Source organism: Arthrobacter sp. P1_D12, assembly GCF_056406175.1.
Map to the genome: position 1 here is coordinate 55,688 of NZ_JBFUAR010000003.1, position 56,462 is coordinate 112,149.

Genomic DNA, 56,462 nt, shown 5'->3' on the forward strand with positions numbered 1-56,462 from the left:
CAGTTCTTTGGGCGTCTTGGCGACGGCATCGATCAGCACGTCCACGTGCTTCTCCTCCGCCAGCCGGCCGGCGAAGAGTACGGTCGGGCTGGCGTGGCGTTCCACCGTTTCGTCGGGACCGACCTCGTAGGCGGCGGCGTCGATGCCGTTGGACAGTGGCAGGACCTGGCGGAGGAAAGCGTGCTGGTGCATGGCTTTGGCGGCAAGCGGCGTGGGTGTGGTCACGACGTCGGCCTGGCCCATGACCTTGCCCATGTCCCGCCAGGAGATCCGTCCCACAATGTCTTTGAACCACTGCGGGAACGGCAGGAAGGGGTTCAGGTTTTCGGGCATGAAGTGGTTGGTCGCCACCACCCGGATGCCGCGTTTCACGGCCTCGTACAGGACGTGCTCGCCGATCATGTAGTGGCTCTGGATGTGCACCACGTCCGGCTGGATGCGGTCGAACAACAGCCCGATTTCCTTCTTGATCTCCCAGGGGAAGGTGACCCGGAAGTACTCGTGTGTGGGCACCGAGTGGGAGCGCAGGCGGTGGACGGTGGCCTCATCGCTGAACTCGCTGTAGCTCGGGCCCTTGCCCGGGCGGCACGCCAGGACGTGGACATCGTGACCCCGGGCTGTCATCCCCTTGGCCAGGCGGTAACCGAACTGGGCGGCGCCGTTGACGTGGGGCGGGTACGTGTCAGCGGCAATCAGGATGGTCAGCGGGGGCTGGTTGTCGGACGTGGTCACGTGAAGAGCTCCTGGTGGTCGCTGTGCGGACAGCTGGATCAATGGCGGCCGGCTGGCAGTCGGCACAGGCGCCGGGCCTGCAGCCGAAGTCTGGACTGACGCCCTAGGACCTGCCCGCTGCCTTCCGCGCGTCCTTCTTGCGCTTGGTGACTTCCGGGTGGTGCCTGGAGAGGGCTATGACTCCCACGATAGCAAGCAATGCGGCCGTCCCCATGGCAATAGCCGTCACGGCTTGGACATCCGGACGCAGTTCTCCCAGAATCACGATGCCAATCGCGATGCCCACAATGGGGTCGATCACCGTCAATCCGGCGATCACGAGGTCCGGCGGTCCGCTGGAGTAGGCGTTTTGGACAAACCACGATCCCAGAACGCCTGCAGCAATAATCGCAACCACGCTGTACCACGGCACATTCAGCAGGAACTGTCCATTTGGATCAAGCAAATGCCTGCCGATGATGCGGGTCAGCACAGCCACGAAGCCGAACAGGACCCCGGCGCCGAGGATGTAGACGAACGCGCTCATGCGGTGCCTGAACAGGACCGCGAGCGTGCCAAAGGCAGCGACCGCAATGGCCAGGAGTAGCACGATTGTCAGCTCGTCCTCGCTGCTGACGTTGTGATTCTCCTGCGTGGCGGTGACGGCCAGCAGCACGAACAGCGCTGAGCCGGTCACGCAGAGCGAGATGGCCACGACGGTTGCCCGGTTCATGCTCAGGCCTTGGTCCTTGGTGTTGACCACGGTGGTGATAACCAGGGCGATCGCGCCGATCGGCTGCACCACCGTCAAGGGCGCCATGACGAGGGCGATCGCGTTCATTCCCATCCCGGCGCATAGCAGAAGGAACCCGAATACCCAGCGCGGGTTACGCACGAGCCGCAGCAGGCCGTGGGTGCTCAGCGCCAGGCCGCCGGTATCGGCCTTGACCGCACTGCCCTGGCGCTGTGCCCCAAACGCAAGGCAGAAGGCGCCGAGGACCGCCAGTAAAACCGCAACCCAGACCATCAGCGGGAGCCGCCGTCGTGCGCCCGAAGCTGCCTGCCCTTGCCGATGATGGCCCAGACGTAGTTGTAGGCCGCGATCCAGTGCCCCACGAGCCCCAGTCCCAGGAAGATCCACGCGACCGTGGCATAGACGTCCGCGGCGGGCACCGGAAGCTTGGAGAGCACCAGCAGTGGCGTGCCCACCAGCAGCAGGCCCGTCCGGATCTTTCCGATGCGGCTCACCGGCAGATCCGGGTGGCCGTGGAAATAGAACACTGACAGAGCCAGCAGGACCGCGTCCGGGACCAGCAGCGCGGCGAGATACCACCACTCGACGACGCCTGCTATCACGAGGGTCACGGCGACGGCGATTAAGGAAAGCCTGTCCGCAATCGGGTCCATGACCCGTCCGAGGTTGGACATTTGATTGAAGCGGCGGGCGATGTAGCCGTCCACCCAGTCGGTACTGGCCATGACCGCGAGCACGAGGGCACCGTAGCCGTACTTGTGCTCCGAGAGGACCAGCCAGATGAATAACGGAACGCCAAGGAAGCGCACCACGGTCAGGACATTGGGAACCGTGAAGACCGCATCGCGGTGGACGAGGGGCTGCCCGGGGCGGGCGCCGGCGCCGATGAACTTCATCGATTCCCCCTTTCCGTGGACGGCAACGGTTTGGCGTTTAGGTTCAGGGATCTGTCTAGCCCTTCACCAGCCTGCGCACCAGGACCGCGAGGGCGGCTCCAGAGGCGGCGAGCACAGCCAGGGGCTTCCAGCGCCGCTTGATCGTGTCGGCCAGGCCCTGCCCGTCAGCGGATGTGGCCGACCCCGCCGAGGATCGGGCTGAGGCGCGGAAGCCTGCGATCTTGTCGCTGAGCTGCTCCTTGCCGTCCTGGAGCCGGACCTGCGCGGCCGCCAGCAGGATTTGGGTCTGGGTCTTGACATCGAGTTCACGGCCGAGGTCGTCGCGGACGCCGGTAAGGTGCGTGCGCCGCAGGTCCAGCCGGCGTCGGAGTTCAGCCTCTGTGGGCGGCGGCCCGAAGTCGGGCTTGGCGGCAGCCTTTGCTTCCTTTTCCGCCGTCGCTTTGGCTGCGGCGGCTTCCTTGGCGGCCTTCGCTGCTTTGTACTGCTCGGTGCTCGGATCCAGGATCCTGGCGTCGAAGGCGGAGCCTTCCTTGGCGATGCCGAGATCGTACTTGAGCCCCCGGATCGTATCCTCGGGGACGAGCGGCATGAGCTTCTTGAACTTGTTCTGCCCGATGAGCGCCCCGATCGCGGCGATAATGAGGCAGACGGCGGAGACCAACAGGGCTGCGAGCCAGGCGGGCATAATGGTGGCCAGTCCCATGATCGCTGCAATGAAGAGTCCGATCACCAGGAGTCCAACGAAGACCAGGGCGACGGCGAAGAAGGCGCCGGCGACGCCGAGCTGTGCCCCCTTGCGTTTGATTTCGGCCTTGGCCAGGGCAATCTCGTCGCTGAGTTGCCGGGGCGCCAGCTTGAAGATCATCTTCAGGGTTTGCGGCAGCGCGGAAATCCGCAACCCGCTGCCTGTGCCGCCGCTGTGACGTCCGCTCATCGGTCCCGCCTAACTGGTGCCATCCGTCGATCCGCTCGCGCGGGCTTGCCGGGTCTGGACAGCTTCGCACAGACCCCGGTGTCAAAACTATCATTTAGGCTCTTGGGAGGCCTTTTCGGGCAAGGTGTGGCGCGCCCGCCCAGCCACCGGCCGGCCACCCCGGCGGGCCCTAGGATGGACCTCTGTGAGCACACCCCACAATCCCGGTGATTCCCTGAGCCGCCGTCGTAAATTCCTCTACATCCTGACGCTTGGCGCTTTGACCGCCCTAGGGCCGTTCACGGTCGACCTCTACTTGCCCGCATTCCCGGCCCTGGAAGACAGCCTTGGCGTCTCCGCGGCCGCGGTGCAGCTGACGCTCACGGGGACGACCATCGGTTTCGCGCTGGGACAGCTGGTGGTGGGCCCGCTGAGCGACAAGTTCGGCCGGCGCCTGCCCCTGATCGTGGCGACGGCGGTCCACATCGCGGCGTCCCTGGGCGCCGCGCAGTCCACGGACATCGCCACGCTGGGTTTCTTCCGTGTCCTCATGGGTGTCGGGGCTGCCGGGGGCGGTGTGGTGGCCATGGCCATGGTCCGTGACCTGTTCAGCGGCTACGCGATGGTGCGGATGTTCGCAAGGATGGCCCTGGTCAACGGGCTGGCCCCGATCCTCGCCCCGGTCATCGGCTCCCAACTGCTGTTGCTGATGCCCTGGCCCGGCATCTTCTTGTTCCTGGCCGCCTACGGGACCTGCGTCATCATCGCGGCCCTCTTCGTGATCCGGGAGACCCTGCCGCCGGAACTGCGCGGCAAAACCGGGATGACCATGGGCCAGCGTTACAAGGTGCTGTTCTCCGACCGGATCTTCGTAGGCCTGCTGCTGGTGGGCGGGATGAACTTCGCGGGCCTCTTCACCTACCTCTCCGCCTCGCCGTTCCTGTTCCAGAATGTCTACGGGTTCACGCCCCAGCAGTACGGCCTGCTCTTTGGCGTCAACTCGCTAGGCATCGTCGCAGGCGTGCAGACCAGCGCGCGGCTCATCAAGCGCGTCCCGCCGCAGTGGATCCTGGCTTGTTCCACGGCCTGGATGTTCGTCATGGCCGTCCTGATTGTCGTCTTCGACCAGCTGGGGTTCGGGCTGTGGGGCGTCCTGGTGCCGCTGTGGTTCTACATCCTGGGCGCCGGTTTCACCTTCCCCACCGTGCAGGTCCTGGCCCTGGCCAAACACGGGGCGCAGGCCGGAACCGCGGCTTCACTTCTCGGCGCGGCGACCTTCTTGATGGCTGGCCTGGTCTCGCCGGTGGTCGGCTGGCTCGGCGTCAGCTCCGCAACCCCGATGGGCGCCGTCCAGGCCGTCTGCATCCTTCTGGCGGCCGCTGCACTGTGGCTGGTTGTTCGGCCCAGCACGGTGCCACCGATTCAGTAGCCGGGCCCTCCCCCGGGGGGACATGCCCATTCATCGCGGCCTCCCCCACGGGACATACCCATTCTTGGCGCCCGGGGCTGGACATATTGCCACTATGTCCAGCCGCCAGGACCACCACTGGACATGTCCCCAGGGGCATCCCGCCAGCACTGAGCATGTCCCCCGGGCAGCCCCAGTGCAGCGAACACCGTGGCCGCGGCCTCTGCCCTATGGCCCCGCCCAGCCGCCCACGCAGGCCTGTCCGTGGCCTGCAGCCCTGCGCCCCCGTTGCACCCTGTTCGACGTCCGCGGCGGGCGATAAAGTTATTTCATGCCCGACAGGCAGGATCACCAGCCCCTTCCGGCCACTTGGCAGCGGTCCGACGCCGGAATCCTGCCCCTGTGGTGGGATCGCTTGTGCGCTCAGACCAGTCCGCAGTCGGCAGCCCTGTTCGCCGCCGGCCTGTTCACCGAAGACCGGCGCCGCCCAATTGCCCAGTGGTACAACCCCGCATATGACTCCGCCCTCCTCGTGGCACCGGAATCGTCCCCGGAGTGGCCGGTGCAACGGTTCGGCATCTTCTATGCGCCCCCGGGCGGCGGCTTCACCCAGGTGCACTCGGCGCCGCATGAATGGCACCCGCGGGAACCTCGGAAGTCCCCCACGGAGCTGGAGGCCTTCCAGGCAGCGGTCGCCGAGGCCCAGCGCTTCCTCCAGGTGGAAATGTACTTCGTCTGAACCTCCACCTGAACTGCCCGCCACTGCGTTGCCCGGCGGAAACCCCTGCCCGTAGACGGAGCAACAAAAAACGCGGAATTAAATGAGGAAATAAAAAAGGTCCCGCGGCTGGTTTTCACCGGCCGCGGGACCTGTCCGCTCCTCCTGCTGGACTTGAACCAGCAACCCTTCGATTAACAGTCGAATGCTCTGCCAATTGAGCTAAGGAGGAATGAAGCAGGTACGACATTAGCAAAGGTTTTGCCGGTAGGGAAATCGGCCACGGGGCCAGCGCCTGCCAGTCGCTAAATACCCCCTCCGGGTATAAAAAAGTCCCCGTTCCGGAACCCGGAACGGGGACTGCGCGCTCCTCCTGCTGGACTTGAACCAGCAACCCTTCGATTAACAGTCGAATGCTCTGCCAATTGAGCTAAGGAGGAATGAAGCGGGTATAAGCCTAGCAAACACCAGCCCGGGAAACGAAATCGGCGGCTCAGGCGTCCGAGCGCAGGGACCGCCGCTGCATCTCAAGTTGCATGAGTTCGCGATTCAGCCGCTGGAAGTCTTCGGGGTCGGCCGAGGCGTCCAGACGCTGCAGCTGGCCCATCTTCTCGGCCTTGACCCGGGTGATTTGGAGCTCGAACAAGCGGGCGAGGATGTCCTTGCAGTAGCGCAGGACGCCTTCGGGGGTGTTGGCCGGCAGGGGCACCACGCAGAGCTCGGACACGAGCGGGCGCAGGGGCTCGGGGACCTCCTGCAGCAACTGCTCGACCCAGCGCACCGGATCCCCCGAAAACCCGAGTCCGGTGGCCCGGATGGCCTCGTGGATGGCGAGGTAGGCGGGTGTGGAGAACCGCGCCTCCGAGAAGCGCTGCCACGTTTCGCCCTCGAGCATGCCGGGTTCCTGCAGCGCGACCTCGAGCGCCTGGCGCTCCATCGCGGCCACGGGGTCCCGGGGATCAGGGCGGTTGAAGGACGGGAGTACGGCCGACGGCGGCAAGGGGGCAACGCCGGGCGCGGTCCCGGCAAAGCCGCGGCCGGACCCCGCATAGCCCTGCCCGCCGCCCTGCCCGTGGCTCTGGGCCTGGCCCCCGCCCGGCGGAGCCGATGCAGCCTGTGCGGCGCGCTTGGTCGCCGCGCCGACGGCCCTGCTGACCTCCTCGACCGGCATTCCCAGCCAGCCGGCGAGCTCCCGGGCATAGGCCGGCCGGATTCCGGCGTCGCGGATCTGCGCCACCACGGGCGCGGATTCACGCAGGGCCGCGATCCGGCCCTCGACCGTGTCCAGATTGTGCCGCTTCAGCGTGGCCCGGATGGCGAACTCAAACAGCGGGCGGCGGCTACCGATCAAATCCCGGACGGCGGAGTCGCCCTTGGACTGGCGCAGTTCGCAGGGGTCCGCGCCATTGGGTTCGACCGCCACGAAGGTTTGTGCGACAAACCGCTGGTCCTCTTCGAAGGCGCGCAGGGCCGCCTTCTGCCCGGCGGCGTCGCCGTCGAACGTAAAGATGACCTCTCCCCCGCTGCCGTCGTCGGAGAGCAGCCGGCGGGCGATCTTGATGTGCTCGGTGCCGAAAGCGGTCCCGCACGTGGCTACCGCCGTCGGAATGCCGGCCAGGTGGCAGGCCATGACGTCGGTGTAGCCCTCCACCACCACGAGCTGCCGGTCTTTGGCGATGTTGCGCTTGGCGAGGTCGATTCCGTAGAGGACCTGGGACTTCTTGTAGAGCGCGGTTTCGGGGGTGTTCAGGTACTTCGGTCCCTGATCGTCCTCGTAGAGCTTGCGGGCACCGAAGCCGATGGTGTCGCCGGCGATGTCCCGGATGGGCCAGATCAGCCGGCCGCGGAAACGGTCATAGATCCCCCGGCCGCCTTCAGAGAACATGCCCGTCAGCTTGAGTTCCGGGTCCGTGTAGCCGCGGCCGCGGAGGTGTTTGAGGAGCGAGTCCCAGCCCTGCGGCGCGTAGCCCACACCGAACTGTTCGGCCGCCGCGCGGTCGAAGCCGCGCCCGTAGAGGAAGTTGCGGCCCTCCGCGGCGCCGGGGGTGAGCAGCTGGGCACGGAAGAACTCGTCGGCCACCTTGTGAGCGTCCAGCAGCCGCTGGCGCCGGCCGATGTCCTCCCGGTTGGGCCCGGAGCCGCCGTCCTCGTAGTGGAGCTCGAAGCCGATCCGGTGGGCCAGCTTCTCCACGGCCTCGTGGAAGGAGATGTGGTCCAGCTTTTGGACGAAGGAGATGACGTCGCCGTCCTCGCCGCAGCCAAAGCAGTGGTACCGGCCAACCTGGGGCCGAACGGTGAAGGAGGGTGAACGCTCGTCGTGGAAGGGGCACAGACCCTTGTAGGACCCGAGCCCGGCGCCCTTGAGCGTCACGTAGCCATCGACGACTTCCTTGATGTCGGTGCGTTGGCGTACTTCATCGATGTCTTCGCGTTTGATCAGGCCGGCCACAGTGCCATCCTAGTCCCCGGGTATGACGCCGACGGGCCGGCCATGGTGGCCCTCACCACAGCGACGGCAGGCTGCCCACGAGACGCTCGTACATGGCCAGCGCCGAGCCGTCCGTCAGCGACGCGACCTGGTCGATGACGACACGCAGCCGCGCGGCGTCGTCGCCCGCGTCGAGCCAGTCGGCGGCGAACATCGGTTCCAGATGGCGGTCCCCCGTGGCGCTGAGCGCGGTGACGAGGGCGTGCAGGACCTCACGCTGGCGCTCGTAGATGGGCTGCCGGTGTTCGGTGGTCATCACGAAGGTGGTGGCCAGGCCCTTCATGACCGCGATTTCCATCACGGTCTCATCCGGGACGATCAGCTCAGCGTTGTAGCGGGTCAGGTTTTCCGGGCCGTAGACCGTGCGGGTGGCCTCCAGTGCGCTCTGGCAGAAGCGGCCGATGAGCTGGCTGGTCATGTCCTTGAGCGCCGCCATGGCCTTGCGGCTGCCGTCGGCCTCGCGCACCCAGACGTCCGTGGCCTCCAGCCGGGCCAGGGCGGCGTCGATCGCGGCGGGATCGTTGTGCGGCAGGTACCACTGCTTGGCGTAGCCGACGACGCGGGCGCGGTGGTCCGGGTTGTCCATCCAGCGCAGCTGGAAATGCCCCGCGACGATCGCGTCCTCGACGTCGTGCACCGAGTAGGAGATATCGTCCGCCAGGTCCATGACCTGCGCTTCGAGGCAGGACCGGCGTTCCGGGGCGCCGTCGCGGATCCAGTCGAAGATGGGGAGGTCGTCCTCGTAGGCACCGAACTTGCTGGTCCGCTCCCCGTGGATGACCGGGGCGTTTACAGCGGACCACGGGTATTTGGCGGCGGCATCGAGACTGGCCCGGGTCAGGTTCAGGCCGGCCGGGCGGCCGTCGGCGGCGAGGACCTTTGGCTCAAGCCGGCTCAGCAGCCGCAGCGTCTGGGCGTTGCCTTCGAAGCCGCCGATCCCGTGCGCCACCTCGTTGAGGGCCGCTTCGCCATTGTGGCCGAAAGGCGGGTGGCCGAGGTCGTGGCTGAGGCATGCGGTGTCCACGACGTCGGGGTCACAGCCCAGCGCACGGCCCAGTTCGCGGCCCACCTGGGCAACTTCGAGGCTGTGCGTAAGCCGGGTCCGGACGAAGTCGTCGGTATCCGGGGCCACCACCTGGGTCTTCGCGCCGAGCCGGCGCAGCGCCGAGGAGTGCAGGACCCTTGCACGGTCACGCTCGAAGTCCGAGCGGTAGGTGCTCTTGGGCGGCTCCTCGACCCAGCGGGCCCAGTCGCGGGAGGTATACCCGTCCAGGACGGGCGCGGTGGTCCGGGTCTCAGCCACCGGAGACATCCAGTTCGGCGAAGGAAATATCGCGGGTCTGGGCGTCATCCAGCGTCCGGTTCAGCAGCCAGTCCTTTGGCAGTGCCGGTTTTTTGGGCGAACCAGCGCGGCCGCGCGGACCCTCGGCGTCGCCTCCGGGATACGGCGAGTCGAGGTCCAGCTGGTCCAGGGTGCCGCGCAGCACCTCCAGGCTGGTGACGAGCGCCAGCTTGGTCCGCAGTTCGCTGCCGACCACGTAGCCCTTGAAGTACCAGGCAATGTGCTTGCGGATTTCGCGCAGGGCTTTGCCCTCGTCCCCGAACGTCTCGACCATGAGCTCAGCGTGCCGGTACACGCTCTCGGCAACCTGGCGCAGGTCCGGCCGGTGCCGCTGGTCGCTGCCTTCGAACGCGGCCATGAGGTCGCCGAACAACCAGGGCCTGCCCTGGCAGCCACGGCCGACGACGACGCCGTCCACACCCGTTTCGCGGACCATCCGAACCGCGTCCTCCGCGGACCAGATATCTCCGTTGCCGAGAACGGGAATGTCCGGCAGGGCCTCGCGCAGCCGGGCGATGGCGGACCAGTCGGCCTGGCCGGAATAGAACTGTGCGGCCGTGCGGCCATGAAGGGCGACGGCTGCGACGCCGGAATCGCGGGCAATCCGGCCGGCGTCCAGGTAGGTCAGGTGGTCCTCGTCGATGCCCTTGCGCATCTTGATGGTCAACGGGACATTGCCCTTGGAGGCTTCCTTCACCGCGGTCTGGACGATGGAGGTGAAGAGGTCGATCTTCCACGGCAAGGCCGATCCGCCGCCGCGCCGGGTGACCTTGGGCACGGGGCAGCCGAAGTTGAGGTCGATGTGGTCCGCCCGGTCCTCCTCCACCAGCATCCGGACGGCCTGGCCGACGGTGACGGGGTCCACGCCGTACAGCTGGACGGAACGGACTTTTTCGTCGTCGTCGTGCGAAATGATGCGCAGCGACTCCGGCGTGCGCTCGACGAGGGCGCGCGAGGTAACCATCTCCGCCACGTACAGGCCGCCGCCGTATTCACGGCACAGTCTGCGGAAGGCGGAGTTGGTGATGCCCGCCATGGGAGCCAGGATCACGGGGGTGTCCACCGTGATCGGGCCCAGCTTCAGGGGCGGGAGTTCCAGCTTGGGGGCGGGAGGGGTTGCTACAACAGTCACCCGACCATTGTCTCAAAGACGGGCAAATCGGCCCGGTCCCGCTCCGGCTATGTGGAAATCTTCCCGATCTGGCGGCGTTCGGGTGGCGGCAGATTCCTCGTCAGCCCCGTAGTGCGGCCCGCCGCCCGCGGCGCGTCGCAGCACCGGCGGCGTCGGACCCGCCCGGGTCGGACCCGGCCCAATCCGGGGCGGCCCCATCCGGCGCGATCCGGTCCGGACTGCCCCAATCCGGGGCGGGCCCTTCCGGCCGGCCCCGTTCGAATGCGGGCCGTTCCGGCCGGCCCCGTTCGAATGCGGTCCCTGCCACCGCACTGCCCCTGATGCCGGTGGCCTTGACCACCAGCACGGCGATGAGGGTGGTGACCGGCACGGCCAGGACGAGTCCCACGGAGCCGACGAGGGTGCGGATGACTTCCTCGGAAAGTTCGGCACTGGTCAGGGCGTCCCCGAGCGGCCGATCGTAGAGCATGACCAGGATCAGCACCGGCAGGGCCGCGCCGGCATAGGCAAACGCGATGGTGTAGACGGTGGAGGCGATATGGTCCCGGCCGATCCGCATGGCGGACGTGAAGAGCTGCCGGGCGCTGGTCTCGGGGGCCAGTTCCCACAGCTCCCAGACTGCCGAGGACTGTGTGATGGTGACGTCGTTGAGCACGCCCAGCCCGGAAATGATCAGTCCGCACAGGATGATGCCGGAGATTGAGATGTTGTCCGAGATGTTGGTCAGGGTGGCAGCGTCGTGGCTGCCCACACCGGCGAGGTTGGCGGCGTCGGTGGCCCAGGCCGCCAGCAGCGCCGTAATGGCGAGGCCGAACATCGTCCCGAGCAGCGCCGTCGACGTGCGGGCGGAGAAGCCGTGGGCGAAGTAGAGCACCCCGATCATGATCACCGTGGATCCCACGAGCCCCAGCAGCAGCGGCGGCTTGCCCTCGACCAGCCCGGGCAGCATGAACGAGACAAGCACCACGTACGCGCCGACAAGCCCGATCAGCGCCCGCAGTCCGCGCCAGCGCGCCACGGCGATCACCACGACGGCGTAGAGCACCGCCAGGAAGATGATGGGCAGGGTCCGGACAAAGTCGACGAAGACATAGGCCGGCGCGCCCTGGCCCGCGGCGCCCTGCACCTTGGAGAGGTTCAGGTAGCGGATCCCGTCTCCGGGCTTCACGCCGTGGGACTTCGCGACGTCAGGGTTGATGACCACTTTCACCGGGTTGCCGCCCTTGTCCGGCTCGGTGTAGGCGAACGTGCATTGAGAGCCCTCGTTCGGCGGCTGCGGCGCGGCGCCGGAGCCGGAGGTGCCCTGCTGGGCGGCGTCACCGCCGGCCTGGACATCCGAACAGCTGCCGACGACGACCCGCTGGATCTTGCCGGTGTCAAACGTTACCCCCGGGGCCGCCGCGTACGGGCTGGCCAGCGTGATGCCTTCCTTGCTTCCCGACGGCCACATGAAAGCCATGGCCGCCAGGGTCAGCAGGGTCAGCGGGATCAGGATGGCAGCCAGGATCCAGTTGGCCTTCTTCCGCGCAGCCAGCATTTGAGGCGTCGGCTCCGGATGTTCGTTGTGGGAGTGCGAGTGTCCGGCGCCCATCAGCAGTTCAACCTCATGCCGAAAACTTTACGGCGTGGGCGGTTCCGCTCCGGACCGATGACGCCGCGCTTACGCCGGCGCGATGTTCTGGTTGACGTGGAAGAGGTTCTGCGGATCGTATTTGGCCTTGACCTCCCTCAGCCGCTTGTAGTTCTCCCCGTAGTTCTCCGCAACCCTGGGCAGATCATCGCCGTCCATGAAGTTGATGTAGCCGCCGGGGGCCGAATAGGGCCGCAGGGCGGCCGCGTAGTCCCGCACCCACGCGATGTTTGCCTCGTTTTCCGCGGGGTCCATCCACTGCGCCGCGATCACGGGCGAAAACTTCACGTTCCGGTTGGCGAACGCCGTGTCCGTCACGCCCACCCGCTGGACCGCACCATCGATGGGGTAGAGGTGTACCGCGGTCTGCACGCTGGGGACCTTGCTGCCGTGTTCGATGTGCGCCGCGATGGCACCGTCGTTCAGTTCCGCCAGAAAATCCGCTTTCCAGTAGGCCTGCATGCCAGGGGGCTGCAGCGGGTCGAAAGCCGAGTTCAAGGCGGGGTACGGCATTGGTCCCACCATGGATCCCGCAGCCGGCGCGGCGTCCAGGAACGGCTGCCAGCGTGCCGGACCTTCCGCCGGATCACCGGTCCACATGCCGACGATGACGCACACCGGTTTGCCATGCCATTCCTCGGGCAGGAACGGAACAGGAGGACCCTGGTGGAAGCCCAGGAACGCGCCAAACTCTTCAGGGGCGGTGGCCATGTGGTCCCGGTAAAACCTCGCCACCGTCTCGGCATGCTCGATGGGATAAATGATGATGCCGGCGTGGACCATGTCCACGGGGTGCATCCGGTACTCGAACGACGTCACGACGCCGAAGTTCCCGCCGCCGCCGCGCAAGGCCCAGAACAGGTCCTCGTTCTCGCTTTCGCTGGCGGTAAGGAATTTTCCCTCGGCCGTGACGACGTCGGCAGAGAGCAGGTTGTCGCAGCTGAGTCCATACTTGCGGCTCAGGTATCCAATGCCGCCGCCGAGGGTCAGCCCGGCGATGCCGGTCGAGCCGACAATGCCGCCGGGAGTTGCCAGCCCGAAGGCATGGGTCGCGTGGTTGAAGTCGGCCCACGTCGCWCCCGGCTCCGCGCGCGCCGTCGCGGCTGCCGGATTAACCCGGACGCCGGTCATGTTGGAGAAATCGATGACCAGGGCGTCATCCCACGTGCCAAAGCCCGGGGCACTGTGTCCTCCACCGCGGACCGCCAGGTCCAGGGAATTGTCCCGGGCGAAGTTGACGCAGGAGATGACATCGGCCACCTGGGATACCTGGGCCACCGCTGCCGGCCTCTTATCGATCATGCCGTTGAAGACTGCCCGTGCCGCGTCGTAGCCGGCGTCGCCGGGCGTGATGATCTGCCCGCGGACTTGCCCGCGCAGGCTGTCGAACTGTGTTCCGTTCATTATGTATACCGTCGATTTCGTCGTGAGATTCGACCGGACGGTTCTCTGCGCTCCCAGCCGGCGTGGCGTCCGGAGGTTTACCTGCTCATGCCTACTCTTCCCGCATTTCCCCGTCAAGGGCGCCAGCAAATGCACGCGTGCCGGCCGCACCCATCACCGGGGGCGCCGGCTCCGAATCCACACTAGGGACCACCGGCCTTGACGGGAGGGGGCCGCAACCTATGGTTGGTAATTGACGGACGAAGGACCGGAAGGACACATACGTGGCAATGCGCAAACTCGACGACCGCGAGCCGGAGGCGGGCCGTTCCGGGCCCGTCGCCAAAGCCGTGCTGACCATCGCCGAAGCCGCCGGGGAGGCCCGCGGAGTCGTGCTGATCCTGCACGGCGGGCGGGCCGACAGTTTTGACGCAGTCCGCGGCCGGCACCTGAGTCCGGCCCGGATGGTGCCCTTCGCCCGGGCGCTGCACAGGCAGGGCGGCCCGCACGGGCTGGCAGTGTGGACCCTGCGCAACCGCTACCGCGGCTGGAACGGGGAGGACATGTCCCCCGTTCACGATGCCCGCTGGGCGCTCGCCCGGATCAGCCAGGAACATCCCGGCGTGCCGGTGTACCTGCTGGGCCACTCCATGGGCGGTCTCACGGCGCTGTGCGTGGCCGACGACGCGCAGGTCGAGGCCGTCGTCGCGCTCGCCCCGTGGCTGAACCACAAGACCTCGGTCCAGCCTGTCGCGGGCCGCCGCGTCCTGATCGTCCACGGGACCGACGACCGCTGGACCAGCCCGGCGAACTCACTGGACTATGCCCGGCGCGCCGAGGGCGTCGCCGCGTCCGTTGACTACGTCTCGCTCAAGGAGGCCGGCCATTTCATGATCCGCCGGCTGCCACTGTGGAACGTGCTGGCGAACGGCTTCGTCCTGGACGCCTTCAGCGAGGCAACGGGGGCCGATGTTTCCGGCGCCAGGGATGCATTGCGCAGCGCCCTCGGCGGCGCCCCGCCGGCGGCCGGAACGCGTATGCCGGTGGTGTTGTGATGCCGCCGTTCCCGCTCGATGCCTTCCTTGCCAGCCTGCCCTGGGTCATCGCGGGACTCGTGGTGCTGCTCGCAGTGACTTTCGCGGTTGCCGTGCGGCAGAACCGGCACTCCGTCATCGACACCGTCTGGGGTCTGGGCTTCGTGGTGGTGGCCGGCATCTCGTGGGTGCTTTCCGCCGGATACGGCGACGCCGGCAGGCGGCTGCTCCTGCTTGCCCTGGTCGCGGTGTGGGGCATCCGCCTCGCCGTCCACATCGGGGCACGCGCACGCGGCGGCCACGAGGACCCGCGCTACATGGACATGCTCGCCGGAGCGCCCGGATCACGCAATGTCTATGCCCTGCGGCGGGTCTACTTGCCCCAGGGGCTGGTGATGTTCTTCGTCTCGCTCACCATCCAGGTCGGCATGTTCGCCACGGGAAGCCTGGGCTGGCTGGCGTTCGCCGGCGTCCTGCTCTGGATCCTTGGCTTCGTGTTCGAGACGGTCGGCGACTGGCAGCTGACGCAGTTCAAGGCCGATCCCGCCAGGCGCGGCACCGTCCTCAACACCGGACTGTGGCGCTACACCCGCCACCCCAACTATTTCGGCGACGCCGCCGTCTGGGCAGGGCTGTTCCTGGTGGCGGCCGATTCCTGGCCGGGTGTCCTGACCGTCCTCTCCCCCGCCCTGATGATCTGGACGCTCGCCGGCAAGACCGGGAAGCCGCTGACGGAAAAGGCAATGTCCGCGCGTCCCGGGTACAAGGAATACATCGACTCCACCTCCGGCTTCCTGCCCTGGCCGCCCCGGCGGCGGGTGGGCGGACACTGACGTGCGCGGCCCGGCAGGTGCCCGGCACGGGCTGGGCTGGCGGCCCGTGAAGTGGCGGCCGGAGCCCAGCGACCGGTTCTACCGATTCATTGTCCGCACCGGGCTGGCGCTGCGCTGGCTCTTCCGCATCCGCGTCCTCGTCACGGGGCGGGAGCACCTGCCCCAGCCCGGGCCTCCCAATGCCTCAACCCGCGGCGCATCAACCCGCCTCCCATCCCGCCCGGTGGTGCCCGGCCAGGGCGCCGTGGTCGCGATCACGCACTTCGGCTACCTCGACTTTGCCTTTGCCGAGATGCTGCTGTGGTGGCACAACCGGGCCCAGCTGCGTTTCCTCATCACGCAGGGCGCCGCCGACCACTGGTTTGCCGGCCCCGCGGTCAGCGCCGCCGGGCATGTGGTGGTCGGGTACGGATCGGGAGCACACGCCTACGACGCCGCCGTCGCCCGCCTGAGGGAGGGCGAATACGTCGCCGTCCTGCCAGAGGCCGGCGTGAGCCGCAGCTTCACGGTGCGCGAATGCAAGACCGGTGCGGTGCGGATGGCCGCCGAGGCCGGCGTGCCGATCATCCCGGTCTCCATCTGGGGCGCCCACCGGCTGATGACCCGCCACCATGCCTTCTCGCCGCGGSGCGCCKGGCGCGCCCCGGTCCGCATCCACGTCGGCGAGCCGATCCTTCCGGGCTCGCTCCCGGACCCGGCCGACGACGCCCGGGCCGCGACGGCGCGCCTGGCCAAGACCCTGCAGGACGGGATCGACGCCGGAATTGCCGATTTCCCCCTGCGACCGGCCCCCGGGGCCTGGTGGATGCCGGCCGGTCTTGGCGGCGGCGCCCCGACCGAGGAGGAAAGACGCCGGCTCGACGAGGCCGACGGCCCCCGGCGCGCAGGTGCCAAGCGCCGATAAGCCCTACTTCCGCCATCGTCTTGACTAAACTCCATGGGGTACAAAAAGCACTCAATGGAGAGGGACACCTGTGGCAAGCACAGTCGTGACCAAGAGCGGAACCGAAGAACGCGGTCTCGCACGGATAGCCCAACGGATGGCGGCGTGGACGGAGCGGTGGTTCCCGGACGCCTACATCTTCGCCCTCGCCGGCGTCGTCATCATCGCGGTGGCCGCATTCGCCATCGGCGCCACGCCCCAGGCAATCGCCGACTCGTTCGGCAACGGCTTCTGGGACCTGACGGCCTTTACCCTGCAGATGGCCATGGTGGTCCTCACCGGCTACGTCGTGGCCACCTCCCCGCCCGTGGCGAGACTGATCAACAGGCTGGCGCTCGTGCCGTCAACGGCGCGGACCGCGGTGAGCTTCGTGGCCGTGCTCGCCATGTCCGTGTCCTTCCTCAACTGGGGGCTCAGCCTGATCTTCGGCGGGCTGCTGGCCCGCGCGATTGCCCGCCGGAAGGACCTGACGGTGGATTACCGTGCCCTGGGTGCGGCGGCGTTCATGGGCCTCGGCGCCGTCTGGGCTCTGGGGCTGTCCTCCTCTGCCGCGCAGGTGCAGGCCACGGCCGCGTCGCTGCCGCCGGCGCTGCTGAAGATCACGGGCATCCTGGACTTCGGCACCACGATCTTTACCTGGCAGTCACTGCTGACGCTGGCCATCCTGATGGCCCTGACCACCGTGATTGCGCACTTCTCCGCGCCCCAGGGCGGCTCGATCCGCACCGCAGAGGACCTGGGCGTGGACCTGGACGACGAGCCGGCCGAGTCCGCGCCGCGTTCCCGGCCGGGCGAATGGCTCGAATACAGCCGGGTCCTGCCGATCCTGGCGGGCGTCCTCACGCTCGGCTGGCTCGTCTCGCAGTTCCTCACCAAGCCGTTCCTCAGCGTGGTCAGCAGCCTCAACGGCTACCTGCTCGTGTTCCTCATCCTGGGCCTGGTCCTGCACGGGACGCCGCGGAACTTCCTGCAGGCCGTGACGAAGGCCGTCCCGGCCACCGCGGGCATCCTCGTGCAGTTCCCGCTGTACGCGGCGATGGCGGCCATCCTGACCAAGGCCACGGGAACCGGCGGCATGAGCCTCTCCACGCACCTCGCGGCGTTCTTCTCGGACATCGGCAGCGGCGGCGGCTTCGCCGTCGTCATTGCCCTATACACGGCTGTACTGGGCATCCTGGTCCCCTCCGGGGGCGGAAAATGGCTGGTAGAGGCGCCCTACGTGATGCAGTCGGCCACCGACGTGCAGATGAACCTCGGCTGGACCGTGCAGATCTACAACATCGCCGAGGCGCTGCCGAACCTGGTCAACCCGTTCTTCATGCTGCCGCTGCTCGCGGTGCTGAGGCTGCGCGCCCGGGACCTGGTGGGCTTCACCTTCCTGCAGTTCGTCTTCCACCTGCCGGTGGTCCTGCTGCTCGTCTGGCTGCTGGGCATGACCTTCGACTTCGTGCCGCCGGTGATGCCCAAATAACTGCGCCGCACAATAACTGTGTTTAACGCAGACTGACCCGCAGCCGGGGCCGTTATCAAGCTTCATACGGCTACAGCTGCGGGTCAGTCTGGTTAAGACCTAGGCCGGGTCGGAGACGACGAGCGTTTCCGAGCCCTGGACATGGGCCTTGCCGCTCTCGAGCAGCGGTTCGACGACGGTGCGCAGGGCGGTCATGGCGTCGTCCAGTTCGAGCATCACCGGGTGCTGGTAAGCGATCAGGGCCAAAAGGTCCCGAACGGCGGCCTTGGCCTCGTCCGCGCCAAGCTTGGGCTCGTGCCCGAGGAACACCTCAGTAGGCTCAGTGGTCGAGGCCGCACCGGCATCGGCGCCGCCGTCGGCCCCCGGAATTCCCTGGGCGTAGCTGATGGCGAACCCCTCCAGCCGGCCCTTGCGGCTGGCCGCGATGCCGTGCCCGAAGGCGCTGGCCTTGGGCGCCCGCAGCACGATCGCTCCGTGGGCGCCGCTGAGGTCATCGAGGAACAGGCGCTGCACCGCGGCGACGCTCAGCTCCCCCGGGCTGTCCCAGCCGTGCACGGCCGTGTAGTAGCGTCCCACGACGTCGCTGAGCTCCACCGAACCCGTGGCCAGGTCCTCGACCTGGTCGGTGGCCGCGGACTCCGAACCGTCGCCGAACACCGGCAGCTTGAGCGGAGCCGGGTCAACGACGACGAGGCGGGAACGCTGGATCGGGGCCAGGCCCGCGGCCTCGGCAAACGCCGCACCGGGGGTGCCCGGCTCCACTTTGCAGCGCAGTCTGGACACGCCCGACGGCGCCTGGGCGGCCTCGTGCCGCAGCATGGTCAGCAGCGTGGACCCCAGGCCGGCGCGGCGGTGGTCCCGGGCGACCTCGACATACGCCCAGAGCCGTTCGGGGTGCAGCGAGGCCTCGTGGACCACGGCGGCCGCCACCGGAATGGCGACACCGTCCACAACGTCCTCGGCCACGATGCAGCGGCGCCACGGGGAATTGCCCGAGGGCGACAGCGTCCCGCGGAACTGTCCGGCCTGGACGGTCTCAGGGCCGCCCCAGATTTCCAGCAGCGCGAGGTCGTCGCCTTCCCGCCATTCCCGGTATGCGATCGCCATGATCAGGCGCCGATCAGCCGTGCGGCCAGGTAACCCTCCACCTTGTCCAGGGAGACGCGTTCCTGGCTCATGGTGTCGCGTTCGCGGATGGTGACGGCCTGGTCCTCGAGCGTGTCGAAGTCCACGGTGATGCAGAACGGGGTGCCGATCTCGTCCTGGCGGCGGTAGCGGCGGCCGATGGCGCCGGCGTCGTCGAACTCGATGTTCCAGCTTTTGCGCAGCTGCGCTGCGAGGTCCTTGGCCTTCGGGGACAGGTCCTCGTTGCGGCTCAGCGGCAGCACGGCCGCCTTCACCGGCGCCAGGCGCGGATCGAGCTTGAGCACGGTGCGGATGTCCACCCCGCCCTTGGCGTTGGGGGCCTCGTCCTCGGTGTAGGCATCGATCATGAAGGCCATGAACGAACGGGTCAGGCCGGCCGCGGGCTCGATCACATACGGGGTGTAGCGTTCGTTGGTGGCCTGGTTGAAGTAGCTCAGGTCCGCGCCGGAGGCCTTGGCGTGGGTGGAAAGGTCAAAGTCGGTGCGGTTGGCGATGCCCTCGAGCTCGCCCCACTCCGAGCCCTGGAATCCGAAACGGTATTCGATGTCCGTGGTGCCCTTGGAGTAGTGGCTGAGCTTGTCCAGCGGGTGCTCGAAGAAGCGCAGGTTCTCTTCGCGGATGCCCAGGCCCGTGTACCAGGACATGCGTTCCTTCATCCAGTACTCGTGCCACTGCTCGTCGGTGCCGGGCTCGACGAAGAATTCCATCTCCATCTGCTCGAACTCGCGGGTGCGGAAGATGAAGTTGCCGGGCGTGATCTCGTTGCGGAAGGACTTGCCGATCTGGCCGATGCCGAAGGGCGGCTTCTTCCGCGAGGTGGTCAGGACGTTGGAAAAGTTCACGAAGATGCCCTGGGCCGTTTCGGGCCGCAGGTAGTGCAGGCCTTCTTCGCTGGCGACGGGGCCAAGGTAGGTCTTGAGCAGCCCGGAGAATTCATGGGGTTCGGTCCACTGGCCGCGGGTGCCGCAGTTGGCGCAGGCGATGTCCTTGAGGCCGTTCTCGGCGGGACGGCCCTTCTTCTCCTCGTACTCTTCCTCGAGGTGGTCCGCGCGGTAGCGCTTGTGGCAGGACAGGCACTCCACCAGCGGGTCGGAGAACACATCGACGTGGCCGGAGGCCTCCCACACCTGACGGGGCAGGATAACGGAGGAATCCAGGCCTACGACGTCGTCGCGGCCGCGGACCACGGACTGCCACCACTGGCGCTTGATGTTTTCCTTGAGCTCGGCGCCGAGCGGGCCGTAGTCCCAGGCAGAACGGGAGCCACCATAGATTTCACCGGCCTGGAAAACGAATCCCCGGCGCTTGGCGAGGGAAATGATCTGGTCGAGGACGGATTTTGCTGCCATGGGAACTCCAATTTTCTACAGGGCCGCTGGGTGCGGTCCGTGGTGTTGGCCCCGGGACGCCGGCTGGTTGCCGGCCGGGACGATACGAACAAAGCGATACGAACAATGCAATAGGAACAATGCAATACGAACAGTGCGATGCAAACTCCAAGCCTACCGGCCCGCTACCGCTTCAGCGCGCCCTTGGGCCAGGGCAGGGTGGCCAGGACGATGGCGCCGAGCGTCAGGATGGTGCCGAGGACCGTGGGGAGGGCGATCACCGTTCCGGGCACCGGCAATATGAGGTCCAGTCCGAGGGACCCCAGCAGCTGGCCGGCGATCATCCCGAGGCCGGTGACCAGCACGCCCAGGCTGCGGACCAGGAGGGCGCCGATGCCGATGAAGATGCAGCCGAGCGGGCCGCCAAGGTAGTACCACCACTGCGCCGGGAGGGGGTTGCCGGCCCCGGCCACGGCGAGTTTAATCAGCCACGCCACCCACAGCAGGACCGCTCCGGCGATGAAGTTCACGAGTGTCGCGGCGATGGGGGTGCCGTAGTGCACGGTGGCTGTGCCGTTCATGGCCTGCTGGAAACTCATCAGGAACCCGGCCAGGAGCGGAAGCATCACGGGAACCAGCAACTGCAGCCCGGATTCCCCGGCGCTGAATCTGGGCGACACCGCCCAGGCGACGGCGGCGACGGTGAGCACACTGCCGAGCACCCGGATGCCGGTAATGGGCCTCTTCCCCGCCGGTCCGATCCCCATCCGGTCCACCAGCAGGCCGCTGAGGGTCTGTCCCGTCACGGCGGCCACCGTGAAGAGGGCGACGCCGAGCAGTCCCACGGTGAAGGACTGGGCGAAGACGAAGAGGGCGCCGATGCAGCCGGCCAGGACGTAGTACGGCGGAAACTGCCGTTCGCGCACGGCGGGCAGGATCCGCGCCAGCCCTGCCCGGCCCCGGGGCAAGGCCAGGGAAATGACCGTCATGACCAGCAGTCCGGTGCTGAAGCTGACGACGGCGGCACCGATTCCGTCCTCCAGCGCCACCCCGAGGGCGCCGTTGATCCGGCCCTGGATCGGGATGAACAGTCCCGTCGCGACGGCCATGGGCAGGCCGACGATCAGCGGAAGACGGCGGTGATGGGTCATAGGTGCCACCTTAGGTCAGGCATTATTGCTTGTATGAGCAATCCGGAATTCGAAGACATCACTATCCGCGACAGCATGATCCGGCTGGGCCAGCTGCTGAAGCTTGCGAATCTGGTCGAGGACGGCGTGGAGGCCGCGGAACTGATCAAGAACGGGCTGGTGAAGGTCAACGGCGAAATCGACGAGCGCCGCGGCCGCCAGCTGCACGACGGCGACACCGTCACCGTGAACGGCCGGACCGTGCGGATCAGCGCGCCCCCGGCCGCCTAGCCGCCCGCCCGGCGCCGCTTCCCGGCGCACACTTCCCCGGCGCGCCTACTTCTTGGCGTTGAGCACCACGTGCGTGAGGAACTCCGAGACGTGGCCGATCTCCTGCTGGTTGATGCCGTGCCACATGCCCGTGTAGAGGACCTTGGTGAGCTTCACGTGCTTGCGCACCCAGCCGACGGTGTAGTCGATCTTGTCCTCGGTGATCACGGGGTCCTGCTGGTCCCGCCCCCAGAACAGCGGCACAGTGCCGTCCAGTTCGCCGTCGCGGAAGCTGGGGTCATCGCCGGCGTCGACGACAAAACCTGACAGCCCGACGACGGCGGCAAAGTCCGCCGGCCGCTGCCGCAGCAACGTGGTGGCCATCGCCATGCCCATCGAGAACCCCAACAGCGTCACCGACGGGTGGTTGGCTTTGACGCCGTCGAGCCAGTCCTGAACGTAGCCTGCGGCGACCTTGACGGCGTCGAGCGAGTAGTCAATGGACCCTGTCAGCGGGAACCAGGTGAAGCCCGGCCCCATGGCGATCGGGGCGCGCAACGAGGCCACCGCAAATTCCTGCGGCAGCATCCCGGCGAGGCTGAGCAGATCCTGTTCGTTGGCGCCGTAGCCGTGCAACAGGACAAGAAGCGGCTTGCCGGCCCGTTCCTGCTCCGGCTGGGACCATTGGACGACAGGGGCGGGGAAGGCGTCAGCGTGAGTCATGGAACTATTCTTACAGTTACCCGGCGGTAACAAATTACGGGGGCGCAGCTAATACGGTGGCGCAGCTAAACGGGAACAGTGCAGGATAAGGGGGTGAGCAATACCTATCCCATGGAAAATTCACCGGACACCCCAGCCGAGACCACCGTTGACACCGTCACCCACCCGTGGACCCGCTATGTGGCGATGGGCGACTCATTCACGGAGGGCATCGGCGATCCGGAACCGGCCAGTCCGGGCGGCCATCGGGGCTGGGCGGACCGCGTGGCCGAGGAACTCAGCCGTGGGCACAACGACTTCGCCTACGCGAACCTGGCCGTCCGCGGCCGGCTCCTGCAGCAGATCGTGGACCAGCAAATGGCTCACTGCCTGTCCCTCAAACCGGACCTCATCACGCTCTCCGCGGGCGGAAATGACCTCATCCGCCCGGGCGGCGATCCGGACGTGCTGGCCGAAAAGCTGGATTCCGTGGTGCAGATCCTGAGCCTGGGCGGCGCCACCGTTGTCCTGTTCAACGGCCCGGATACCGGCTCCACGGTGCTGGGCCGGATCCGCAGCAAGGTGGCCATTTACAACGAGAACCTGCGCACGATCGCCGCGCGCCACGACGCCGTGATCGCGGACATGTGGTCGCTGCGCCAGCTCAATGACCCGCAGATGTGGAATGTCGACCGGCTGCATTTCTCACCGCTGGGCCACCACACCATCGCGGCCATGGTGCTGGACTCGCTGAACGTCGAGCACACGCTCCAGCCCCTCTCCCCCAAACCGCTGCCACAGCGCAGTTGGCGCGAGGCGCGCAGCGGGGACCTGGTGTGGGCCAGGGAGTACTTCGTCCCCTGGGTGGTCCGCCGGCTGCGGCACCGCTCCTCCGGCGACGGCATGACGGCCAAGCGGCCGCTGGCCGGACCGGTGTTCGGTCCCGGCGTTCCGCTTGGTTCCGGCGAAGGCCCGCCCGGCGCCGAGGACGCGGTGCGGTCCTGAGGCTTCGGGCCTGAGCCTGCGGGGCATAAGCTGGAGGAACACTTCTCCGGCCCTACAGATGAGCCCGCAGATGAGAAGGCCCAGCAGCTGAAAGGCCCAGTACCGTGAGCAGTATGTTCTTCTGGATCATCGTGTTGTCCTTCCTGGTTCCCGTGGCGATGCGCCTCTACCGCAGGTCTGCCCGCGGCCGGAACCAGGGCACGCCGGGACAGTTCGGCCGGTTCCCGGGCAGCCAGAACAACCCCGGCCAGGGCAACCACCCGCGTGATGGCTACACCCAGCAGGACTACTTCGGCGGCTTTGGCCAGCTGGGCGCCCCGAAGCAGTCGGGTCCGGCCAACGAGCCGTATCCCAACCCGCAATACCCCAGCGCGGAGTACCCGAACGCGCAGAACCCCCGTCCCCGGTTTCCGGACCAGCCGTTCCCGAACCAGCCGTACCCCGGCCAGCAGTACCCGAACCCGGTCGGCTACCAGTCCCCCGTCCCGTACGAGGACAGCCCCGAGTACCTGAACAACCCGCCGCAACCGCAGCGGCCGCAGGCATCGCAAACTCCCCCGGCGCCGGGCGCGGGACAGGCGCAGGCGCCGCAGTCTCCGCCGCCGCCGTCGGCCGGGCAGGGCTACCGGGCCCGCAAGCTGGCCGAGCTCGACCAGCAGTACACCGACGGCAAGCTGTCCATGGAGGACTACATGGCCCAGCGCGCGGAAATCATGAAGGGCTAGGACCCTGCCGGGCCGGCGAACACGACGTCGGCCGCGTTGACCGTTCCCGCCGTCCGCCCCGGCGCCTTGTGGTACTGCCAGTACAGATTGGTGTGCGCGACCACCAGAGCCGGCGGCGGGGCGCCGTACTCGGTCAGGTCCTCGGTGGTGTGGGCGTCGGCGACCAGCGTGACGTCGTAGCCGCGGGTGATCGCGCCGTGCAGGGTCGAGCGGATGCACTCGTCGGTCTGCGCACCGGCCAGGAAGAAGCGCCCGATGCCGCGCCCGGCCAGCACGGATTCCAGGTCGGTGGCCTCGAAGGCGTCGCTGTACTCCTTGGCCACGAGCGGCTCCGAACTGCGGCGCGCGAGCTCCGGCACGTACTGCCAGCCGTCGCTGCCGCGCGGGAGTTCCTCACCGCTGTGCTGCACCCAGACGACGTCCACCCCGGCGTCGCGGGCCTTGTCCACGAGCGCGGCGATTGTCGCGACGACGTCGTCGCGGCGGTAGGCCTCCGCGACCACACCGACCTGCATATCGACGACGAGCAATGCCGTGTTGGGACGGTTGACGAGCGTGGTCATGGTGCCTCCCGGATCCTGGCTGTCCCTGCGTGCTTACTCTAATCCCGGACCCCGAAAGCAACGAGGGGTCACTTGCGGCCCATAATCCAGTGCCGGATAGGTGACCCCGCGTCGCTTTTACGGGCAGAAGCGTCAGTCGACCTGGGGGAAGCCGAGGTCGATCACCGAGGTGGCCGGGTCCGGCCAGCGGGTGGTGACCACCTTGCCGCGGGTGTAGAAGCGGATGCTTTCCGGGCCGTACATGTGGGTGTCGCCGAACAGCGAATTCTTCCAGCCGCCGAAGGAGAAGGTGCCCACCGGCACCGGGATGGGCACGTTGACGCCCACCATGCCGGCCTCGACGTCGAACTCGAACTGGCGGGCGGCGCCGCCGTCGCGGGTGAAGATGGCCACGCCGTTGCCGAACTCGTTGTCGTTGACCAGCTTCACGGCGTCGGCGTAGGTCTCGACGCGGACCACGGAGAGGACGGGCCCGAAGATCTCGTCGTCGTAGACCTTCATTCCGGGCTTGACGTGGTCGATCAGGCTGACGCCGATGAAGAAGCCGTTGGAGTCGAATTCGTGTTCGCGGCCGTCCACCACCACGGTGGCGCCCTCGTTGGCCGCTCCGGCAACGTAGGAGGCCACTTTGTCGCGGTGCTCGGCCGTGATGAGCGGACCCATCTGGGAGGCCGGGTCCGTGCCCGGCCCGATCGTGAGGGCTGCCATGCGGGTGGTGATCGCCTCCACGAGGTCGTCGGCGATGCTGCCGACCGCGACGAGGACGCTGACTGCCATGCAGCGCTCCCCGGCGGAGCCGTAGGCGGCCGAGACGGCGGCGTCCGCGGCCATGTTGAGGTCCGCGTCCGGCAGGACCACCATGTGGTTCTTCGCGCCGCCCAGGGCCTGGACGCGCTTGCCGTGATCAGCGGCGCGCTTGTAGATGGACTGCGCGATCGGCGTCGAGCCGACAAAGCTGATGGCCTTGACCGTCGGGTGTTCCAGCAGGACATCCACGGCTTCCTTGTCCCCGTGGACCACGTTGAGCACCCCTGCCGGCAGCCCGGCCTCAGCGAAGACCTGGGCGATGAAGATGGCGGAGGACGGGTCCTTCTCGCTCGGCTTGAGCAGCACGGTGTTTCCGCAGGCCAGGGCGCTGCCGATCATCCACAGCGGCACCATGGCGGGGAAGTTGAATGGCGTGATGCAGGCGACGACGCCGACCGGCTGGCGGACCGAGTGGACATCGACGCCGCCGGAGACCTGCTCCGAGCGTTCGCCTTTGAGCATGTGGGAGAGCCCGGTGGCGAATTCGATGTTCTCCAGGCCGCGGGTGATTTCACCTTCCGCGTCCGAGAGGACCTTGCCGTGCTCGCTGGTGAGCAGGGCCGCGAGTTCGGGCCGGCGCTGCATGAGCAGTTCACGGACCTTGAAAAAGATGGCTGTGCGCCTGGCCAGGCTCGTGGCGCGCCAGCCGGGCAGGGCGGCGCGGGCGGCCTCGATGGCCTCCTCGACGCGGGCGGCGGAGGCCAGGGCGACCTCTTTCTCCTGCTCGCCGGTGGCCGGGTTGAACACGGGGCCGAAGCGCTCGGCGTCGGCAATCAGGGCGCCGTTGATGAAGTGCGGGATGCGTTCCATGGGTGGGTCTCTTTCGTGAAGGGCAGGGCCGTGAGGGGCAGGGCCGTTAAGGGCTAGTTGGCGGACTCGAGGGTGCCGTCGACGAGCTTGACGATCATCGAGCAGTCCTGGCCGGACTGGCCGGAGTCGATGAGCCGCTGGAAGAGCTGCTGGACGTGCTCGCCGAGTTCCAGCGGGGTGCCGGTGTCCCGCGCGGCGCTGATGGCCAGGCCGATGTCCTTGTTGGCCAGTTCGGTGGTGAATGTCGGAGCGAAGTCGTTGTTGGACGCGGCGGTCGGCACGACGCCGGCCACGGGGTACCACGTGCGCAGCGCCCAGCTGTCGCCGGAGGAGACCGACGCGATGTCCCAGAAAACCTGCTTGTCCAGGCCGAGCCGATCGGCCAGGACCGCGCCCTCGGCGGTGGAGGCGAGGTTGATGAAGAGCATGAGGTTGTTGCAGATCTTCGCGGCCTGGCCGGTAGTGGCGCCGCCGGTGGGGATGATGTTCGCGGCCATGGGGCGGATGTATTCGGTGGCGTCGGCGACGGCGCCGGCCTCGCCGCCGATCATGAACGTCAGCGTGGCGGCCTTCGCGCCGCTCATGCCGCCGGAGACGGGTGCGTCAACGAAGCGGAAGCCGGCGGCAGCGGCGGCGTCGTGCAGGGCCTGCGCGGAGGCGATGTCAATGGTGGAGGAATCCACCAGGAGGGTCCGGGTGTCCGCGTGGGCAAGGACGCCGTCCTGGCCGAGGTACACGGCGCGGGCGTGCTCACCTTTGGGGAGCATGGTGAAGACGACGTCGGCGCCGGCGACGGCCTCGGCGATGCTGCCGGCGGCCTTGACTCCCCCGGCCTCGGCGACGGCAACGGCTGCGCTGTTGAGGTCGAAGCCACGGACTTCGTGTCCGGCGTTCGAGAGGTTGACGGACATGGATCCGCCCATGTTTCCAAGTCCGATCCAGGCGATGACTGCCATGGCTTAAGCTCCTTTGCTTGATGTGCTGCCGGGCGCATCGACGCGCTCCGGCGTGAAAGCCGAAACTCCGGCGCCCCGGTGTCCACCATCACACCCTGTTAGAGTGCAATCAAGGTAAAAAATCACAGATGCCATGTGCACAGATGCACAGATACACAATGATGGCCCTGACTCCGCCACACTCGCTGCAAAGGGGACAAGAGTGGACTTGCGCCGGCTTCCGAGCCCCGACGACCTGCTGATCCTGCTGACCGTGGCACGCCTGGGCCGGTTCAACGCCGTGGCCGAGACGCTCGGCACGACCCACACCACCATTTCCCGCCGCGTCCTGGCTCTCGACAAACAGCTCGGCGGCCGGACGCTCGAACGCAGCCCGCACGGCTGGGAGCTGACCGAACTCGGCAGCCAGGCGGTCGCGGCGGCGGAAGCCATCGAGGGCACTCTCGGTGCCCTCTCCAGCAGCATTGCCCGCTCCGGCGACGTGGTCTCCGGCCTGGTCCGGATCAGCACCCCGGACGGCTTCGGCGCCGAATTCCTGGCCCCGGCCCTCGTCCGGCTGCAGCGGGCGAATCCGCTGCTCAACGTCGAACTGCTCAGCGCCACCCGCAAGGTGAGCCAAAACCGCTCCGGCGTGGACCTGGAAGTGGTGGTGGGCAACATGGACACCACCACCGCCCGCGCGATCTTCCTGAGCAACTATTTCCTCAGGCTGTACGCCAGTCCCGGCTATGCGCAGGAGCACGGGCTTCCGGCAACGCTCGACGACGTCCGGCAGCACGGCTTTGTCTCCTACGTGGAATCGGCGCTCCAGGTCGCGGAGCTGGGCCACCGTTCAACGCAACTGCCGGTGCCGCGGTCCAGCTTCCAGGCCACAAGCGTCTTCGCCCAGCTGGAGGCCGTCCGGCGGGGCGCCGGGATAGGCCTGCTCCCCAATTTCCTCGTGGCGGGCCGGCCGGAATTCCTGCCAGTGCTGCCGGACGACTTCCAGCGCCAGCTGCCCATCTGGGCTGTGGCCCGGCCCGAGGCGCTGCGTTCGGCCCCGGTCCGTGCCGTGCTGGAGGCGATCCGGACCGAGATTGCCGACCGCCAGGCGGTCCTGGCAGGCTGAGCGGTCCTGGCGGGCCGAGCCAGCCTGCGGGGCCGATCCTGCTTCCAACCGGCAACAGCCCGGGCCCCGCAGTGCGGGACCCGGGCTGTTGCCGTGCTAATTCGTTGTTACTTCTTGCTGGCGGCGAGGAGGTCAGCGGTGCCCTGGGCGTCGGCGGCGTCGACGTCGCGGAGCGAGATGCCGCGGGTTTCCTTCAGGAAGAACACCGCAACCAAGGTGACCACACAGGCGCCGAGGAGGTAGATGGCGACCGGGACCGAGGACTTGTACTGGCCCAGGAGCGCGACGGCGATGATCGGAGCCAGCGAACCGGCCACAATCGAGGTGACCTGGTAGCCCAGCGAGACGCCGGAGTAGCGCATCCGGGTCGGGAACATTTCGGCCATGAGCGCCGGCTGGCCGGCGTACATCAGGGAGTGGAACAGCAGGCCGATGGTGATCGCAGCGAGGATGACGAGGTCGTTCTTGGTGTCCATCATCGGGAACGCGAAGAATCCCCACGTTCCGCCAAGAATGGCGCCGGCCATGTAGACCGGCTTGCGGCCGACGTTGTCCGAGAGCCTGCCGACCATCGGGATCACGGCGAAGTGGACGATGTGCGCCACAAGCAGCAGCAGCAGGATCCGCGAGGTGTCCGTCTGGACGATGACCTTCAGGTAAGTGATCGAGAAGGTGACCACAAGGTAGTAGAGGATGTTCTCGGCGAATCGCAGACCCATGGCGGTGAAGACGCCTCGCGGGTAGCGGCGGAAGACCTCGGCCACGCCGTAGCCCTTGTGGCCGGCCTCGACCTCCTTGCGGGCCTCCAGGAAGATGGGGGCGTCCTGGACTTTGGTGCGGATGTAGTAGCCGACCAGCACGATCACGGCGGAGAGCCAGAAGGCTACGCGCCAGCCCCAGCTGAGGAAGTCGGCGGAGGACAACGTGGCGGAGAGGGTGAACAGGACAGCTGTGGCCAGGAGGTTGCCCATCGGAACCGCCGACTGCGGCCAGCTTGCCCAGAAACCGCGGGACTTGCTCGGGCTGTGTTCGGCGACGAGAAGGACTGCGCCGCCCCATTCACCGCCAACGGCGAAGCCCTGGGCGAAGCGCAGGAAGACCAGCAGGGCCGGGGCCCAGTAGCCGATCTGCGCGAAGGTGGGCAGGCAGCCCATGGCGAAGGTGGCAACGCCGACAAGGATGATGCTCAGCTGGAGCAACTGCTTGCGGCCGAACTTGTCGCCGAAGTGGCCGAAGACGATGCCGCCGATCGGGCGGGCAATGAAGCCGACCGCGTAGGTGAGGAAAGCGGCGAGGATGCCGTCCAGTTCCGAACCGGTGTTCGGGAAAAACAGCTTGCCGAATACAAGGGTGGCGGCGGAGGCGTAGAGGAAAAACTCGTACCACTCAACCACGGTGCCGGCCATGGAGGCCGCCACCACCTTCTTCAGGCCGGACGTTTTGACGTCGGTTTCTTCAGCGCGCCTTGCGGCGTTTTCCGTACTCATCGTGACTCCTTCGGCGTCTCCATCGACACCCTGTGGACCATTGGACTGAGGACGCTTGTGATCTAGGGCACAGGGCGTCATTCCCCATGAGTATGGACGCTCCGGCCCTGAGCCTCAACGGCCATTAGTGCAGAGCGCATCTGCAAAAATGCACAAGCGGGCCGGCCTAGTGGCTGAAGAAGGTCTCCCGGAGCTGCCCGCTGAGCTGGCCGATTTCGGTCAGGAAGCCGTCGTGGCCGATCGGCGCTTGAATGATGTGCAGTTCCGGGCCGCCCGGCAGGGCCTCTGCCAGTTGACGGGACTGGGCCGGGAAATACAGGCGGTCCGAGTCCACGGCCGCCACCAGGAACTCCGCGGTGGCCGGGGCCAGTGCCTCCCCGAGACCTCCGCGCCCCCGGCACACATCGTGGCTCATGAGGGCTTCGGTGATCGCGATGTAGCTGTTCGCGTCGAAACGCCGGGCCAGTTTGCTGCCCTGGTGGTCCAGGTAGCTTTCCACCTGATAGCGCCCGCGTCCGGCCAGCGATCCGGCCTCCAGGGGCGTCTCGGACTCCTGGGCGTTGCGGCCAAACCGGCCGTCCAGTTCGGCCGCTGAGCGGTAGGTAATGTGCGCGATGCGGCGGGCGAGGGCGAGCCCCGCCTCGGGTTCCGGGCCGCCGTAGTAGTCCCCGCCCCTGAAGTGGGGGTCCTGGCGGATGGCCAGCGTCTGTGCCTGCGCGAAGGCAATCTGTTCGGCGGTGCTGCTGGCGCCGACGGAAATCACGGCGCAGCGCCGGACCCGGCCGGGAAACGTGACGGCCCATTCAAGGGCCCGCGCGCCGCCGAGCGAGCCGCCCAGCACCGCGTACCAGCTGCCGATGCCCAGGGCATCGGCCAGCCGCGCCTCGGCAGCGGCGGTGTCCCGCAGGGTGACCAGCGGGAACCGCGATCCCCAGGGGCGCCCGTCCGGGGCCGGGGTGGAAGGCCCGGTGGATCCGTAGCAGCCGCCCAGGATGTTGATCGAAACGACGAAATACTTGTCCGTGTCCACGGGAGCCCCGGGTCCGGCGAGCTGTTCCCACCAGCCGGGCTCCCCGCTCTCGCCGCGGGTCACGTGCGTGTCGCCGGTCAGGGCGTGTTCAATGAGCACGGCGTTGGAGGCATCCGCGTTCAGGGTCCCCCACGTCTCGTAGGCGAGCACCACATCCGGCAACGGAGTCCCGGATTCGAGCTGCAGATCACCGATCCTGACGAACTGGACAGTCCCGTCAGGGGTCCGGGATGGTTTGGTTTCGGGAACACCCGTGCGGGTGACGGCAATCGTCATGTGAGGACCTATCTTCGCGCTTGCCCGCCGTCAGCTGACCGGCAGGCCAGGTCTTCACCCGGGGCACCCCGCCGCAAAAGGAGGGTTGCCGGCCAGCAAGCCGGGGCTGTCGCTGGCACTCATGACCTGGTACGAGTCTACGAAACAGGGTGCGGAAATCACGAAGATTATGACTTCCATGTGACAGCCGGGCCCGTCAGCACCGCAGTTTCCCCACCTTTGACAGCCGTGACCGGCGGGTCGCGCCGAAGTGCCGGCGATTCCCGGCGTCATGCCCGCAAAGGTGGGGAAATTCCGCGTGGGCTTCGGCCTAGGCGGACTTGGCCGCGCGGAATCCGGCGTCGAGGTCCGCCAAGATGTCGTCAATGTGCTCCAGTCCCACCGAAAGCCGCACCAGCCCGGGATTCACCCCGGCGATCACCTGCTGTTCAGGCGAGAGCTGGCTGTGGGTGGTCGACGCCGGATGGATCACCAGCGACCGGACATCGCCGATGTTCGCGACGTGGGAGTGCAGTTCGAGGGCATCGACGAACCGCTTGCCGGCCTCCGCTCCCCCGGCGATGTTGAACGCCACGACGGCGCCGGTCCCCTTGGGCCCGTACTTGCGGCCGCGCTCGTACCAGGGGCTGGACGGCAGCCCGGCGTAGGCGACCGATTCGACGTCGTCCCGCCCCTCCAGCCATTGCGCCACCTTCGTGGCGTTGGCCACGTGGCGCTCGACGCGCAGGCTCAGCGTTTCGATGCCCTGGGCGATGAGGAAGGCGTTGAACGGGGACACCGCGGAGCCGAGGTCGCGCAGGAGCTGGACCCGGGCCTTGAGGATGTAGGAGAGGTTCGCGCCCAGCGCGCCGTCGGCTCCGAGGTCGCGGGCGTAGACCAGGCCGTTGTAGGTGGGGTCCGGGGTGTTGAAGCCGGGGAACCGCTCCGGGTCCTTCCCGAAGTCGAAGTTGCCGGAGTCCACGATCACGCCGGCGATTGCGGCGCCGTGCCCGCCGAGGTACTTGGTGGCGGAATGGACCACGATGTCCGCGCCCCACTCGATCGGCCGGATCAGGTAGGGGGTGGAGAGCGTGTTGTCGACCACCAGCGGGACGCCGGCCTCGTGCGCCACGCGGGAGACGCCCTCGATGTCCAGGACGTCCTGGCGGGGGTTGGAGACCACTTCGCCGAAGAACAGCTTGGTGTTGGGCTGGACGGCGTCCCGCCACTGGTCCAGGTTATCCGGGTCCGCCACGAAGGTCACGGAGATGCCGAACTTCTTCAGCGTGTGCGCGAGCAGGTTGTAGGTTCCGCCATAGAGGCTGGGGCTGGCCACCACATGGTCCCCGGCCTCGGCGATATTGAGGATGGCGAACGTCTCGGCGGCCTGGCCGGAGCTGAGCAGCAGCGCCGCGAGGCCGCCTTCCAGGCTGGCGACGCGCTGTTCGACGGCGTCCTGGGTTGGGTTGCCGATCCGGGTGTAGATGGGCGCGAGCTCGGCGAGCGCGAAGCGGTTCGCGGCGCTTTCGGCGCTGGGGAACACGAACGACGTCGTCTGGTAGATGGGCAGGGAACGCGCGCCGGTGGCGCTGTCCGGCTCCTGGCCGGCGTGGATCTGGCGGGTTTCAAAGGACCAGGCGTTGGACATTGGTGCTCCTCGAGTCACTGGGCACAGCACCGGCCGGGGCTTTCGGCCCGAACCGGAACAGGCGCCGCGCTTGCCCTCCGGCGGGCGCCGGACGGCCAGGTCTTCACCCGGGGCACCCCACCGCGATACGAGGGTTGCCGGCCAGCAAGCCGGGGCTGTGCGCTGGCACTCATGACCTGGCTTCAGTGTAGGAATGGCGGCGGAGCCATGGATAGCTTTGTGACGAAGATGAAGACGGCCGCCGTGACGGAGCATCGGGGGCGCCGCGTTCCGCGCCCCAGGACGTCCCATGACGGTTAGGGGAGCCTAAGCTGAGAGGTCCATCACAAAGTGCCAAGATGATGGCATGCGCATGGATCACGTCTCTTACGCCTGTGAACACGATGGCTTGGCAGCCACCACTGAACGTATTGCGTCTGCCCTCGGCGTTGAAGCCGTGAAGGGTGGAGTGCACCCCCGTTTCGGGACACGCAACATGATTATCCCGCTCGCGGGACACAAGTACCTGGAAGTCGTGGAGGTCCTGAACCACCCGGCCTCCGACAAGGCCCCGTTCGGCCAGGCCGTCCGGGCACGCTCCGAGGCCGGCGGCGGCTGGATGGGCTGGTGCGTCGAGGTTGACGACCTGGCCCCGTTCGAGGAGCGGCTCGGCCGCGCCGCCGTCAACGGCAACCGGAAGTTTCCCGACGGCCGCGAACTGGTCTGGAAGCAGATCGGCATCCTGGGGCTCATTGCCGACCCCCAGGTGCCGTACATGCTCAAGTGGGAGGGCGACCCGGAGTTGCACCCGTCGAACGCCTACGCGAGCGATGTCAAGATGTCCGCACTGACCATTGCCGGTTCGGCCGCACGTGTCACGGAGTGGCTGGGCGAACCGGTTGAAAAGCCGCTGGAAGACGTCGCCGTGAACTGGATCGCGCCGCACGGGACTCCCGGCATCCTCTCTGTCACCTTCGAGACCGCCTCCGGAGCGGTCACGATCTAACGCTCCACCTGCCCCACGCTTCGGCCGCCATCTCTTAGGTGCCAACGATGTCACCTAGGAGACGGCGGCCGAGATCATTTAAGGGCTGCTCGTAAAAGCAACTCAGCCCAGGCCCACGGCCTTGCCGAACAGGCTGAACCCCACGAACGCCACAGTGTCCAGGATGGCGTGGGCGATCACCAGCGGCATCACCCGTTTGGTCCGCGTGTAGACCAGCGCGAAGACGACGCCCATCACCGCGTTGCCGATGAACGGCCCGAACCCCTGGTACAGGTGATAGCTGCCGCGGAGCAGGGCGCTGGCGGCGATGGCCGCTGGCACGCTCCAGCCCAGTTTCCCGAGCCGGTCCAGCAGGTACGCCACCACAATCACTTCCTCGACCACCGCGTGCCGGATCGCGGACAGGACCAGCACTGGCACGGTCCACCAGTACGCGTCCAGGGCACTGGGGATGATCGCCGTCGTGATCCCCAGGGCCCGGCCGGCGGCGTAGAGACCCAGGGACGGAATGCCGATGAGCGCGGCGAGTCCGAGACCCTGCAGGAGGTCCTTGCCGGGCCGGGCGAAGTCGAAGCCGATCCTTCGGAACGCCGAGGTTCCGCGCTCACCGGCCGGCCAGTGCTCGGTGAGGAAATAAATCACGAGGGCCACCGGGACCAGGGCGAAGATGATGTCCAGCAACTGGTAGGTGAGGTCGAAGTATTCGCGTGCGCTCTGTGAGCGGTTCAGTGTGGATGTCCCCTGGGCCAGCGGCGCCGTGGTCATCTTGTCCAGCAACTGCACCAGGGAGTAGATCGCGGACTGCCCCAGAGACAACCCCAGGACAATCAACACTTCGAACCGCAGCCGACGGCGGGAGGGAACCAACATGGTTCTATCTTGCCTGCACTTGCCGATAGTTTGCTGGTGCCCGCGTGGTGCCGGCCGAACGGGGTTTTGCCTGCGGCACCTGCTTTTAGGAGCCCTATGCTTGGGGATTATGAGTGCGCCCCGGAAAATCATCATGATCCGGCACGGCCAGTCTGCCGCCAATGCCGACACCTCGATCTACAACCGTGTTCCGGACTACCGGATCCCGTTGACCGCGCTGGGTCTGGAGCAGGCCACCGCGGCCGGGGAGGAGGTCCGGCGCCAGCTGGACGGCCGCCCGGTGTGCGTCTACGTCTCCCCGTACCTGCGCGCCTACCAGACCCTCGAGGCGCTGAATCTCGGCCCGCTCGTGGAGCGGGTGATCGAGGAACCGCGCCTGCGCGAACAGGACTGGGCCAACTTTCAGATCGCCGGCGACATCGAGGACCAGAAGGAGCTCCGCAACGCCTACGGGCACTTCTTCTACCGCTTCCGCGAGGGCGAGTCCGGTTCCGATGTGTATGACAGGATCTCTTCGTTCATGGAAACCCTGCACCGGCACTGGTCCCGGCCCGGCTATGCCCCGAACGCGCTGTTCGTGACGCACGGATTGACGATGCGGCTGTTCTGCATGCGCTGGTTCCACTGGTCGGTGGAATACTTCGAGTCCCTGAACAACCCCGAGAACGCCGAGGTCCGCACCCTGCTGCGCACCTCGCACGGCAAGTACGAGCTCGACAAGCCCTTCACGCAGTGGGAGAAGAGGCGCGTGGACGAGACCGTCCTCGACGCACCGCCCATGATGTTCTAGGGCGGCGCGCTAACGGACCGGCTGCGCTACACCGGCGCGCCACACCGCGTGCGTCAGGGGGATGCCAGGCCGGTAAGCCAGGTGCGTGGCGGAAGGGGCGTTGAGCAGGTGCAGGTCCGCGCGGTGTCCGACGGCGATCGAGCCCACCGCGCGTTCGCCGTCGACGTCGTTCCCGGCCTCCCGTCCCAGGGCCAGGGCGCCGCCGTAAGTCGCGGCGCGCACCGCCTCATGGACACTGAGCCGCATCTGCAGCACTGCGGTGGTGACGCAGAACGCCATGGAGCTGGTGTAGGACGTGCCGGGGTTGCAGTTGGAGGCCAGCGCCAGCTGCACACCGGCGTCGAGCAGTTCACGGCCTGGGGCCAGCGGCTGCCGGGTGGAAAGATCACAGGCCGGCAGGCACGTGGCAACCGTGCCGCGCTGCCCGGATCCAGGCGTGCCGCTGCCGCCGGCGGCGTCCCAGCCGGACCAGCTGCCGGCAAGGGCGTCGATGTCCGCGGCCGACAGGTAGTTCACGTGGTCCACGCTCGCGGCGCCGACTTCCACGGCCAGCCTGACGCCGGGGCCCTCGCCGAGCTGGTTGCCGTGGACGCGCAGCCCCAGCCCGGCGGCCTTGCAGGCCAGCAGCACCCGGCGGGACTGGTCCTCGTTGAACGCGCCCTGCTCGCAAAAGACGTCGGCCCAGCGGACGTAGGGCCGGACTGCGGTGAGCATCGGTCCGCAGACCAGCTCCGTGTATTCCTCCGCGTCCATCCCGGCGGGCACAAGGTGCGCCCCCAGGTAGGTCACCTCGTCCGCCACCGTGGAGGCGATGCGGGCGCTGCGGGCCTCGTTCTCGAGGTCCAGGCCGTAGCCGGTTTTGGTCTCCAGGTAGGTGGTGCCCTGCGACACGGCCTCCGCGACGCGGCCCATCGCCAGCCGGGTCAGGTCGAAGTCGCTCGTGCTCCGGGTGGCGCCGGTGGTGACGGCGATCCCGCCGGCGCTGTAGCTTTCCCCCGCCATCCGGGCCTCGAACTCGGCAGTGCGGTCCCCCGCGAAGATCAGGTGCGTGTGGGAGTCGACCCAGCCCGGGAGGAGCGCCCGGCCACCGGCATCCACCCGTTCGTCCGCGGCCGGGGCGCCGGCCGCGGGCCCGAGCCAGGAAATCCGCTCCCCCTCGATGACCACCGCCGCGTCGCGGAGGACGCGGTGTTCCGCGTCCTGGGTCATCAGTTCGGCGATATTGGTGATGAGGGTACTCATGGGTCCATTCTTCAGCGCCGGATGGACCAGCGGGTCGCGGCCAGCGCCTCCGCTGTCCGGGATGCCGGACTGGCGTCCCGCGCCGGGGGCAGGGCCGGGGTCAGGGCCGGGGCGGAGCCCTGGCCGGCGAGGATCAGCCCGGCGGCCAGTTCCGCGACGCCGGATGAGGTCTGGAAGCCGTACCCCCCTTGGCCGGCGAGCCAGAAGAATCCGGTGGCCTCGGCGTCGAACCCCACCACCGGGACGCCGTCGGCCGCCTCCGTCCGCAGCCCCGTCCAGGCCGTGCGAACGCTCCGGATCCCGAGCGTCGTGATCTCGTTGAGCCGGGCGATGACCCGTTCGACGTCGCCGGGATAGGGCCGGGCGTCCTCAGGTCCGCTCGGCACGTGTTCGGCGGGCGAGATCAGGACCTGGCCGTTGTCCGGCCGGAAGTAGAAGCTGTCATCGGCCGCCGCCACCATCGGGCAGGCTTCCGGGAGGGGATTCTCGACGTCGACGATCGCCGCGGTGCGCCGGTACGGCTGCAGGCCGAGCTTCTCGACGCCACTGAGGACGGCTAGCTCGTCGGCCCAGGCACCGGCGGCGTTGACCACGACGGCGGACTGGAAGCCTTCCTGCCCGGCGCCCAGTTCCCAGCCGGTGCCCAGGCGTTGGGCGGAATGGACCCTGGCGCCGGTAATGATGTCCACGCCGCCGGCCACGGCGAGCCGCCGGTGGTCCTCGAGCAGCACGGGGGCGTTGCAGGCGAAGGATCCGGTGTCCAGCCCGGCGACGCTGAACGAATCCGGGACCAGGGCCGGGCACAGGTCCAGTGCCTCGGCGTGGGTGATCCGCTGCATGTGTCCGCTTGCCTCCGCCCGGACGGTGGCGTCGTCCCCGATCAGCATGAAGCTGCGCGGGGTGAGCACCGGTTCCGGACGTTCGGCGTCCTGGGCCGCGATGAGGTCGAGCGTCCGGACGGTGAGCTCCTGAACCACAGGCGGGCCGTAGCTGGGAATCAGTTGCCGGGCCGAGCGGGCCGAGGTGTGGTACGCCAGGGTCTGCTCGGCTTCGATCAGGGCCACGCTGCAGCGCCCGGCCAAGGCTGAGGCAAGGGACAGGCCGGCGATCCCGCCGCCGACAATTACGACATCGTAATGAGCTGACATGATCCCATCCTTGCAGATTGTCGGGTCAGGCCGCGCCGGTATCCGGCGTTTGCCGCAAGCTGCGCCCCGGGCGAGTGGCGTCAATCGGGTCCCACAGTCATCACCAGCGCCGTTGTTGGATCCCCGGGCGTTGAAATGTCCAGTGACTCACGGCGTTCTCGGCACATGCCGTCTCCACGATTCCGAGTTTGGCGGCAACTTTCTTGGAATCCTGGTTGCTTGGATAAATTGTGCACGCCGCCCCCGGGACATGCCCTTCCTTGGTCCGCACGGCTGGACATGTCCCTCGTTGCGGCGGGCAGGCCCGGGACATGCCCTTCGTTGGTCGTGGCCGTTGGACATAGTGGCATTATGTCCAGTCCTCGCTGCCGGAGCTGGGCATGTCCCCCGTTGCGGCGGGCCGGCCCGGGACATGCTCTTCCGTGGTCCGCACGGCTGGGCATGTCCCGCGTTGCGGCGGGCAGACCCGGGACATGCTCTTCCGTGGTCCGTACGGCTGGACATGTCCCTCGCTGCGGCGGGCAGGACCGGGGCATGCCCTTCGTTGGTCGTGGCCGTTGGACATAGTGGCATTATGTCCAGTCCTCGCTGCCGGAGCTGGACATGTCCCGCGGACCAGCAAGAGGAGCAAGCCGGGATGAACGGGCAGGGCCGGACCCCTGGGGTGGGGCCGGACCCGTGCTGAAAGCGGGGGCCCGGCCCGGCGATCAGGCGCTCTAGGCTGCTGCCACCGCTGCGCGGCTGCGCACGAACGCCTGGACGCAGGCTTCGACGTCGTCGGCGCTGTGCGCGGCGGAGAGCTGGACGCGGATCCGGGCGGCGCCCTTGGGCACCACCGGGTAGCTGAACGCCGTGACGAAGACGCCGTTGTGGAGCATGGCATCGGCCACCTTGGCGGCCATGACGGCGTCGCCGAACATTACCGGGACAATGGCGTGCTCGCCGGGGAGCAGGTCGAAGCCTTCCTCGCTCATGCGGTTCCGGAAGAGCTCCGCGTTGGCGAAGAGCTTGCCGCGCAGTTCGCCGGAGTTTTCCACGAGGTCCAGGGCCGTGAGCGTGGCCGCGACGATCGCCGGGGCCAGCGAGTTGGAGAACAGGTAGGGGCGGGCCTTCTGGCGGAGCATCGCCACGACCTCGCCGCGGCCCGAGACGTAGCCGCCGGACGCGCCGCCGAGGGCCTTGCCGAAGGTGCCGGTGTAGATGTCCACGCGGTCCGAGACGCCGGCATGTTCCGGCGTGCCGGCACCGGTGGCGCCCATGAAGCCCACCGCGTGGGAATCGTCCACCATGACCAGGGCGTCGTACTTGTCGGCGAGGTCGCAGATCGCTTCGAGCGGGGCCAGGAAGCCGTCCATCGAGAAGACGCCGTCCGTGACGATGATCTTGCGGCGGGCCGGGTTCTCCTGGGTCGTGGCCTCGATCAGCTTCGATTCGAGGTCCGCCATGTCCTGGTTGGCGTAGCGGAAGCGCTGGGCCTTGCAGAGCCGGATGCCGTCAATGATGGACGCGTGGTTCAGGGCGTCCGAGATGACGGCGTCCTCCGGGCCGAATAGGGACTCGAATACGCCGCCGTTGGCGTCGAAGCAGCTGGAGAACAGGATGGTGTCCTCGGTGCCGAGGAACGCCGAGACACGCTTTTCCAGTGCCAGGTGCAGGTCCTGGGTGCCGCAGATGAAGCGGACGCTGGCCATGCCGAAGCCGCGCTCGTCCATGGCGGTCTTCGCCGCGGCGATGATGTCCGGGTGATCGGCGAGGCCCAGGTAGTTGTTGGCGCAGAAGTTCAGCACGTCGGCGCCGGACTCGCCGATCTGCCCGGCCTTGATGCGGTTGGCCTGCGGCGAGTCGATGTGCCGCTCGGTCTTGAACAGACCGGCGCTGCGGATCTCATCGAGTTCGTGCTGCAGCTGGTCCTTGATGGCTGAATACATGGGTTGGCTCCTCGGCTGGTTGGATGCGGGGGCGGAATGCTGTGCGTGGAAGGCGGTGTCTGGCAGGGGGCCGGAAGCGCGCAGTCAGGAAAGGGCCTAGAAAACGGTCCAGTCGAGAACCACCTTGCCGCCGACGCCGGCGCGGGCCACCTCGAAACCCTTTTCCCAGTCGGTGGCCGGCAGCGTGTCCGTGACCACGGCCGAGATGTTCGCGTGCAGGGCCGGGTTGGAGGAGAGCATGGCGCTCATCGCGTACCAGGTCTCGAACATTTCGCGACCGTAGATGCCCTTCATGGTCAGCATGTGCGTGACCACCTTGCCCCAGTTGATGTCGATGGACTGGCTGGGCAGTCCCAGCATCGCGATCCGGCCGCCGTGGTTCATGTTGTCGATCATCTCAGGCAGCGCGGTGGGATGTCCCGACATTTCCATGCCGATGTCGAAGCCTTCGCGCATGCCGAGTTCGCGCTGGGCGTCCTTGACCCGCATCTTCGAGACATCGATCGCGAGGTCGACGCCGAGCCTGCGGGCCAGTTCCAGCCGGGGCGCGGAGACGTCGGTGATCGCGATCTTGCGGGCGCCCGCGTGCCGGGCCACGGCGATCGCCATCAGGCCGATGGGTCCGGCGCCGGTGATCAGCACGTCCTCGCCGACCAGCGGGAAGCTCAGGGCGGTGTGGACGGCGTTGCCGAAGGGGTCGAAGATGGCGCCGAGTTCCGGGGTGACGGAGGGGTCCTGGTGGACCCAGACGTTGGTCTCGGGGATCACCACGTACTCGGCGAAGGCGCCGTCGCGCTGGACGCCGACGCTGACGGTGTTGATGCACATCTGGCGGCGGCCGGCGCGGCAGTTGCGGCAGATTCCGCAGACGATGTGGCCTTCGCCGGAGACCCTGTCCCCCACCTTGACGTCCAGGACGTCCTCGCCGGTCTCCACGACCTCGCCGTAGAACTCGTGGCCGGCGATCAGCGGGGCGTTGATGATGCCCTGCGCCCAGGCGTCCCAGGCCTGGATATGCAGGTCCGTACCGCAGATGCCGGTGGTCATGACGCGGATCTTGACGTCCCCGGGGCCGGTCTTCGGCTCGGGACGGTCGACGAGCTCGAATCCTGCGCGGGCGCCGGCTTTGTAGAGAGCCTTCATGGGCCTTCCTAACTGTGCTCTTGGGGTCCTGCTCCGCGCGTTCTGTTCCGCGTGTTCTGTTCCGCATGCGGGGCGGGCGTGTGGGTCAACTCACCCCATTAGACCCACCAGAAAGCATTAGCACAACCGAATTTTTCTCAATCGACGAATTAGCAATCGCTGTTGCATAGAATGGCTGGCATGGAAATCCACCAGCTGGAGATGTTGCGCGAACTCGGAGCTCTGGGCAGCGTCAAGGCCGTCGCCGAAACCCTTCTGGTGACGCCGTCGGCGGTGTCCCAGCAACTGGCCGCGCTGCAGAAGACTGTGGAGGTGCCGCTGACCCGCAAGGAGGGCCGGAACCTGGTGCTCACGGAGGCCGGGCAGGTGCTGGCGGACGCCGGGGCCGCGGTGGTCAGCGCGATGGCGGATGCGAAGATGGCGATCGGCGCCTACCACGGCTCACCGGTGGCGCCGGTGACGCTCAGCGGTTTCCACAGCGCCGGGCAGGCATTGTTCGCGCCGCTGGCCCGGCTGCTGGACGGCCCGGGCCAGCCGCGGATCCTGCTCTCCGACGAGGACGTCGCCCAGCAGGATTTTCCCGCCCTGACGGCGCGCTATGACCTCGTCCTGGCGCACCGGATGGATCACAGCCCGCGTTGGCCCGGGGAACGCGTCGCGGTGATCCCGCTCGCGCATGAGCCGCTGGACGTGGCACTGCCGGCCGGGCACCGGCTGGCCGGCCAGCGCGCGGTGACGGCGGACGACGTCGTGGGCGAACCGTGGGTGACGAGCCGCGCCGGCTACTCCCCCGCCGACGTGCTCTCCGCCGTCGCGGCGGTCTCCAGCCGTGAGCTGAACATCGTGCACCGCATCAACGACTACTCAACTGTGGCGGCGCTCGTGGCGGCCGGCGGCGTGATCGGCCTGCTGCCGCGGCACACCGCGCGGCCTGTGCTGAACCCGGACATTGTGCTGCGGCCGCTGGAGGGCATCAGCACCCGGCGTCGGATCGACGTCCTGGCCCGGCCGGAGAACCTTAAACGCACATCGGTCATGATGGTCTGCGAAGCGCTGCAGACCATCATGACCGATTTAGTGGGCGGCTAGGGGCTAGCCCTCGACGCCGAGGCGCTGGAGGATCAGCTCGCGCACGCGGCCGGCGTCGGCCTGCCCGCGGGTGGCCTTCATCACGCCCCCGACGATCGCGCCGATCGCCTGGATCTTGCCGCCGCGGATCTTGTCCGCGACGCCGGACTGAGCGGCGAGGGCCGCGTCGATGGCTTCGAGCAGCGGGCCGTCGTCGGAGACCACGGCGAGGCCGCGCTTCTCGACGATTTCCGCCGGGGTGCCTTCGCCGGCGAGCACGCCGTCCAGGACCTCGGAGGCCATCTTGTTGTTGATCTTGCCGTCCTCGACCATCTTGTTCAGTTCCACGATGGTGGCCGGGTTGACGCCGAGCTGGCCGGGATCGACGTCGGCGTTCTTGGCGCGGCCGACGATCTCGCCCATCCACCATTTGCGGGCCACGGTGGCGGTGGCGCCGGCGGTGATGGTGTCCTCGATCTCGTCCATGACGCCGGCGTTGACGACGTCGCGGAACTCCAGGTCCGAGTAGCCCCAGTCGGCCTGCAGCCGCTTGCGGCGCGCGGCCGGCGGCTCGGGCAGGGTGGCCCGGAGCTCCTCGACCCATTCGCGGGACGCGGTGATCGGGACCAGGTCAGGTTCCGGGAAGTAGCGGTAGTCGTCGGCGTCGGACTTGGCCCGGCCCGATGTCGTGGTCCGGGTGTCCTCGTGCCAGTGCCGGGTTTCCTGGGTGACCGGCTCGCCGGAGTCCAGCACGGCGGCGTGCCGCTGGATCTCGTAGCGGACCGCGTGTTCGACGGCGCGCAGCGAGTTGACGTTCTTGGTTTCCGAACGGATGCCGAAACGTTCGCGGCCGTGCGGGCGCAGCGAGACGTTGGCGTCGCAGCGGACGTTGCCGCGCTCCATCTTCGCGTCCGAGACCCCGAGGTTCTTGACGATCTCGCGGACGGCGGCCACGTAGGCCTTGGCGAGTTCGGGAGCGCGGCTGCCGGCGCCCTCGATCGGCTTGGTGACGATCTCGACCAGCGGCACGCCGGAACGGTTGTAGTCCACCAGGGAGTAGTCCGCTCCCTGGATGCGGCCGGTGGCGCCGCCCATGTGGGTCAGCTTGCCGGCGTCCTCCTCCATGTGCGCGCGTTCAATTTCGACGCGGAACACGGTGCCGTCGGCGAGCTCGACGTCCAGGTAGCCGTCGTACGCGATGGGCTCGTCGTACTGGGAGGTCTGGAAGTTCTTCGGGGTGTCCGGGTAGAAGTAGTTCTTCCGGGCGAAGCGGCACTTCTCGGCGATCTTGCAGTTCAGCGCCAGGCCGATCTTGATCGAGGACTCGATCGCGGTCTTGTTCACCACCGGCAGCACGCCGGGCATGCCGAGGTCCACCTCGTTGACGTTGGTGTTCGGCTCGTCGCCGAAGACGTTCGGCGCGGAGGAGAACATCTTGGTCTTGGTGTTGAGCTCCACGTGGACCTCGAACCCCAGGACGGGATCGTACTTGTCCATCGCCTCTTCAAAGCTGAGGGTTGCGTCAGTCATTAGTGTGAACCTCCGTGGCTTGAAACGGCAGAATCAGTGAGCGAGGGGGCCTTGTCCAGCAGCGGGCCGCCCCACTGCGCCTCGAGCAGGGATTCCAGGACCGCGCCGACGCGGTACAGGCGGGCGTCCTGGCGGGCCGGGGCCAGGAGCTGGATGCCCACGGGCAGCCCGTCCTCGTCGGCCAGGCCGCCGGGCAGCGACAGGCCGGGGACGCCGGCCATGTTCGCCGGGATGGTGGCGACATCGTTGAGGTACATCGCCAGCGGGTCGTTGAGCTTCTCGCCGAGCTTGAACGCCGTGGTCGGCGCCGTCGGGGAAATCAGCACGTCGGCCTTTTCGAAGGCGGCGTCGAAGTCGCGCTGGATCAGGGTGCGCACCTTCTGGGCCGAGCCGTAGTACGCGTCGTAGTAGCCGGCACTCAGGGCGTAGGTGCCCAGGATGATGCGGCGCTTGACCTCGTCGCCGAAGCCGGCGGCGCGGGTGGCCCCCATGACCCGCTCGATGGTCAGCGGTCCCTGTTCGGGCAGGACCCGCAGGCCGTAGCGGACGCCGTCGAACTTGGCCAGGTTGGAGGACGCCTCCGACGGCATGATCAGGTAGTAGGCGCCCAGGGCGTACTTGAAGTTGGGGCAGGAGACCTCGACGATCTCGGCGCCCGCGCCCTTGAGCAGCTCGAGGGATTCGTTGAAGCGGTTCTCGACGCCGGCCTGGTAGCCCTCGCCGTGGAGCTCCTTGATGATGCCGATCTTCATGCCCTCGACGTTGCCGGTCCGGGCAGCGGCCACGAGGTCCTCGAGCGGGTCCGGCAGCGAGGTGGAGTCGCGCGGATCGTGCCCGCCAATCACCTGGTGCAGCAGGGCCGAGTCGAGAACGGTGCGCGAGACCGGGCCGATCTGGTCCAGCGAGGAGGCCATGGCGATGGCGCCGTAGCGGGAAACGCCGCCGTAGGTGGGCTTGACGCCGACCGTGCCGGTGACGGCGCCGGGCTGGCGGATGGATCCGCCGGTGTCCGTGCCGAGGGCCAGCGGGGCTTCGAAGGCCGCGACGGCGGCAGCGGAGCCGCCGCCGGAACCGCCCGGGATGCGGTCGAGGTCCCACGGGTTGTGCGTGGGCCCGTAGGCGGAGTGCTCGGTGGACGAGCCCATCGCGAATTCGTCGAGGTTCGTCTTGCCCAGGATCGGCATCTTGGCGGCGCGCAGGCGCTCGACGACGGTGGCGTCGTAGGGGCTGTGCCAGCCTTCGAGGATCTTCGAGCCGGCCGTGGTGGGCTGGCCGATCGTGACGATGAGGTCCTTGACGGCGATCGGGACGCCCGCGAGGACGTGGAGCTCTTCGGCGGCGGCACCGCCGGCGGCGCGGATCGCATCCACTTCGGCGGCGACGGCGAGCGCCTCGTCGGCGTTGACGTGGAGGAAGGCGTGGACCTTGCCGTCGACGGCGGCGATGCGGTCCAGGTAGGCCTGGGTGACCTCGACGGCGGTGATCTCGCGGGCGGCCAGCTTCTCGGCGAGCGCGGCGGCGGAGAGGCGGATCAGTTCGTTGTTCTCAGTCATGGTCTTAGTCCTCATCCAGGATTGCCGGGACCTTGAAACGGCCTTCGTACGCGTCTGGGGCACCGGAGAGGGATTGCTCGGCCGTAAACGTGTGGCCCACGACGTCCTCGCGGAACACATTGGTCAGCGGAATCGGGTGGGACGTGGCCGGGACGTCATCACCGGCGGCTTCACTGACGGACTTCACTGAATCCACGATGACGGCGAGTTCGCCGGCCATCCTGTCCAGCTCTTCAGCACTCATCTCGATGTGCGCGAGTTGCGCGAGATGCGCGACGTCATCGCGGTTGATCGCAGCCATGGATCTCCCCTGCAAGGTATGGATAATTTTCCGTCCCAGTCTACGTGTCTGAACGCCCTGCCGCCGTCCGGCGCCAGGCCGGACGAGCCTCCCTCACCAAACGCGACTGTCGGGTCCGGAAAATCTCCGAACCCGACAGTCTCGTTATGAATATTTGTGGTGCTCCTTGGCTTGTCAGCCGATGCCGATGGCTCCGGTGAGGACTCCTACGCCGAGCATGACCAGGGAGATCACGGCCGTGCGCCACAGGACCTTCTTGTGGTGGTCGCCCAGGTCCACCTTGGCGAGGGAGACCAGGAGCAGGATGGCGGGGACCAGGGGGCTCTGCAGGTGGAAGGGCTGGCCGGTGATGGAAGCGCGGGCCATGTCGGCGGCGCTGACGCCGTAGTGGGCCGCCGTTTCGCTCAGGACCGGCAGGACGCCGAAGTAGAAGGCGTCGTTGCTCATGAAGAACGTCATTGGGATGCTCAGGACACCGGTGATCACGGCCATCAGCGGACCCATGTCCGACGGGATGATCTGGACCAGCCATTCCGACATGGCCTTGACCATGCCCGTGCCGTTGAGGACGCCGGTCAGGACCGAGGCGGCCATGACCATGCTGACGACGGCGACAATCGAGGGAGCGTGCGCGATCAGCTGGGCGCTCTGGTCCTTGACCTTGGGGAAGTTGACCAGCAGGGCGATGGCGGCGCCGACCATGAAGACGAACGGGAGCGGAATGACGTTGGCGACGAGCGTCACCATGACGGCGACCGTGAGGCCGAGGTTGAACCAGAACAGCTTGGGACGGAGGGTCTTGCGGTTGGGGTCCAGGGCGGTGTCGGCCATGGCGGAGTCGCGGTCGTCAACGAGGGAATCGGCGCGCTCCAGCACGGCAACGGACGATCCTTCCGGGGAGAGCCCGGCGGGCGAGGCTCCGGGGCCCTTGCGGCCGCGGCGGATTCCGGTACCGCCGGCCGCGCTGCCGCCGGCTGCGCCGTCTGCATCGCCGTCGAAGGCTGCGGCTGTATCCGGGACGCCCCAGATCTCGGGGGCGACGGCGCGGAGGCGGTTGCGTTCCTGCAGGCCGAGCAGCCAGGAGAAGACCAGCACGACGATGAGCCCTGCGATGAGGGACGGGACCATGGGCACGAAGACATCATTGACGTCGAGCTTCAACGCGGAGGCGGCGCGGGCGGTGGGGCCGCCCCAGGGCAGGATGTTCATGGTGCCGTTGGCCAGGCCGGCCACGCAGGTCAGGACCACGGGGCTCATCTTCAGCCGCAGGTAGACCGGCAGCATCGCCGCGGTGGTGAGGATGAAGGTGGTGGAGCCGTCGCCGTCGAGGGAGACCGCTGCCGCGAGGATGGCCGTGCCCAGGACCACCTTGGCGGGGTCGTTGCCGAGCTTTCGCAGGATGAACCTGACCAGGGGGTCAAAGAGCCCGACGTCGATCATCAGCCCGAAGTAGATGATCGCGAACATCAGCAGCGCGGCGGTGGAGGTCATGGATTTCATGGAGTCCATGACCGTCGGGCCGATGCCGAGGCCCGCGCCGGCGAAAAGCCCGAAGACTGTGGGAACAATGATGAGCGCCAGCACCGGCGTCAACTTCTTCGTCATGATCAGCACCATGAATACCGCGATCATGGCGAATCCTAGTAATACCAGCACGGCCGGCTCCTTCTTCGTTGAATGACACCACTCCGGTGTGATGCGCACTACAGACGTTAGAGTGGCGCCCGTCACGACTGGGCCTTTGGCTCAATTGATTGGCATACTGCTTATTGGATGCATTTTGCGCATTTTGCTCACGTCCGTACCAACCCCAGGCAGGAGCCCGATGAAGCGCCGCACAGTTCTGCCGGCCCTGCGTTTTTCGACCCAGACACTGCTGCTGCAGCTCGGCGTCGTGGCGCTGGTGGTGCTGCTGAGCAGCGCCGTCCACGCCTGGCTGAGCTACGACCGGCTGGGCCGCGAGGCGGAGAACCAGGCGCTGACCCTGGCCCGGACCGTGGCCTCGGACCCCTCCGTGCGGGCTCAGGTCCAGTCCATCAGCGCCCTTCCCGCCGCTCCCCCGGCCGCCGAGCTGTTGGCCGGTCCGTTGATGGCTGCCGCGGAGGGTGCCCGCACCCGCACCGGGGCCCTGTTCGTGGTCATTACGGACGAGACCGGCATCCGGCTGGCGCACCCCGACGCGGAGCGGCTGGGCGAAAAGGTCAGTACCGACCCCTCGGACGCCCTCGCGGGCCGGGAGGTCACCACGCGGAACACGGGCACGCTGGGCCCGTCCGCCGGCGCCAAGGTCCCGGTGTACGCCCCGGATTCGACGACGGTGGTGGGCGAGGTGAGCGTGGGCTACTCCACCGAGACGATCAGCCAAAGCCTGGCCCGGGACATCATCCCCATCGCCGTCACGGCCGCCGGCGCGCTGCTGGCCGGCGTGCTCGCCTCCTTCCTGCTGCGGCGGCGGCTCCAGCGGCTGACCCTCGGGCTCGAACCCGAGGAGATCAGCACCCTGGTGCACGACCAGGTGGCCGTGTTGCAGGGCGTCGACGACGGCGTCATCGGCGTTTCGGCCGACGGCAGGGTCAGCGTTTTCAACGCCGCCGCGCAGCGGCTGCTCGGTGTCCCGGACCTCGCGGGCACGGCCTGGGCCGCCGCGCCGGTCCCGGAGCAGCTCAAGGCCCTGACCCGGGCCGATGCGGCCGAGGGCGAGGCGGTGGAACTCGTGGCCGGCGGCCGGGTGCTGGTGGTGAGCGCCCGCAAGGCCCTGCACGGCCGGGAGGACCTGGGCTGGGTGGTGATGTTGCGGGACCGGACCGAGCTGCAGCAGCTGACCCGCCAGCTCGACGCCGTCGGCACCATGTCTGCGGCATTGCGGGCACAGCGCCACGAGTTTGCCAACCAGCTGCACACGATCGCCGGGTTCATGAGCATCGGGGAGCCCCAGCAGGCCCAGGACTATCTCGCCAAACTGGCCGGCACCGGGCCGCTGGCATTCCCGGTGGACCAGGCCGAGCTGCTCCAGGACCCCTACCTGCAGGCCTTCCTCGGTGCCAAGGGCGTCGAGGCGGACGAGCGCGGCGTGAGCCTCCGCCTCGGCCCGGAATCCGTGGTCCGCGGCCACGTCACCGAACCCCAGGACGTCACCACCGTCCTGGGGAACCTGATCGACAACGCCGTGAACGCCGCCGTCGCCGGATCCGCGGCCGAGCGCTGGGTGGAAGTCGAAGTGCTGGACGAACCGGGCATCAACGGAGGCGCCGGCACACTCCACATTGTGGTGGCCGATTCCGGCGACGGCCTGGGCGGCGGAATGACAGCCGCCGAGGCCGAGGGGGTCTTCGCGGAAGGCTACACGACCTCGGTCCGGCCCGCCCGCCCTGGCGGAGGGCAGGGCCTGGGGCTGGCGCTGTCCCGCCAGCTCGCGCGCCGCCGCGGCGGAGACGTGCGGGTGCTCGAAGCCGGCTCCCCCGGCGGCCCGGGCGCCGTTTTCGTCGCCACGCTGCCGGGAACCACCGAACCGGGGCCAACACTGCCGGGAAATACCGAACCTGCAATCACTGAAGCAAACCGAGAGGACAACGATGTCTGAGGATTTCAGGGTGCTGATTGTCGACGATGATTTCCACGTCGCCAAGCTGCATGCCGCCTATGTGGATTCGGTGGCCGGCTTCCTGGCGCTGCCGCCGGCCGGCTCGGCGTCCCAGGCACTGCAGGCCATCCACAGCCTCCGCCCGGACCTGGTGCTGCTGGACGTCTACCTGCCGGACGCTTCGGGCCTGGACCTGCTGCACCAGCTGGACGTCGATACCGTGATCCTCAGCGCGGCCTCGGACACGGCCTCGCTGCGGCTCGCGTTCCGCCGCGGGGCACTGGGCTACCTGCTCAAGCCCTTCACGGCCGAATCCCTTTCGCAGCAGCTGCGCTCCTATGCACGCTACCGCCGGATCCTGGCCCAGCCGGGCTCCGTCAGCCAGGAGACGGTGGAGCGCGCCAAGCGCGCCCTGATCCCGGGCGACGTCGTCGCCTCGGCACGTCCCCGCTCCGCCACCGAGGCCGCGGTGCTGGAATCCCTGGTGCCCGGCGAGCAGTATTCAGCCGCCGACGTCGCCGCCCGGGTCGGTGTGTCCCGGGCCACCGCCCAGCGGTATCTGTCCGCGCTGGCGGACGACGGCGCCGTCGACATCCAGCTGCGCTACGGCACCACCGGGCGGCCCGAGCACCGCTACGGAATCCCCGTTCCGGCCGGCCACTAGGCGCCGTCGGGCTCCTTCTGTGCCGCCGCCTGCTCCGCCTGCACGGCCCTGTGGATGTTGCCGTGGATCATGTCCGCCCCGACGCGCTCGATCACGCCGTCCCGCTCCAGGACCGACCGGACCGCGGGCTTCAGCCGGGTCAGGCGCAGGTTGACCCCGGCCTCCCGGGCGAGGATGACGATGTCCGCCACCTTTGCCGCCCCCTGCGAGTCGACGAAGTTGATCCCGCCGCAGTCGAGCACGATCCCGGTGAGCCCCGGCGTCGACTGGATGACGTCGCGCAGGCGGTCCTCCAGTGCATCGGCCGTGGCGAAGAACAGGCCGCCGTCGAACCGGATCACGGCAATGCCGGGAACGGTCTCGTCGCCGGGGTGCTCACCGGCGTCGCGGAAGACCTGGGTCCCGGGCTCGCGGCCCAGGTCGGGCATCTCCGGATGGGTCGCCACCCGGACGAGCCAGATGAGCGAGAGCCCGATTCCAATGACGACGCCCGCCAGCACGCCGAAGATGAGGGTCCCGATGATGGCCGCGACCGCAATCCAGAAGTCGAACTTCTGCACGCGGGCCAGCCGCCGCAGCTCGGGCACGTTCATCATGCCCATGACGACGGCCTCGATGATCAGCGCCGCCAGCACGGGCTTGGGCAGGATCGAGAACAGCGGCGCCAGGAACAGCAGCGTGAGCAGGACGGTGATCCCCGAGGTGAGGGAGGCCAGTCCGGTCTTCGCCCCCGAGTGGTCGTTCAGCGAGCTCGCGGACAGGCTCGTCGAGACGGGCATCCCCTTGAACAGACCTGAGGCGATGTTGGCCATTGACTGGGCAATGGATTCCTGGTTGATGTCGATCTGGTAGCGGTGTTTGGCAGCGAACGCCCTGGCATCCCCTGCGGTCTGGGAGAAGCCGATCAGGACCAGTGCCACCGCCGCGAGCGCCACGGTGCCGACGTGGTCCCACATGAGTTGGCCGTCCGGGACCTGCAGCGAGGGCAGCCCGCTGGGTACGTCGCCCACCAGGGCCACGCCTTTGGCCCCGAGACCGAAGAGCGCCTCCGCCGCCAGTCCGCCCACCACCAGGACCAGGGCGCCGGGGACTTGGGGAGCGATGGCTTTCAGCCCGAAGACCACAGCCAGCGCGATGACCCCCACCACCACGGTGGTCGGCTGTGCCGCGCCCAGGGTGCCCAGCCACGACCACAGCTCCTGGAGCGGATTCGAGCCGGTGACCTCGGTCCCGGTGAGTTTGGGGAGCTCGCCGATCACGACGTCGATCGCCGCGCCGAAAAGGAAGCCGGTGACCACGGCCTTCGAGAGGAACTGCGCAATCCAGCCCATCTTGAAGACGGCAAGAATCAGGAACAGGATGCCGGAGGCAAGGGTAATTCCGGCAACGAACGAGGCGACATCCTGCTCGCCGGTGATGCCCGCCGCGAGCACGGCACTTGCGGCCACCGCCGCCAGGCCCGAACTCGGGCCCATCGAGATCTGCCGGCAGGTGCCGAAGATCGCGTAGACGATGGCGCCGGCGGCCGCGGCATACAGGCCGTTCTGCAGCGGGATACCGGCGATGCCTGCGTACCCGAGGTTCTTCGGAACGATCAGGGCCGCGACGGTGACCCCGGCAATCAGATCGCCGCGCAGCCACGAGCGGTCATAGGAGCGGAACTGGCCGATGAGGGGGATCCTGGTGGGCCCCTGCCCGTGCGCCTTGGTCATGCGCCCTTCATACTCCAAGTCCCGACGTTCCGCCAGAGCCCGGCCGGCCCCCGCAACGCCCCGGGCAAGCGTCGGTTTGGCCCTAGGTGGCGCTCTTCTGGGCGACGAGTTCGATCTCGACGAGCATCTTGGGATCCAGGAACGGCAGCACGTGAACGAGGGAGAGCGTGGGGCGGATGTCGCCGAAGACCTCGCCGTGGGCCCGGCCGGCCTCTTCCCACTGGCTGATGTCCGTCAGGTACAGCTTGGACTGCACCACGTCCTCGAAGCCGAAGCCGGCCTCGGCCAGCACGGTGCCGAGCTTCTGCAGGATGTAGCTGGTCTGGGCGTAGAAGTCCTCGCCCACGATTCCGTCCTCGCCGCTGGCGGCGGTCGCGGAGATGTAGAGGGTGTTGTCCACCTGGACAGCCCGGGAATAGCCGAGGGTCTGTTCCCAGGTGGAGCCGGTACCGAAGGTCTTGCGCATGGTGGGCCTTTCGCAGTTGCCGCAGGGATCGGCACAACTGTAGGGCGCCGGATGGCCGGGCCGCCAAACCGGGTTGCTTTGTGTCGGCGGACCTGCGCGGGGCCACCGCCCCGGCTAGAGTTCCTGGCGGTAAACGAGCAGTTTGATGTCCGTGCCCGGCACGAGCCAGTCGCGCTCCGGCGCCCGGACGAAGCCGGTCTTCAGGTAGAGGCCGTGGGCGCTTTCCCAGCTCTCGCCAGTGGTGAGGGCCACGGCGTGGATGCCGGGCAGGGCCCTGGCGTGCTTGATGATGGCCTGGACCGTGGCCTTGCCGGCACCGCTGCGCTGCACGGAGGGGTCCACCACGAGCATCCTGAACTCGAGCTCGTCGCTGAAGGCGATGTCCGCGTAGGGCTCGCCGGCGACCGCCAGCGTCACGGAGCCGAGGATCCGGCCCTCACGCTCGGCGACCCAAACCGTCGCGGCCGCCGCGCGCTGCCCGACGTTCTGGATCTGCTGCATGTAGGGGTGGTCGGCGCTCTCAAAGTAGCCTGCCGCCAGGTAGGCGTCCCGGGTGATGCGCGCTATGGCGTCGAAGTCGGCCGGAACGGCGGGGCGAATGAGGATCTGCGAAGGCACCTGTCAATGGTACGGGCGCCCGGCCCGGGCCGTGCCCGGAAAGGCCGTTTCCGTGACTGAACTATCACTCAGGCGCATCTGACAGGCGTAGAGCCTGGCCGGTGAGACGACGTTAGAGCGGGAACTTGCCGGAGAGTTCCAGCGGCCCGGCGCACGTCCATGCGGCGAGGCGCTCGTCGTCGGAGGGGCCGCCGGCCAGGGGGCTGGTGAGCCGCGGCCGGCGCACCCAACAGCCTGCCTCCTCGGCGATCAGGGCCCCGGCGGCGAAGTCGTGTTCGTTGAGCCCGCGCTCACCGTAGGCGTCGTGCGTGCCGTCCGCCACGAGGCACAGGTCCAGTGCCGCGGACCCGAGCCGGCGCATGTCGGCGAAGCCGTCCATCAGGCTGCCGAGGCCTGCGGCCTGTTCCGCCCGCACGCCGGGATCGTAGCTGAAGCCCGTGGCCAGGATCTGGCCGGTCCGTCCGGGGACCGGGCCGAACAGGGCGGTCACGTGGCCCTGCTCCTGGAGCCAGGCGCCCTCGCCGCGGGACGCGTAGTAGGTGCGTCCCAGCGCCGGTGCGCTGACGACGCCGGCCAGCCAGACGCCGTCGGCGTCGGCCACCGCCACGGAGGTGGCGTAGTAGACGATGTTGCGGATGAAATTGGTGGTGCCATCGAGCGGGTCGATGGACCAGCGGTAGCCGCTGGGCTCTGCCGGCAGGACGGTGCCGCCCTCCTCGCCCGTGATGATGTCCCACGGCCGGGCGGCGGTGATGACGTCCCGGACGGCGGCTTCGGCGGCGAGGTCGAAGGCGGTCACCCAGTCTCCTGAGTCGCCCTTGTTGCTGACGTCTAGGGCCGCGGTCTTCCGGGTGGCCAGGACGGCGGCGCCCGCCGCGGCGGCCGATTTGGCCAGTTCGAGCAGCTCCGGAATGCCAGGTGCGGGAGGACCCGCGGAGTGGGAACTCATTCGGCCGCCGCAACCTCGACGACGGGGGCCTCGCCGTCGTCGGCCGGGTCCGGGACGCCGTCCGCGCCGCTGCCCGGCACACTGTCCGCGCTGCCGTCCGCGCCGGTGCCGGCCGGCCCGTTCGCCAGCAGGGCACGGAAGCCGTCCTCATCCAGGACCGGGACGCCGAGCTGTTCGGCCTTGTCCAGCTTGGTGCCGGCGTTCTCGCCCGCCACCACGTAGCTGGTGTTCTTCGACACCGATCCGGCCGCCTTGCCGCCGCGGATCAGGATGGCTTCCTTGGCCTCATCGCGGCTGAAGCCCTCGAGGCTCCCGGTCACCACTACGGTCAGCCCCTCCAGCGTCCTGGGCGTCGACTCGTCGCGTTCGTCCGCCATCCGGACGCCGGCGTCCGCCCAGCGGTCCACGATGTCGCGGTGCCAGTCCTCGGCGAACCATTCAGTCAGCGCCTGGGCGATGACCGGGCCCACGCCGTCCACGTGGGCGAGCTCCTCCTCGGAGGCCTGCCGGATGGCGTCCATGCTGCCGAACGCGGTGGCGAGGGCGCGCGAGGCCCGCGGGCCGACGTGCCGGATGGACAAGGCCACCAGGATCCGCCACAGCGGCTGGGATTTCGCTTTTTCGAGCTCCCGGAAGAGCTTGTCCGTCGTGGCCGTGGGCTTGGACGGGGTCTTGGTGGTGGCCTTGGTGAAGAAGTAGGGCACCAGCTCGAATTCCCCGGTGCCGACGCCCTTGGAGCGCTTCTCCCGGCGGACACGGACGTCCGCGAGCTGCTCTGGAGTGAGGTCGAACAATGTCGCCTCGGTGGTCAGCGGCGGCTCCGCGGGCTCGGCCGGCTGGGTCAGTGCGATGGCGGCTTCCCAACCGAGGGCTTCGATGTCGAAGGCGCCGCGGCCGGCAAGGTGGAAGACTCGTTCGCGCAGCTGCGCCGGGCAGGACCGGGAGTTGGGGCAGCGGATGTCCACGTCCCCTTCCTTCCCGGGGGCCAACGGCGTGCCGCACGCGGGGCATTCGGTGGGCATGATGAAGTCGCGGACGGGAGGGTCCTGCTGGTCCCGCAGCGCCAGCACCGGGCCCACAATTTCCGGAATCACGTCTCCGGCCTTGCGCAGCACCACAATGTCGCCGATCTTCACGCCCTTGGCCTTGACCACTTCCTGGTTGTGCAGGGTGGCCATTTCCACGGTGGAGCCGGCGACTTTGACCGGTTCCATCACGCCGTACGGGGTGACCCGGCCGGTGCGGCCGACGTTGACGGCGATGTCGAGCAGCTTGGTGTGGACCTCTTCGGGCGGGTACTTGTAGGCCACGGCCCAGCGCGGCACCCGGGTGGTGTAGCCCAGGGCCCGCTGGGTGGCGAAGTCGTCCACCTTGATCACAATGCCGTCGATCTCGTGGGTGAGGCTGTGCCGCTTGTCGCCGTAGCGCTTAATGAATTCGAGCACGTCGGAAAGCCCGGCCAGGACCTCGAAATACGGGCTCGTGGGCAGTCCCCACTCGGCCAGCTTGCGGTAGGTCTCGGACTGGCTGGCGGTGTCGAGACCCTCGCGGGCGCCGATGCCGTGGACGTACATCCGCAGCGGCCGCTTGGCGGTTTCCGCGGGGTCCTTCTGCCGCAGCGAACCTGCGGCGGCGTTGCGGGGGTTGGCCAGCGGCGCCTTGCCGGCCTCGATCAGGGCTTCGTTGAATTCCGCGAAGGCCTGCGACGGGATGAAGACTTCGCCGCGGACTTCCACCTCCGCCGGGAAGCCGGTGCCGCTGAGCTGCTTCGGGATTTCCTTGATGGTCAGGACGTTATGCGTGATGTCCTCGCCGGTGGTGCCGTCCCCGCGGGTTGCGGCCCGGACCAGGGCGCCGTCGCGGTAGAGCAGGTTGACGGCCAGGCCGTCGATCTTCAGTTCGGTGAGCCACGACGGCGGGTTCCCGCCGTTGCCGAGCTTGGCGACGCCCGCCTCGGCCTTGACCATCCAGGCCTCCAGCTCCTCGAGCGAGAAGACATCCTCCAGGCTGTACATGCGCTGCAAATGCTGCACGGCGGCAAACGCCGCTGACACCTCGCCGCCGACTTCCTGCGTGGGCGAATCGTTGGCCACCAGTTCCGGATGCATGGCTTCGAGCGTTTCCAGCCGCCGGTAGAGCTCGTCGAACTCGGCGTCGGAGATGATCGGCGCGTCCTGCTGGTAGTAGGCAAAGCGGTGCTTGCGGACCTGCTCAACAAGGTCTTCATACTCCGCGCGGATGTCCCCGGAGGGGACCTGCTCCCCCGCGGGGCCTTGCGGGTCCGTGACGTGCCCGGGGGCTGCTTCGGCTGCTTCTTCAGTCCCTGCTGCGGTCTCTGCTGCGGTCTTCCCTGTGCTCACAGACCTATCCTGCCCTAGATCCCCGACATTGTCCGGTCCAGGGTCCGGTCTGGGGTCCGGTCTGGGCCCGCATCCGAATTTGGACTGACGCTGACCGCGAGGTCAGGCGGGCTCGTCCACGTTTGCAGTCCGGGCGTCGACCACGATCGCCGTGATGTTGTCCCGGCCGCCGCTGCGCAAGGCCGCCTGGATCAGTTCGTCCACGGCCGCCTGGGGGTCGGCCTCGGCCGCGAGGATGCCGGCGATCTTCTCATCGCTGAGTTCGCCGTTGAGGCCGTCGGAGCAGACCAGCATCCGGTCGCCGTCTTCAAGGGGAACCAGCCAGAAGTCGGCCTCGGAGTCATCCCCGGTTCCCAGCGCCCGGGTCACCACGTGCCTGCGGGGGTACACGGCGGCCTCGGCCTCGGTGATCTGGCCGGTGTCAAGGAGTTCCTGGACTTCGGAATGGTCCACGCTGATCTGTGCGAGCTGGCCGTGGCTGTACCGGTAGGTGCGGGAGTCTCCGATGTTGAGGACAAGCCAGTACGGAACGTCCTGTTGTTCCACCACCACGACGCCGGACAGGGTGGTTCCGGCGCGCGATCCGGTGGCGTGACGGATGCCCGCATCGGCCATGAGCAGGTACTCCTGCAGGATGTCCGCCGTCGCATCCCGGCTGCCGGTCTTGGACTGTGGCAGCTCGGCCAGGGTGCGCACGCAGATGCTGCTGGCAACTTCGCCGGCCTCGTGCCCGCCCATGCCATCCGCTACGGCGAAGACGGGGTCCGCGGCAATGAAGGCGTCCTCGTTCGCCTCGCGGCGCAGTCCCCGGTCCGTGCCGTACCCGCAGCGCAGTAGCGGTCCCTGTTTTCCGTCCGACGGCGGGATGGGGGCGTCTGGCGATGGGTTCATGGCGGTCCTCAATACAGTGGTGCGCGGCTTCACTGGTG

General features: G+C 68.0%; 49 protein-coding genes, 2 tRNA genes and 2 riboswitches (1 of these 53 cut by a window edge). Of the genes, 15 read left to right on the forward strand and 36 right to left on the reverse strand.

The features are described 5' to 3' along the window. The 4 genes from AC1DZV_RS03255 to AC1DZV_RS03270 all read right to left on the reverse strand — a co-directional run. Positions 1-732, reverse strand: partial view of a glycosyltransferase gene (locus tag AC1DZV_RS03255; protein ID WP_476950569.1) — the 5' portion only. 465 nt of this gene lie to the left of the window's left edge; 732 of the gene's 1,197 nt are visible here — the first part of the coding sequence; it begins with the start codon at positions 730-732; the stop codon falls past the left edge of the window. A gap of 103 nt (positions 733-835) precedes the next feature. Next, positions 836-1,738: a DMT family transporter gene (locus AC1DZV_RS03260; protein WP_028278278.1), complete on the reverse strand. Its 903-nt coding sequence runs from the start codon at positions 1,736-1,738 to the stop codon at positions 836-838. Next, entirely contained in the window at positions 1,738-2,361 is a 624-nt protein-coding gene (locus AC1DZV_RS03265) for a CDP-alcohol phosphatidyltransferase family protein (protein ID WP_028278279.1), read from the reverse strand. Before AC1DZV_RS03265 ends, AC1DZV_RS03260 begins: the two co-directional genes overlap by 1 nt. Positions 2,362-2,416: 55 nt before the next feature. Beyond that, on the reverse strand, positions 2,417-3,295 hold the full coding sequence (locus AC1DZV_RS03270; protein ID WP_476950570.1) for a phage holin family protein: 879 nt from the start codon (positions 3,293-3,295) through the stop codon (positions 2,417-2,419). Positions 3,296-3,479: 184 nt separating this feature from the next. Here AC1DZV_RS03270 and AC1DZV_RS03275 point away from each other — a divergent pair, with 184 nt between their 5' ends. After that, positions 3,480-4,703, forward strand: a complete 1,224-nt coding sequence (locus AC1DZV_RS03275) for a multidrug effflux MFS transporter (RefSeq protein WP_028278281.1) — start codon at positions 3,480-3,482, stop codon at positions 4,701-4,703. A gap of 310 nt (positions 4,704-5,013) precedes the next feature. Next, positions 5,014-5,421, forward strand: coding sequence for a hypothetical protein (locus AC1DZV_RS03280; RefSeq protein ID WP_028278282.1), 408 nt, complete (start codon positions 5,014-5,016; stop codon positions 5,419-5,421). A gap of 138 nt (positions 5,422-5,559) precedes the next feature. Here the strand turns inward: AC1DZV_RS03280 and AC1DZV_RS03285 are convergent. The 7 genes from AC1DZV_RS03285 to AC1DZV_RS03315 form a co-directional block, all read right to left on the reverse strand. Continuing rightward, positions 5,560-5,632, reverse strand: a tRNA-Asn gene (locus AC1DZV_RS03285). A 135-nt stretch (positions 5,633-5,767) separates the two neighbouring features. After that, a tRNA-Asn gene (locus AC1DZV_RS03290) sits at positions 5,768-5,840 on the reverse strand. Positions 5,841-5,893: 53 nt separating this feature from the next. Continuing rightward, complete coding sequence (gene dnaG / locus AC1DZV_RS03295; RefSeq protein WP_476950571.1) at positions 5,894-7,849, reverse strand: DNA primase; 1,956 nt, start codon at positions 7,847-7,849, stop codon at positions 5,894-5,896. A gap of 52 nt (positions 7,850-7,901) precedes the next feature. Further along, complete coding sequence (locus AC1DZV_RS03300; RefSeq protein WP_476950612.1) at positions 7,902-9,200, reverse strand: deoxyguanosinetriphosphate triphosphohydrolase; 1,299 nt, start codon at positions 9,198-9,200, stop codon at positions 7,902-7,904. Then, positions 9,184-10,362 carry a tRNA dihydrouridine synthase DusB gene (gene dusB / locus AC1DZV_RS03305; RefSeq protein WP_018774562.1) on the reverse strand — a complete coding sequence of 393 codons (1,179 nt, stop codon included), beginning with the start codon at positions 10,360-10,362 and terminating at the stop codon, positions 9,184-9,186. The genes AC1DZV_RS03300 and dusB overlap by 17 nt, the downstream gene beginning before the upstream one ends. A 100-nt stretch (positions 10,363-10,462) precedes the next feature. Next, a complete protein-coding gene (locus AC1DZV_RS03310; RefSeq protein ID WP_476952957.1) occupies positions 10,463-11,953 on the reverse strand; it encodes a YibE/F family protein in 1,491 nt (496 codons plus the stop codon). A 69-nt stretch (positions 11,954-12,022) separates the two neighbouring features. Beyond that, a complete protein-coding gene (locus AC1DZV_RS03315) occupies positions 12,023-13,396 on the reverse strand; it encodes an FAD-binding oxidoreductase (RefSeq protein ID WP_476950573.1) in 1,374 nt (457 codons plus the stop codon). Positions 13,397-13,665: 269 nt separating this feature from the next. Between AC1DZV_RS03315 and AC1DZV_RS03320 the strand changes: the two genes are divergently transcribed. The 4 genes from AC1DZV_RS03320 to AC1DZV_RS03335 all read left to right on the forward strand — a co-directional run bounded on the left by AC1DZV_RS03320 (position 13,666) and on the right by AC1DZV_RS03335 (position 17,656). Next, positions 13,666-14,430, forward strand: a complete 765-nt coding sequence (locus AC1DZV_RS03320) for an alpha/beta hydrolase (protein ID WP_043437079.1) — start codon at positions 13,666-13,668, stop codon at positions 14,428-14,430. Continuing rightward, on the forward strand, positions 14,430-15,242 hold the full coding sequence (locus AC1DZV_RS03325) for a DUF1295 domain-containing protein (protein WP_476950574.1): 813 nt from the start codon (positions 14,430-14,432) through the stop codon (positions 15,240-15,242). The genes AC1DZV_RS03320 and AC1DZV_RS03325 overlap by 1 nt, the downstream gene beginning before the upstream one ends. A 46-nt stretch (positions 15,243-15,288) precedes the next feature. Continuing rightward, entirely contained in the window at positions 15,289-16,146 is an 858-nt protein-coding gene (locus tag AC1DZV_RS03330) for a lysophospholipid acyltransferase family protein (protein WP_476952975.1), read from the forward strand. Between the two features lie 70 nt (positions 16,147-16,216). After that, positions 16,217-17,656: a short-chain fatty acid transporter gene (locus tag AC1DZV_RS03335; protein WP_476952958.1), complete on the forward strand. Its 1,440-nt coding sequence runs from the start codon at positions 16,217-16,219 to the stop codon at positions 17,654-17,656. 99 nt (positions 17,657-17,755) lie between these two features. Here the strand turns inward: AC1DZV_RS03335 and AC1DZV_RS03340 are convergent, their stop codons facing one another. The 3 genes from AC1DZV_RS03340 to AC1DZV_RS03350 form a co-directional block, all read right to left on the reverse strand. Beyond that, a complete protein-coding gene (locus AC1DZV_RS03340) occupies positions 17,756-18,763 on the reverse strand; it encodes a GNAT family N-acetyltransferase (RefSeq protein ID WP_476952959.1) in 1,008 nt (335 codons plus the stop codon). 2 nt (positions 18,764-18,765) lie between these two features. Beyond that, complete coding sequence (locus AC1DZV_RS03345) at positions 18,766-20,151, reverse strand: glycine--tRNA ligase (RefSeq protein WP_028278290.1); 1,386 nt, start codon at positions 20,149-20,151, stop codon at positions 18,766-18,768. 164 nt (positions 20,152-20,315) lie between these two features. Next, positions 20,316-21,281: a DMT family transporter gene (locus AC1DZV_RS03350; RefSeq protein ID WP_476950577.1), complete on the reverse strand. Its 966-nt coding sequence runs from the start codon at positions 21,279-21,281 to the stop codon at positions 20,316-20,318. A 33-nt stretch (positions 21,282-21,314) separates the two neighbouring features. Between AC1DZV_RS03350 and AC1DZV_RS03355 the strand changes: the two genes are divergently transcribed. Continuing rightward, the gene (locus AC1DZV_RS03355) at positions 21,315-21,551 is read left to right on the forward strand and encodes an RNA-binding S4 domain-containing protein (RefSeq protein ID WP_018774572.1); all 237 of its coding nucleotides are present in this window, start codon (positions 21,315-21,317) and stop codon (positions 21,549-21,551) included. A 45-nt stretch (positions 21,552-21,596) separates the two neighbouring features. Here the strand turns inward: AC1DZV_RS03355 and AC1DZV_RS03360 are convergent, their stop codons facing one another. Then, entirely contained in the window at positions 21,597-22,253 is a 657-nt protein-coding gene (locus AC1DZV_RS03360) for an alpha/beta hydrolase (RefSeq protein ID WP_028278292.1), read from the reverse strand. Positions 22,254-22,364: 111 nt separating this feature from the next. Between AC1DZV_RS03360 and AC1DZV_RS03365 the strand changes: the two genes are divergently transcribed. Together AC1DZV_RS03365 and AC1DZV_RS03370 are read left to right on the forward strand one after the other, a co-directional pair. Continuing rightward, complete coding sequence (locus AC1DZV_RS03365; protein WP_043437127.1) at positions 22,365-23,237, forward strand: SGNH/GDSL hydrolase family protein; 873 nt, start codon at positions 22,365-22,367, stop codon at positions 23,235-23,237. A 113-nt stretch (positions 23,238-23,350) separates the two neighbouring features. Then, the gene (locus AC1DZV_RS03370) at positions 23,351-23,962 is read left to right on the forward strand and encodes a hypothetical protein (RefSeq protein WP_476952976.1); all 612 of its coding nucleotides are present in this window, start codon (positions 23,351-23,353) and stop codon (positions 23,960-23,962) included. On the opposite strand, the gene AC1DZV_RS03375 is transcribed toward AC1DZV_RS03370, so the two are convergent. The 3 genes from AC1DZV_RS03375 to mmsB all read right to left on the reverse strand — a co-directional run bounded on the left by AC1DZV_RS03375 (position 23,959) and on the right by mmsB (position 27,098). After that, positions 23,959-24,525: an isochorismatase family protein gene (locus tag AC1DZV_RS03375; protein ID WP_476950578.1), complete on the reverse strand. Its 567-nt coding sequence runs from the start codon at positions 24,523-24,525 to the stop codon at positions 23,959-23,961. The genes AC1DZV_RS03370 and AC1DZV_RS03375 overlap by 4 nt on opposite strands. A 132-nt stretch (positions 24,526-24,657) precedes the next feature. Beyond that, positions 24,658-26,142 carry a CoA-acylating methylmalonate-semialdehyde dehydrogenase gene (locus tag AC1DZV_RS03380; RefSeq protein WP_476950579.1) on the reverse strand — a complete coding sequence of 495 codons (1,485 nt, stop codon included), beginning with the start codon at positions 26,140-26,142 and terminating at the stop codon, positions 24,658-24,660. A 53-nt stretch (positions 26,143-26,195) separates the two neighbouring features. After that, positions 26,196-27,098: a 3-hydroxyisobutyrate dehydrogenase gene (gene mmsB / locus AC1DZV_RS03385; protein WP_476952960.1), complete on the reverse strand. Its 903-nt coding sequence runs from the start codon at positions 27,096-27,098 to the stop codon at positions 26,196-26,198. 208 nt (positions 27,099-27,306) lie between these two features. On the opposite strand from mmsB, the gene AC1DZV_RS03390 reads away from it, so the two are divergent. Next, complete coding sequence (locus tag AC1DZV_RS03390; RefSeq protein ID WP_459385970.1) at positions 27,307-28,206, forward strand: LysR family transcriptional regulator; 900 nt, start codon at positions 27,307-27,309, stop codon at positions 28,204-28,206. A 107-nt stretch (positions 28,207-28,313) separates the two neighbouring features. Here the strand turns inward: AC1DZV_RS03390 and AC1DZV_RS03395 are convergent, their stop codons facing one another. The 3 genes from AC1DZV_RS03395 to AC1DZV_RS03405 form a co-directional block, all read right to left on the reverse strand. Further along, positions 28,314-29,693, reverse strand: coding sequence for an MFS transporter (locus AC1DZV_RS03395; RefSeq protein WP_028278299.1), 1,380 nt, complete (start codon positions 29,691-29,693; stop codon positions 28,314-28,316). Positions 29,694-29,859: 166 nt separating this feature from the next. Next, positions 29,860-30,999 (reverse strand): homoserine O-acetyltransferase MetX, encoded by a 1,140-nt coding sequence (gene metX, locus AC1DZV_RS03400; RefSeq protein ID WP_476950581.1) that lies wholly within the window; start codon positions 30,997-30,999, stop codon positions 29,860-29,862. An 11-nt stretch (positions 31,000-31,010) separates the two neighbouring features. Continuing rightward, positions 31,011-31,126, reverse strand: a riboswitch (SAM riboswitch). A 183-nt stretch (positions 31,127-31,309) separates the two neighbouring features. After that, on the reverse strand, positions 31,310-32,626 hold the full coding sequence (locus AC1DZV_RS03405) for a bifunctional o-acetylhomoserine/o-acetylserine sulfhydrylase (RefSeq protein ID WP_476950582.1): 1,317 nt from the start codon (positions 32,624-32,626) through the stop codon (positions 31,310-31,312). Positions 32,627-32,687: 61 nt separating this feature from the next. Further along, positions 32,688-32,803: riboswitch (SAM riboswitch) on the reverse strand. A 169-nt stretch (positions 32,804-32,972) separates the two neighbouring features. Between AC1DZV_RS03405 and AC1DZV_RS03410 the strand changes: the two genes are divergently transcribed. Next, complete coding sequence (locus AC1DZV_RS03410) at positions 32,973-33,611, forward strand: VOC family protein (RefSeq protein WP_026266630.1); 639 nt, start codon at positions 32,973-32,975, stop codon at positions 33,609-33,611. A gap of 102 nt (positions 33,612-33,713) precedes the next feature. Here the strand turns inward: AC1DZV_RS03410 and AC1DZV_RS03415 are convergent, their stop codons facing one another. Next, positions 33,714-34,481, reverse strand: a complete 768-nt coding sequence (locus AC1DZV_RS03415; RefSeq protein ID WP_079551520.1) for a CPBP family intramembrane glutamic endopeptidase — start codon at positions 34,479-34,481, stop codon at positions 33,714-33,716. 109 nt (positions 34,482-34,590) lie between these two features. Here AC1DZV_RS03415 and AC1DZV_RS03420 point away from each other — a divergent pair, with 109 nt between their 5' ends. Further along, positions 34,591-35,271 (forward strand): histidine phosphatase family protein, encoded by a 681-nt coding sequence (locus tag AC1DZV_RS03420; RefSeq protein ID WP_028278302.1) that lies wholly within the window; start codon positions 34,591-34,593, stop codon positions 35,269-35,271. Positions 35,272-35,280: 9 nt separating this feature from the next. Here AC1DZV_RS03420 and AC1DZV_RS03425 read toward each other — a convergent pair whose 3' ends face one another. The 4 genes from AC1DZV_RS03425 to tdh form a co-directional block, all read right to left on the reverse strand. Further along, positions 35,281-36,513: an amidohydrolase family protein gene (locus AC1DZV_RS03425; RefSeq protein ID WP_476952961.1), complete on the reverse strand. Its 1,233-nt coding sequence runs from the start codon at positions 36,511-36,513 to the stop codon at positions 35,281-35,283. Between the two features lie 11 nt (positions 36,514-36,524). Beyond that, entirely contained in the window at positions 36,525-37,661 is a 1,137-nt protein-coding gene (locus tag AC1DZV_RS03430; protein ID WP_476952962.1) for an NAD(P)/FAD-dependent oxidoreductase, read from the reverse strand. Between the two features lie 716 nt (positions 37,662-38,377). Further along, positions 38,378-39,589, reverse strand: a complete 1,212-nt coding sequence (locus AC1DZV_RS03435) for a glycine C-acetyltransferase (protein ID WP_476950586.1) — start codon at positions 39,587-39,589, stop codon at positions 38,378-38,380. A gap of 96 nt (positions 39,590-39,685) precedes the next feature. Beyond that, the gene (tdh, locus tag AC1DZV_RS03440; protein WP_476952963.1) at positions 39,686-40,732 is read right to left on the reverse strand and encodes an L-threonine 3-dehydrogenase; all 1,047 of its coding nucleotides are present in this window, start codon (positions 40,730-40,732) and stop codon (positions 39,686-39,688) included. Positions 40,733-40,912: 180 nt separating this feature from the next. Here tdh and AC1DZV_RS03445 point away from each other — a divergent pair, with 180 nt between their 5' ends. Continuing rightward, complete coding sequence (locus AC1DZV_RS03445) at positions 40,913-41,821, forward strand: LysR family transcriptional regulator (RefSeq protein WP_476950587.1); 909 nt, start codon at positions 40,913-40,915, stop codon at positions 41,819-41,821. A gap of 3 nt (positions 41,822-41,824) precedes the next feature. On the opposite strand, the gene gatB is transcribed toward AC1DZV_RS03445, so the two are convergent. From gatB to AC1DZV_RS03465, 4 genes are all read right to left on the reverse strand, one after another. Next, positions 41,825-43,330 (reverse strand): Asp-tRNA(Asn)/Glu-tRNA(Gln) amidotransferase subunit GatB, encoded by a 1,506-nt coding sequence (gatB, locus tag AC1DZV_RS03450; RefSeq protein ID WP_476952964.1) that lies wholly within the window; start codon positions 43,328-43,330, stop codon positions 41,825-41,827. Further along, positions 43,330-44,883, reverse strand: coding sequence for an Asp-tRNA(Asn)/Glu-tRNA(Gln) amidotransferase subunit GatA (gene gatA / locus AC1DZV_RS03455; protein WP_079551532.1), 1,554 nt, complete (start codon positions 44,881-44,883; stop codon positions 43,330-43,332). The genes gatB and gatA overlap by 1 nt, the downstream gene beginning before the upstream one ends. A 4-nt stretch (positions 44,884-44,887) precedes the next feature. Beyond that, positions 44,888-45,184 (reverse strand): Asp-tRNA(Asn)/Glu-tRNA(Gln) amidotransferase subunit GatC, encoded by a 297-nt coding sequence (gatC, locus tag AC1DZV_RS03460; RefSeq protein ID WP_026537696.1) that lies wholly within the window; start codon positions 45,182-45,184, stop codon positions 44,888-44,890. 174 nt (positions 45,185-45,358) lie between these two features. Then, the gene (locus AC1DZV_RS03465) at positions 45,359-46,840 is read right to left on the reverse strand and encodes a CitMHS family transporter (protein ID WP_476952965.1); all 1,482 of its coding nucleotides are present in this window, start codon (positions 46,838-46,840) and stop codon (positions 45,359-45,361) included. A 169-nt stretch (positions 46,841-47,009) separates the two neighbouring features. Between AC1DZV_RS03465 and AC1DZV_RS03470 the strand changes: the two genes are divergently transcribed. Continuing rightward, positions 47,010-48,764, forward strand: coding sequence for a sensor histidine kinase (locus AC1DZV_RS03470; RefSeq protein WP_476952966.1), 1,755 nt, complete (start codon positions 47,010-47,012; stop codon positions 48,762-48,764). Beyond that, entirely contained in the window at positions 48,757-49,428 is a 672-nt protein-coding gene (locus tag AC1DZV_RS03475; RefSeq protein WP_476950591.1) for a response regulator, read from the forward strand. The genes AC1DZV_RS03470 and AC1DZV_RS03475 overlap by 8 nt, the downstream gene beginning before the upstream one ends. On the opposite strand, the gene AC1DZV_RS03480 is transcribed toward AC1DZV_RS03475, so the two are convergent. The 6 genes from AC1DZV_RS03480 to AC1DZV_RS03505 form a co-directional block, all read right to left on the reverse strand. Continuing rightward, positions 49,425-51,140: a SulP family inorganic anion transporter gene (locus AC1DZV_RS03480; protein WP_476950592.1), complete on the reverse strand. Its 1,716-nt coding sequence runs from the start codon at positions 51,138-51,140 to the stop codon at positions 49,425-49,427. The two genes, AC1DZV_RS03475 and AC1DZV_RS03480, sit on opposite strands and share 4 nt — an antisense overlap. Positions 51,141-51,222: 82 nt before the next feature. Further along, complete coding sequence (locus AC1DZV_RS03485) at positions 51,223-51,606, reverse strand: RidA family protein (protein WP_459384247.1); 384 nt, start codon at positions 51,604-51,606, stop codon at positions 51,223-51,225. Positions 51,607-51,720: 114 nt separating this feature from the next. Continuing rightward, positions 51,721-52,224 carry a GNAT family N-acetyltransferase gene (locus AC1DZV_RS03490; protein WP_476952967.1) on the reverse strand — a complete coding sequence of 168 codons (504 nt, stop codon included), beginning with the start codon at positions 52,222-52,224 and terminating at the stop codon, positions 51,721-51,723. 112 nt (positions 52,225-52,336) lie between these two features. Beyond that, a complete protein-coding gene (locus AC1DZV_RS03495) occupies positions 52,337-53,173 on the reverse strand; it encodes an inositol monophosphatase family protein (protein WP_476950594.1) in 837 nt (278 codons plus the stop codon). Continuing rightward, entirely contained in the window at positions 53,170-55,533 is a 2,364-nt protein-coding gene (gene ligA, locus AC1DZV_RS03500) for an NAD-dependent DNA ligase LigA (RefSeq protein ID WP_476950595.1), read from the reverse strand. Before ligA ends, AC1DZV_RS03495 begins: the two co-directional genes overlap by 4 nt. Before the next feature lie 102 nt (positions 55,534-55,635). Then, positions 55,636-56,424 (reverse strand): PP2C family protein-serine/threonine phosphatase, encoded by a 789-nt coding sequence (locus AC1DZV_RS03505; RefSeq protein ID WP_476952968.1) that lies wholly within the window; start codon positions 56,422-56,424, stop codon positions 55,636-55,638. Positions 56,425-56,462 lie beyond the last annotated feature (38 nt).

Coding starts and splice junctions, on each gene's coding strand:
- AC1DZV_RS03260 (WP_028278278.1), bottom strand. CDS start 1,738: ATGGTCTGGGTTGCGGTTTTACTGGCGGTCCTCGGCGCCTTCTGCCTT.
- AC1DZV_RS03265 (WP_028278279.1), bottom strand. CDS start 2,361: ATGAAGTTCATCGGCGCCGGCGCCCGCCCCGGGCAGCCCCTCGTCCAC.
- AC1DZV_RS03270 (WP_476950570.1), bottom strand. CDS start 3,295: ATGAGCGGACGTCACAGCGGCGGCACAGGCAGCGGGTTGCGGATTTCC.
- AC1DZV_RS03280 (WP_028278282.1), top strand. CDS start 5,014: ATGCCCGACAGGCAGGATCACCAGCCCCTTCCGGCCACTTGGCAGCGG.
- AC1DZV_RS03300 (WP_476950612.1), bottom strand. CDS start 9,200: ATGTCTCCGGTGGCTGAGACCCGGACCACCGCGCCCGTCCTGGACGGG.
- AC1DZV_RS03310 (WP_476952957.1), bottom strand. CDS start 11,953: ATGGGCGCCGGACACTCGCACTCCCACAACGAACATCCGGAGCCGACG.
- AC1DZV_RS03320 (WP_043437079.1), top strand. CDS start 13,666: ATGCGCAAACTCGACGACCGCGAGCCGGAGGCGGGCCGTTCCGGGCCC.
- AC1DZV_RS03325 (WP_476950574.1), top strand. CDS start 14,430: ATGCCGCCGTTCCCGCTCGATGCCTTCCTTGCCAGCCTGCCCTGGGTC.
- AC1DZV_RS03340 (WP_476952959.1), bottom strand. CDS start 18,763: ATGGCGATCGCATACCGGGAATGGCGGGAAGGCGACGACCTCGCGCTG.
- AC1DZV_RS03345 (WP_028278290.1), bottom strand. CDS start 20,151: ATGGCAGCAAAATCCGTCCTCGACCAGATCATTTCCCTCGCCAAGCGC.
- AC1DZV_RS03350 (WP_476950577.1), bottom strand. CDS start 21,281: ATGACCCATCACCGCCGTCTTCCGCTGATCGTCGGCCTGCCCATGGCC.
- AC1DZV_RS03355 (WP_018774572.1), top strand. CDS start 21,315: ATGAGCAATCCGGAATTCGAAGACATCACTATCCGCGACAGCATGATC.
- AC1DZV_RS03360 (WP_028278292.1), bottom strand. CDS start 22,253: ATGACTCACGCTGACGCCTTCCCCGCCCCTGTCGTCCAATGGTCCCAG.
- AC1DZV_RS03365 (WP_043437127.1), top strand. CDS start 22,365: ATGGAAAATTCACCGGACACCCCAGCCGAGACCACCGTTGACACCGTC.
- AC1DZV_RS03370 (WP_476952976.1), top strand. CDS start 23,351: ATGTTCTTCTGGATCATCGTGTTGTCCTTCCTGGTTCCCGTGGCGATG.
- AC1DZV_RS03375 (WP_476950578.1), bottom strand. CDS start 24,525: ATGACCACGCTCGTCAACCGTCCCAACACGGCATTGCTCGTCGTCGAT.
- AC1DZV_RS03380 (WP_476950579.1), bottom strand. CDS start 26,142: ATGGAACGCATCCCGCACTTCATCAACGGCGCCCTGATTGCCGACGCC.
- mmsB (WP_476952960.1), bottom strand. CDS start 27,098: ATGGCAGTCATCGCCTGGATCGGACTTGGAAACATGGGCGGATCCATG.
- AC1DZV_RS03395 (WP_028278299.1), bottom strand. CDS start 29,693: ATGAGTACGGAAAACGCCGCAAGGCGCGCTGAAGAAACCGACGTCAAA.
- metX (WP_476950581.1), bottom strand. CDS start 30,999: ATGACGATTGCCGTCACCCGCACGGGTGTTCCCGAAACCAAACCATCC.
- AC1DZV_RS03405 (WP_476950582.1), bottom strand. CDS start 32,626: ATGTCCAACGCCTGGTCCTTTGAAACCCGCCAGATCCACGCCGGCCAG.
- AC1DZV_RS03410 (WP_026266630.1), top strand. CDS start 32,973: ATGCGCATGGATCACGTCTCTTACGCCTGTGAACACGATGGCTTGGCA.
- AC1DZV_RS03415 (WP_079551520.1), bottom strand. CDS start 34,481: ATGTTGGTTCCCTCCCGCCGTCGGCTGCGGTTCGAAGTGTTGATTGTC.
- AC1DZV_RS03420 (WP_028278302.1), top strand. CDS start 34,591: ATGAGTGCGCCCCGGAAAATCATCATGATCCGGCACGGCCAGTCTGCC.
- AC1DZV_RS03425 (WP_476952961.1), bottom strand. CDS start 36,513: ATGAGTACCCTCATCACCAATATCGCCGAACTGATGACCCAGGACGCG.
- AC1DZV_RS03430 (WP_476952962.1), bottom strand. CDS start 37,661: ATGTCAGCTCATTACGATGTCGTAATTGTCGGCGGCGGGATCGCCGGC.
- AC1DZV_RS03435 (WP_476950586.1), bottom strand. CDS start 39,589: ATGTATTCAGCCATCAAGGACCAGCTGCAGCACGAACTCGATGAGATC.
- tdh (WP_476952963.1), bottom strand. CDS start 40,732: ATGAAGGCTCTCTACAAAGCCGGCGCCCGCGCAGGATTCGAGCTCGTC.
- AC1DZV_RS03445 (WP_476950587.1), top strand. CDS start 40,913: ATGGAAATCCACCAGCTGGAGATGTTGCGCGAACTCGGAGCTCTGGGC.
- gatB (WP_476952964.1), bottom strand. CDS start 43,330: ATGACTGACGCAACCCTCAGCTTTGAAGAGGCGATGGACAAGTACGAT.
- gatA (WP_079551532.1), bottom strand. CDS start 44,883: ATGACTGAGAACAACGAACTGATCCGCCTCTCCGCCGCCGCGCTCGCC.
- gatC (WP_026537696.1), bottom strand. CDS start 45,184: ATGGCTGCGATCAACCGCGATGACGTCGCGCATCTCGCGCAACTCGCG.
- AC1DZV_RS03470 (WP_476952966.1), top strand. CDS start 47,010: ATGAAGCGCCGCACAGTTCTGCCGGCCCTGCGTTTTTCGACCCAGACA.
- AC1DZV_RS03475 (WP_476950591.1), top strand. CDS start 48,757: ATGTCTGAGGATTTCAGGGTGCTGATTGTCGACGATGATTTCCACGTC.
- AC1DZV_RS03480 (WP_476950592.1), bottom strand. CDS start 51,140: ATGACCAAGGCGCACGGGCAGGGGCCCACCAGGATCCCCCTCATCGGC.
- AC1DZV_RS03485 (WP_459384247.1), bottom strand. CDS start 51,606: ATGCGCAAGACCTTCGGTACCGGCTCCACCTGGGAACAGACCCTCGGC.
- AC1DZV_RS03495 (WP_476950594.1), bottom strand. CDS start 53,173: ATGAGTTCCCACTCCGCGGGTCCTCCCGCACCTGGCATTCCGGAGCTG.
- AC1DZV_RS03505 (WP_476952968.1), bottom strand. CDS start 56,424: ATGAACCCATCGCCAGACGCCCCCATCCCGCCGTCGGACGGAAAACAG.